Source organism: Polaribacter sp. IC073 (genome assembly GCF_007997075.1).
Taxonomy (GTDB): domain Bacteria; phylum Bacteroidota; class Bacteroidia; order Flavobacteriales; family Flavobacteriaceae; genus Polaribacter.
Genome location: NZ_VORS01000009.1, coordinates 57,672 through 115,342, shown reverse-complemented (window position 1 = coordinate 115,342; position 57,671 = coordinate 57,672). Strand labels below are relative to the sequence as shown.

General features: G+C 31.6%; 48 protein-coding genes (1 of these 48 only partly in view). 35 read left to right on the top strand and 13 right to left on the bottom strand.

The window, feature by feature from the left end; genetic code table 11:
* Nucleotides 1–499, top strand: partial view of a metal-dependent hydrolase family protein gene (locus ES045_RS13620; RefSeq protein WP_147116844.1) — the 3' portion only. Its footprint begins 788 nt before the window's first position; only the last 499 of its 1,287 coding nucleotides appear in the window; its start codon lies beyond the left edge, outside the window; it ends in the stop codon at nucleotides 497–499.
* Nucleotides 489–686 (top strand): hypothetical protein, encoded by a 198-nt coding sequence (locus ES045_RS13615; protein WP_147116843.1) that lies wholly within the window; start codon nucleotides 489–491, stop codon nucleotides 684–686. The genes ES045_RS13620 and ES045_RS13615 overlap by 11 nt, the downstream gene beginning before the upstream one ends.
* A gap of 13 nt (nucleotides 687–699) precedes the next feature.
* Here the strand turns inward: ES045_RS13615 and ES045_RS13610 are convergent, their stop codons facing one another.
* The gene (locus ES045_RS13610) at nucleotides 700–2,211 is read right to left on the bottom strand and encodes a hypothetical protein (protein WP_147116842.1); all 1,512 of its coding nucleotides are present in this window, start codon (nucleotides 2,209–2,211) and stop codon (nucleotides 700–702) included.
* Nucleotides 2,212–2,295: 84 nt separating this feature from the next.
* Nucleotides 2,296–3,336 carry a glutaminyl-peptide cyclotransferase gene (locus ES045_RS13605; protein ID WP_147116841.1) on the bottom strand — a complete coding sequence of 347 codons (1,041 nt, stop codon included), beginning with the start codon at nucleotides 3,334–3,336 and terminating at the stop codon, nucleotides 2,296–2,298.
* Nucleotides 3,337–3,589: 253 nt separating this feature from the next.
* On the opposite strand from ES045_RS13605, the gene ES045_RS13600 reads away from it, so the two are divergent.
* The 3 genes from ES045_RS13600 to ES045_RS13590 all read left to right on the top strand — a co-directional run bounded on the left by ES045_RS13600 (nucleotide 3,590) and on the right by ES045_RS13590 (nucleotide 6,584).
* Nucleotides 3,590–3,844, top strand: coding sequence for a type B 50S ribosomal protein L31 (locus ES045_RS13600; RefSeq protein WP_147116840.1), 255 nt, complete (start codon nucleotides 3,590–3,592; stop codon nucleotides 3,842–3,844).
* Between the two features lie 231 nt (nucleotides 3,845–4,075).
* A complete protein-coding gene (locus ES045_RS13595; RefSeq protein ID WP_147116839.1) occupies nucleotides 4,076–5,587 on the top strand; it encodes an FMN-binding glutamate synthase family protein in 1,512 nt (503 codons plus the stop codon).
* Between the two features lie 16 nt (nucleotides 5,588–5,603).
* Nucleotides 5,604–6,584, top strand: a complete 981-nt coding sequence (locus ES045_RS13590) for a YpdA family putative bacillithiol disulfide reductase (protein WP_147116838.1) — start codon at nucleotides 5,604–5,606, stop codon at nucleotides 6,582–6,584.
* A gap of 184 nt (nucleotides 6,585–6,768) precedes the next feature.
* Here the strand turns inward: ES045_RS13590 and ES045_RS13585 are convergent, their stop codons facing one another.
* The 3 genes from ES045_RS13585 to tsaD all read right to left on the bottom strand — a co-directional run bounded on the left by ES045_RS13585 (nucleotide 6,769) and on the right by tsaD (nucleotide 10,139).
* Complete coding sequence (locus ES045_RS13585; RefSeq protein WP_147116837.1) at nucleotides 6,769–7,146, bottom strand: DoxX family membrane protein; 378 nt, start codon at nucleotides 7,144–7,146, stop codon at nucleotides 6,769–6,771.
* Between the two features lie 85 nt (nucleotides 7,147–7,231).
* On the bottom strand, nucleotides 7,232–9,088 hold the full coding sequence (locus ES045_RS13580; RefSeq protein WP_223267258.1) for an LTA synthase family protein: 1,857 nt from the start codon (nucleotides 9,086–9,088) through the stop codon (nucleotides 7,232–7,234).
* Nucleotides 9,089–9,113: 25 nt separating this feature from the next.
* Nucleotides 9,114–10,139, bottom strand: coding sequence for a tRNA (adenosine(37)-N6)-threonylcarbamoyltransferase complex transferase subunit TsaD (gene tsaD, locus ES045_RS13575; RefSeq protein ID WP_147116836.1), 1,026 nt, complete (start codon nucleotides 10,137–10,139; stop codon nucleotides 9,114–9,116).
* 261 nt (nucleotides 10,140–10,400) lie between these two features.
* Here tsaD and ES045_RS13570 point away from each other — a divergent pair, with 261 nt between their 5' ends.
* From ES045_RS13570 to gap, 3 genes are all read left to right on the top strand, one after another.
* Entirely contained in the window at nucleotides 10,401–14,762 is a 4,362-nt protein-coding gene (locus ES045_RS13570) for a translocation/assembly module TamB domain-containing protein (RefSeq protein WP_223267257.1), read from the top strand.
* A 227-nt stretch (nucleotides 14,763–14,989) separates the two neighbouring features.
* Nucleotides 14,990–15,973: a 6-phosphofructokinase gene (gene pfkA, locus ES045_RS13565; RefSeq protein ID WP_147116835.1), complete on the top strand. Its 984-nt coding sequence runs from the start codon at nucleotides 14,990–14,992 to the stop codon at nucleotides 15,971–15,973.
* 29 nt (nucleotides 15,974–16,002) lie between these two features.
* Nucleotides 16,003–17,004, top strand: coding sequence for a type I glyceraldehyde-3-phosphate dehydrogenase (gap, locus tag ES045_RS13560; RefSeq protein ID WP_147116834.1), 1,002 nt, complete (start codon nucleotides 16,003–16,005; stop codon nucleotides 17,002–17,004).
* Nucleotides 17,005–17,078: 74 nt separating this feature from the next.
* Here the strand turns inward: gap and ES045_RS13555 are convergent, their stop codons facing one another.
* Together ES045_RS13555 and ES045_RS13550 are read right to left on the bottom strand one after the other, a co-directional pair.
* Complete coding sequence (locus ES045_RS13555; protein ID WP_147116833.1) at nucleotides 17,079–17,459, bottom strand: RidA family protein; 381 nt, start codon at nucleotides 17,457–17,459, stop codon at nucleotides 17,079–17,081.
* A gap of 461 nt (nucleotides 17,460–17,920) precedes the next feature.
* On the bottom strand, nucleotides 17,921–20,494 hold the full coding sequence (locus ES045_RS13550) for a putative LPS assembly protein LptD (RefSeq protein WP_147116832.1): 2,574 nt from the start codon (nucleotides 20,492–20,494) through the stop codon (nucleotides 17,921–17,923).
* A 218-nt stretch (nucleotides 20,495–20,712) separates the two neighbouring features.
* Between ES045_RS13550 and ES045_RS13545 the strand changes: the two genes are divergently transcribed.
* The 12 genes from ES045_RS13545 to ES045_RS13490 all read left to right on the top strand — a co-directional run bounded on the left by ES045_RS13545 (nucleotide 20,713) and on the right by ES045_RS13490 (nucleotide 32,031).
* Nucleotides 20,713–21,798 (top strand): N-acetylmuramoyl-L-alanine amidase, encoded by a 1,086-nt coding sequence (locus ES045_RS13545; protein ID WP_147116831.1) that lies wholly within the window; start codon nucleotides 20,713–20,715, stop codon nucleotides 21,796–21,798.
* Between the two features lie 54 nt (nucleotides 21,799–21,852).
* Complete coding sequence (locus ES045_RS13540; RefSeq protein WP_147116830.1) at nucleotides 21,853–22,800, top strand: MlaD family protein; 948 nt, start codon at nucleotides 21,853–21,855, stop codon at nucleotides 22,798–22,800.
* A 23-nt stretch (nucleotides 22,801–22,823) separates the two neighbouring features.
* On the top strand, nucleotides 22,824–24,140 hold the full coding sequence (locus ES045_RS13535; protein WP_147116829.1) for a (Fe-S)-binding protein: 1,317 nt from the start codon (nucleotides 22,824–22,826) through the stop codon (nucleotides 24,138–24,140).
* Nucleotides 24,141–24,268: 128 nt separating this feature from the next.
* Complete coding sequence (locus ES045_RS13530) at nucleotides 24,269–25,048, top strand: (Fe-S)-binding protein (protein WP_147116828.1); 780 nt, start codon at nucleotides 24,269–24,271, stop codon at nucleotides 25,046–25,048.
* A 1-nt stretch (nucleotide 25,049) separates the two neighbouring features.
* Nucleotides 25,050–25,430 carry an SPOR domain-containing protein gene (locus ES045_RS13525; RefSeq protein WP_147116827.1) on the top strand — a complete coding sequence of 127 codons (381 nt, stop codon included), beginning with the start codon at nucleotides 25,050–25,052 and terminating at the stop codon, nucleotides 25,428–25,430.
* Between the two features lie 5 nt (nucleotides 25,431–25,435).
* Nucleotides 25,436–25,945 carry a PH domain-containing protein gene (locus ES045_RS13520; RefSeq protein ID WP_147116826.1) on the top strand — a complete coding sequence of 170 codons (510 nt, stop codon included), beginning with the start codon at nucleotides 25,436–25,438 and terminating at the stop codon, nucleotides 25,943–25,945.
* The gene (locus tag ES045_RS13515; RefSeq protein ID WP_147116825.1) at nucleotides 25,938–27,437 is read left to right on the top strand and encodes a PH domain-containing protein; all 1,500 of its coding nucleotides are present in this window, start codon (nucleotides 25,938–25,940) and stop codon (nucleotides 27,435–27,437) included. Before ES045_RS13520 ends, ES045_RS13515 begins: the two co-directional genes overlap by 8 nt.
* A complete protein-coding gene (gene menA, locus ES045_RS13510; protein WP_147116824.1) occupies nucleotides 27,428–28,354 on the top strand; it encodes a 1,4-dihydroxy-2-naphthoate octaprenyltransferase in 927 nt (308 codons plus the stop codon). Before ES045_RS13515 ends, menA begins: the two co-directional genes overlap by 10 nt.
* 9 nt (nucleotides 28,355–28,363) lie before the next feature.
* Nucleotides 28,364–28,879: an SRPBCC family protein gene (locus ES045_RS13505; protein ID WP_147116823.1), complete on the top strand. Its 516-nt coding sequence runs from the start codon at nucleotides 28,364–28,366 to the stop codon at nucleotides 28,877–28,879.
* 8 nt (nucleotides 28,880–28,887) lie between these two features.
* Nucleotides 28,888–29,925 (top strand): o-succinylbenzoate synthase, encoded by a 1,038-nt coding sequence (locus ES045_RS13500; RefSeq protein WP_147116822.1) that lies wholly within the window; start codon nucleotides 28,888–28,890, stop codon nucleotides 29,923–29,925.
* Nucleotides 29,926–29,972: 47 nt separating this feature from the next.
* The gene (locus tag ES045_RS13495; RefSeq protein ID WP_147116821.1) at nucleotides 29,973–30,947 is read left to right on the top strand and encodes a CPBP family intramembrane glutamic endopeptidase; all 975 of its coding nucleotides are present in this window, start codon (nucleotides 29,973–29,975) and stop codon (nucleotides 30,945–30,947) included.
* Nucleotides 30,931–32,031, top strand: a complete 1,101-nt coding sequence (locus ES045_RS13490) for an AMP-binding protein (RefSeq protein ID WP_147116820.1) — start codon at nucleotides 30,931–30,933, stop codon at nucleotides 32,029–32,031. The genes ES045_RS13495 and ES045_RS13490 overlap by 17 nt, the downstream gene beginning before the upstream one ends.
* On the opposite strand, the gene ES045_RS13485 is transcribed toward ES045_RS13490, so the two are convergent.
* Both ES045_RS13485 and ES045_RS13480 read right to left on the bottom strand, forming a co-directional pair.
* Nucleotides 32,028–33,293, bottom strand: coding sequence for a helix-turn-helix transcriptional regulator (locus tag ES045_RS13485; protein WP_147116819.1), 1,266 nt, complete (start codon nucleotides 33,291–33,293; stop codon nucleotides 32,028–32,030). The genes ES045_RS13490 and ES045_RS13485 overlap by 4 nt on opposite strands.
* Nucleotides 33,294–33,541: 248 nt before the next feature.
* Nucleotides 33,542–34,258, bottom strand: a complete 717-nt coding sequence (locus ES045_RS13480) for a YebC/PmpR family DNA-binding transcriptional regulator (protein WP_147116818.1) — start codon at nucleotides 34,256–34,258, stop codon at nucleotides 33,542–33,544.
* A 161-nt stretch (nucleotides 34,259–34,419) separates the two neighbouring features.
* Between ES045_RS13480 and ES045_RS13475 the strand changes: the two genes are divergently transcribed.
* Nucleotides 34,420–35,571 (top strand): T9SS type A sorting domain-containing protein, encoded by a 1,152-nt coding sequence (locus ES045_RS13475; RefSeq protein ID WP_147116817.1) that lies wholly within the window; start codon nucleotides 34,420–34,422, stop codon nucleotides 35,569–35,571.
* A gap of 50 nt (nucleotides 35,572–35,621) precedes the next feature.
* Here ES045_RS13475 and ES045_RS13470 read toward each other — a convergent pair whose 3' ends face one another.
* From ES045_RS13470 to ES045_RS13460, 3 genes are all read right to left on the bottom strand, one after another.
* Nucleotides 35,622–36,806 (bottom strand): acetate/propionate family kinase, encoded by a 1,185-nt coding sequence (locus tag ES045_RS13470; RefSeq protein ID WP_147116816.1) that lies wholly within the window; start codon nucleotides 36,804–36,806, stop codon nucleotides 35,622–35,624.
* Between the two features lie 2 nt (nucleotides 36,807–36,808).
* The gene (pta, locus tag ES045_RS13465) at nucleotides 36,809–38,902 is read right to left on the bottom strand and encodes a phosphate acetyltransferase (protein WP_147116815.1); all 2,094 of its coding nucleotides are present in this window, start codon (nucleotides 38,900–38,902) and stop codon (nucleotides 36,809–36,811) included.
* Nucleotides 38,903–38,996: 94 nt separating this feature from the next.
* A complete protein-coding gene (locus ES045_RS13460) occupies nucleotides 38,997–40,625 on the bottom strand; it encodes an acyl-CoA carboxylase subunit beta (protein ID WP_147116814.1) in 1,629 nt (542 codons plus the stop codon).
* A 253-nt stretch (nucleotides 40,626–40,878) separates the two neighbouring features.
* On the opposite strand from ES045_RS13460, the gene ES045_RS13455 reads away from it, so the two are divergent.
* The 13 genes from ES045_RS13455 to ES045_RS13395 all read left to right on the top strand — a co-directional run bounded on the left by ES045_RS13455 (nucleotide 40,879) and on the right by ES045_RS13395 (nucleotide 53,926).
* Complete coding sequence (locus ES045_RS13455) at nucleotides 40,879–42,219, top strand: microtubule-binding protein (RefSeq protein ID WP_147116813.1); 1,341 nt, start codon at nucleotides 40,879–40,881, stop codon at nucleotides 42,217–42,219.
* 162 nt (nucleotides 42,220–42,381) lie between these two features.
* Nucleotides 42,382–43,431 carry a hypothetical protein gene (locus ES045_RS13450; RefSeq protein WP_147116812.1) on the top strand — a complete coding sequence of 350 codons (1,050 nt, stop codon included), beginning with the start codon at nucleotides 42,382–42,384 and terminating at the stop codon, nucleotides 43,429–43,431.
* Between the two features lie 147 nt (nucleotides 43,432–43,578).
* Nucleotides 43,579–45,537, top strand: coding sequence for an AAA family ATPase (locus ES045_RS13445; RefSeq protein ID WP_147116811.1), 1,959 nt, complete (start codon nucleotides 43,579–43,581; stop codon nucleotides 45,535–45,537).
* Entirely contained in the window at nucleotides 45,530–46,114 is a 585-nt protein-coding gene (locus tag ES045_RS13440) for an NUDIX domain-containing protein (protein WP_147116810.1), read from the top strand. The genes ES045_RS13445 and ES045_RS13440 overlap by 8 nt, the downstream gene beginning before the upstream one ends.
* A gap of 86 nt (nucleotides 46,115–46,200) precedes the next feature.
* Nucleotides 46,201–47,436: a DUF6638 family protein gene (locus ES045_RS13435; RefSeq protein WP_147116809.1), complete on the top strand. Its 1,236-nt coding sequence runs from the start codon at nucleotides 46,201–46,203 to the stop codon at nucleotides 47,434–47,436.
* 43 nt (nucleotides 47,437–47,479) lie between these two features.
* On the top strand, nucleotides 47,480–48,001 hold the full coding sequence (locus tag ES045_RS13430) for a hypothetical protein (protein ID WP_147116808.1): 522 nt from the start codon (nucleotides 47,480–47,482) through the stop codon (nucleotides 47,999–48,001).
* Between the two features lie 190 nt (nucleotides 48,002–48,191).
* Nucleotides 48,192–49,883, top strand: coding sequence for a YibE/F family protein (locus ES045_RS13425; protein WP_147116807.1), 1,692 nt, complete (start codon nucleotides 48,192–48,194; stop codon nucleotides 49,881–49,883).
* 221 nt (nucleotides 49,884–50,104) lie between these two features.
* On the top strand, nucleotides 50,105–50,491 hold the full coding sequence (locus ES045_RS13420; RefSeq protein WP_147116806.1) for an OsmC family protein: 387 nt from the start codon (nucleotides 50,105–50,107) through the stop codon (nucleotides 50,489–50,491).
* Between the two features lie 107 nt (nucleotides 50,492–50,598).
* The gene (locus ES045_RS13415; RefSeq protein WP_147116805.1) at nucleotides 50,599–51,132 is read left to right on the top strand and encodes an NADPH-dependent FMN reductase; all 534 of its coding nucleotides are present in this window, start codon (nucleotides 50,599–50,601) and stop codon (nucleotides 51,130–51,132) included.
* A 3-nt stretch (nucleotides 51,133–51,135) separates the two neighbouring features.
* Nucleotides 51,136–51,384, top strand: coding sequence for a glutaredoxin family protein (locus ES045_RS13410; RefSeq protein WP_147116804.1), 249 nt, complete (start codon nucleotides 51,136–51,138; stop codon nucleotides 51,382–51,384).
* Nucleotides 51,385–51,679: 295 nt separating this feature from the next.
* Nucleotides 51,680–52,117, top strand: a complete 438-nt coding sequence (locus ES045_RS13405) for a MarR family winged helix-turn-helix transcriptional regulator (RefSeq protein WP_147116803.1) — start codon at nucleotides 51,680–51,682, stop codon at nucleotides 52,115–52,117.
* Nucleotides 52,118–52,236: 119 nt separating this feature from the next.
* Nucleotides 52,237–53,106, top strand: coding sequence for a pirin family protein (locus ES045_RS13400; RefSeq protein WP_147116802.1), 870 nt, complete (start codon nucleotides 52,237–52,239; stop codon nucleotides 53,104–53,106).
* A 109-nt stretch (nucleotides 53,107–53,215) separates the two neighbouring features.
* The gene (locus ES045_RS13395) at nucleotides 53,216–53,926 is read left to right on the top strand and encodes a pirin family protein (RefSeq protein WP_147116801.1); all 711 of its coding nucleotides are present in this window, start codon (nucleotides 53,216–53,218) and stop codon (nucleotides 53,924–53,926) included.
* Between the two features lie 65 nt (nucleotides 53,927–53,991).
* Here the strand turns inward: ES045_RS13395 and ES045_RS13390 are convergent, their stop codons facing one another.
* Nucleotides 53,992–55,374: an NAD-dependent succinate-semialdehyde dehydrogenase gene (locus ES045_RS13390; protein WP_147116800.1), complete on the bottom strand. Its 1,383-nt coding sequence runs from the start codon at nucleotides 55,372–55,374 to the stop codon at nucleotides 53,992–53,994.
* A 243-nt stretch (nucleotides 55,375–55,617) separates the two neighbouring features.
* On the opposite strand from ES045_RS13390, the gene ES045_RS13385 reads away from it, so the two are divergent.
* Entirely contained in the window at nucleotides 55,618–57,642 is a 2,025-nt protein-coding gene (locus ES045_RS13385) for an NADPH-dependent 2,4-dienoyl-CoA reductase (RefSeq protein WP_147116799.1), read from the top strand.
* Nucleotides 57,643–57,671 lie beyond the last annotated feature (29 nt).

Sequence of the window (57,671 nt, the reverse complement as noted above, 5' to 3'; positions counted from 1 at the left end):
CGTAAAAACTATTGAACACGGAACTTATATGAGTTCTGAAACGATGGAATTGATGAAAAAACATGATGCGTATTTAGTGCCAACAATTACTGCCGGAAAAGAAGTAGAAGAAAAGGCGAAGATACCAGGCTTCTATCCTGATATTGTGGTGCCTAAAGCATTGGCCGTTGGTCCACAAATTCAAGATACTTTTGCAAAAGCATATAAAAAAGGCGTAGGAATTGCATTCGGAACAGATGCTGGAGTTTTTAAACACGGTAATAACGGTAAAGAGTTTGGTTTTATGGTGGAAGCTGGAATGCCAGCTATGGAAGCAATTCAGTCTGCAACCATTACAAATGCAATGTTGCTAAAGATGGAAAATGAAATAGGACAAATACAAAGTGGTTTTTTTGCAGATATTATTGCTGTAGATGAAGATCCAACAAAAAACATTGCTACCATGGAAAAGGTAGTTTTTGTGATGAAAAATGGTAAAGTATATAAAGATGAGAAATAAAAATTTAAACTTATTTATAGTCGCATTTTCTATAATAAGTATCATTGTAAACCTTGTGCAAAACAAACCTACAAGTGATCTTTTTGGATTTGAAGTAAACTCTTGGTTTGTTAGCATATTATGGCTACTAATAGGGCTGGTTTCTTACAAGAGATACAAAGACAAGAAGGAAGAAGAAGGCAATTAGCTTTCTCTTCTTTCTATTCAAAAGTTATATGTTGATATGCACCAATATCTGGGTTTGTTGCTCTGTCAATGCCTAAAATGTCTAGCGTAAATGGTGTTGTAATTGCCTTGTTTATGGCATCACTTTTATCACCAATAATAAAATCGCCTTTTTGGGTATCTCTAAAATTTGGATTACCATTTAAAACAATATTGCGATAGTTTGTGTTGTCTGCAAAATCTACTTCAGTAACACCATCAAAAGAGTTGTTGAAGTCGTTAAATTTAATAAGGCTGTTCTTTATAGAATAATTAAACAAACCACCTCCATCAACATTATCTAATAAAAATTCAATGTTATTATTGCCATCAAAAATACAATTCGTAAAGTTAGCAGCTTTTAAGTCTCTAGTCTCTGTAATTTCTTGTCCGGCTTCATTAGTGTAAACAAAGAAATTGTTTACTAAAACAGCTGGTAATTGTCTAATGCCGCTGTTCCAGTAATTCGCAAAAGTACTGTGTGTAAAATTGTACGTTCCGCCAATAGTTGCTGCTAAAGAAGCTTGTCCTGCAGCACCAATAACCACATTATGCCCTTCAATATTTGTTTCTCTGGCAAGAATTCCGAAGTTAGAATGATTGTAAATTTCTGTGTTTTCTAGTTTTAAAGTAGGAGTAGCGTTAGATCCAATACTATCAACTAGAATACCAATAATACCATTTTTAATTTGTGCATGTTGTATCTCATTGTCCTTGCTTCCTGCACGCACCCATATAGTTCCCCATTGTCCAGGAGTCTGACTAAAACTATTTTCTAACCTATCTCCTTCGAAAATAACTTTTTCAGAAAAAGTTCCGTTTACTCTTAAAGTTGCTTTATCATCTACGATTAAACCAGAATTGTTATGAAAATGGATTCTTGCTCCAGCTTCAATTGTTAATGTTTTATTTGAAGGAACTGCTGCATAACCATAAATAACAGTAGGTTTTGTTTTTGTAAAGGTAAGTTCTGTATCTTCTAAAAAACGTCCTTTAATAGTGGTTGGTTGTCCGTTTAGCGTTAAGCTATCTATCTTCATAGAAATGGCATTTTTACCCGGAAAAATAAAGTTCGCATCTTCTACCAAAGTAACTAAGTCTACATCTTGCAGGTTATCTCCAGTATCAAACAAAATACGATCTGTGTACAAAGGGTTTGGCTCATTTGTAACAGCTACAGTAGTTTCAATAAAAACAAAAATGCTGTCTTTTGCCAGAATACCAATGTCATTAAATTCCTTTCCAGGAATTCCATCTACATTTAATCGGTAGTTAGAAGAGGTGCCGTTTTCTAATTGAATTCTAGGAATTGTAATGGCATTATTTCCTCTATTGTATACCTTTAAATTATAAGTTGCCGAACCAATACTTGTAAAAACGGTGTCTAAAAATACGGTATCTTTAGAGAATTCTAGTTTACCAGAGTTGGGTATGGTAGAGAAATCTTTTCTACAAGAGCTCATAGAAATAAGAGCAATACAAATAATAAAAGTAATAAAGTAGCGCATAGATTTATGTTGTATGTGGTTGTTTCGAAACTACCAGTGTAGTTACATGTTCTTTAAAAAAAAGAGAACATTTAAAACATTTAATTATTGTTTTATCAGTTCTATTTCAAATAATTTCCCCCAATATTTACCAGTAACAAATAATCTATTGTTCTCATCGTCATAAGCAATACCGTTTAAAACTTCATCATTTGCAACTAAATTTTGTGTTTTAGCCATTTCTTTTTCTAAGCCCTTTAAATTGGCTAAGCCTTCTACAATTCCGCTTTCTGGATTTATAATTGCAATAACAGATTTTTGATAATAATTGGCATATATTTTTCCGTTTACCAGCTCAAGCTCATTTAAATGATCTACGGCTCTATCGTGTGAATATACTTGTATAAAACTTTTTTCGGTATAATTGTCTTTGTCTAAAAACCAAATTTTATGGGATCCGTCAGATTTTATCAATTCGGTTTTGTTTTGGGTTAAGCCCCAACCTTCTTTACTTTTATTATAGGCAAACTCTTTTTCTTGCTTAAATGTTTCTAAGTCATAGACAAAACCTTTTTTGTTTTCCCAAGTTAACCAAATAATTTTATTGTTTACAATGGTCATTCCTTCACCAAAGTACTTGTCATCTAAAGAAACCTTTTGAAGTACTTTACCGGTTTCAATTTCTACTTTTCTTAGTGTAGATTCGCCTCTACGACCTGTGGTTTCATATAAAAACCCGTTATAATATTCTAAACCCTGTGTGTAAGCTTTTTTATCATGAGGGTATTCATTTATAATTTTATAGGTATAAATGGCAGGTTTTGTATTTGCAAACACCTCTATAAAGCCATTTTCTTTTTTCGTTTTCCCATTAAAAAATGCCAAAGCATTAACAGCGTGTTTACCAACACCCAAATCTGTTGTATTAATGTTTGCAATATTACCTTCACTAGCAACTTCTTTTCCGTTTATATAAAACTGAACCTTATCTACAGGTTTGTCATTTTTCTCCGTCAGTTTTATAGTGACAGACTCATTTACAACAACTTTATTAGGCTTCTCTAAAGAAAATTTATAGTCATTAGCACAAGAAGAAGTTAGAAACAATAGAGTTAAAAAGGATATTAAGATAGAATAATTCTTCATTATTTATATAGATTTCAATGTATTAGAATGTAAATATTCAAAAAAAAGACAACAAAAAACAACTTTTAAGAACTAAAAGAAGCTTAAATTTGCTTTTAGGTGAAATAAAAACTAATTATTTATTTGTAAATTAAAAAATAAGGTTAAATTTGCATCTTCAAAATAGTTAAAGACAGCTATTTAGAATATTGTGTAAAACTTTACCAATTTTACGCTTACAAACATAAACATAAAAGTATTAAAATATATTACAATGAGAAAAGGAATTCATCCAGAAAATTACAGAATGATGGCTTTTAAAGATATGTCTAACGGAGATGTATTTATAACACGTTCTACTGCAGACACAAAAGAAACTTTAGAGTTAGAAGGTGTAGAGTATCCTTTAGTAAAATTAGAGATTTCTAGAACTTCTCACCCATTTTACACTGGTAAATCTAAACTTATCGATGCTGCAGGACGTATTGACAAGTTCAAAAACAAATACGCAAAATTCAAAAAAGAGTAATTCTTTTAGAATTTTAAACATATTTAAAACTCCAACATTTATTTGTTGGAGTTTTTTGTTGTTTATCATTTGGGCGTTTCCTTACAGGTCGGGCTTTACGTTGCAATCTTTTTATTCATACTTCACAAAAAGGATTTTCACTGCAATCCCTAACGCAAACTATTTGCAAGAGCTATGACAGTATATGGTGTAAAATGAGTACTTTTAACGTCTTTTAAAAATGAACAAAAAATGAGAAATACCATACTTGCAATTTTCATAGGAATTACAATTTTATCAGGGGTTTTAGTTTATTTCCTTCCACAAATAGGAACCATAATTTTACTGTCCATTTCAGGCTTGTTAATGATAATTGCAATTCACGATAGCCTACAAACCAAACATTCTTTATTAAGAGCATTTCCTTTAATAGCACGTTTACGCTGGTTTTTTGAAGAAGAAAGAGATAAAATTCAACAATATTTTATAGAAGATAATTTAAACGGAACGCCAATAAATAGAGAGAAAAGAAGTATTGTCTATCAACGTTCTAAACTAGAAAAAGAAACGGTTCCTTTTGGTACACAACACAATGTGTATAAGAAAGGATACGAGTTTGTAAAGCATTCTCTGTTTCCAAAAAATCACCATGAAATAGTAGGAGATCGAATTATTTTTGGTTCAGACAAATGCACACAAAAATACGACGGTTCTATTATCAATATTTCTGCAATGTCTTTTGGTTCTTTAAGTAAAAATGCAATTATGGCATTAAATCAAGGAGCTAAAATGGGGAATTTTGCACATAATACTGGTGAAGGTGGAGTTTCTCCTTACCACTTGCAAGGAGGAGATTTAATTTTTCAAGTAGGAACAGGGTATTTTGGAGCAGGACAATCTTTAAATGGAAAACGGGTTTTCGACGATGAGATTTTTAGAGACAATGCCATTCGCCCAGAAGTAAAAATGATTGAAATTAAACTCTCTCAAGGAGCAAAACCTGGTCATGGAGGAATTCTTCCTGCAGAAAAAAATACAGCAGAAATTGCAAAAATCAGAAAAGTAGAGGTAGGTACACAAGTAGACTCGCCACCAAGTCATTCTGCATTTTCTAACTTTGAAGAAATGGTTGCTTTTATTCAAAAAGTAAGAGATTTATCAGATGGTAAACCTGTAGGAATTAAATTATGTGTTGGTAATAATGAAGAAATAGAGCAAATGATAGCCGCATTTGCAAGTGCAAACAACTACCCAGATTTCATTTCTGTAGATGGTGGAGAAGGAGGTACAGGTTCTGCTCCAATGGAATTTACAAATTATATTGGTACACCATTAGTAGAAGGGTTGGTTTTTATAAACAAACTGTTACAAAAATATCAGTTAAAGCACCAAATAAAAATTATTGCAAGTGGTAAAGCTGTTGATGCTTTTGATATTGTAAAATATTTAGCTTTAGGGGCAGATGCCATTGGTATGGCAAGAAGTTTTATGCTAAGTTTAGGTTGTATACAAGCGAGAGAATGTAATTTAGATACGTGCCCAGTTGGTGTGGCTACGCAAGACCCAGATTTAGTAAAGGCATTGGTTGTACAAAAGAAAAATATAAGAGTAAAAAACTACCATAATAAAACCATCATGACGGTTAAAGAGGTAGTTGGTGCTATGGGAGTAGCTGCTATTTATAATATAAAAGCAAGTCAGGTTTTTAGAAGAAGGAAAGATGATGAGGTGGTAAGTTTAGAAGAAATTTATTATAAAGAATAAAAAAGTTTTTCATTTTATGGAGTTTTTTGATATTGTTATTATTGGTGGAGGACCTATTGGAATTGCTTGCGGTTTAGAAGCCCAAAAAAAAGGTTTAACGTATGTTATTCTAGAGAAAGGCCCTATTGTAAATTCGTTATATAATTATCCTGTAAACATGCAGTTTTTCTCTTCTTCAGAAAAGTTGGAGATAGATGAAATTCCGTTTATTAGTAAAGAGGCAAAACCTAGAAGAAGTGAAGCTTTAGAGTATTACAGAAGAATTACAACGTCAAATAAATTGCATATAAATTTGTTTGAAAAAGTAACTTCAATTTCTAAAACAGATAATGAGTTTATGGTTATTTCTGATAAAAATAGGTATGCATCTAAAAATGTAGTTATTGCAACTGGTTTTTATGACATTCCGAATACTTTAAATATTCCGGGAGAAGGACTATCTAAAGTTTCTCATTATTATAATGATCCGCATTTTTATGCAGGACAAAAAGTAGCAATTATTGGCGCAAGTAACTCGTCTGTAGATGCAGCACTAGAATGTTATAGAAAAGGAGCAAACGTTACTTTGGTTATTAGAGGAACAGAAGTTGGGCAACGTGTAAAATATTGGGTAAGACCAGATATTATCAACAGGATTAAAGAAGGAAGTATTAAGGTATATTATAATGCTACCGTTAAAGAAATATTTAAAGACACTATTTCTATAAATACAGAAAACGGATTAGAAATGTTACAAAATGATTTCGTTTTGGCATTAACGGGGTACAAACCAAACTTTACTTTTTTAGAAAAAATTGGTGTTTCGTTCTCGGTTGATGAGAAGAAGATTCCTTCTTATAACGAAGAAACCATGGAAACCAATATCAAAGGAGTCTATTTAGCTGGAGTTATTTGTGGTGGAATGGATACGCACAAATGGTTTATAGAAAACTCTCGCATTCATGCAAAAATGATTGTTGGAGCTGTTTTAGAAAAACAGACAGCGGTTTCATTGTAAAGAAAAAGAGTACTCTATTTATTTTAAGAAGAAGTCTTTCTTAATACTCCCATTTCACTAAAAAAAACAGATGTAGTATCTAGTGCTTGTGTATCCTAAATGTAAGTTTTGGTAGCCTTAATATTATATTCATAACTATACACACTAGAACTAAAGTATAGTTATGAATATTTTTAATTTGTAATTATTTCGATTTTAATAAAGGGGCATATTTTTCTTTATACTGATAAATAAAGATAATATTCAGAATTAATAAAATTAAAGCTCCGTAAATTTTCTCTGGATCTAGAAAAAGGTGAAAAAGAACGGCGTTAATAGAAACACTCATTAAGATTAACGACATTAATGCACCAAATCTATTGAAAAGAAAAGCCAAACCAGCAGCGACTTCTACTACTCCAACAAGTTGCATCGCATAGGTTGATAATAAGTTTTGAAAATAGGCGTTTGCTTCTGGTGCCATTTCTGGAAAAGGGATGTAATTAAAAAAGTGGTCTAAGCCAAAAAAGATTAAAAAAAGACCGAAAAAAATACGCAGAAAAAGAAATACTTTTGAATTCATATAAGTTGTTTTTAGGTAAGGTAGTGTTATTAAATAGTATTCGCGACTTTATTGTATGCAGTTTAAAGCAGAATGGGATGTTTTATTACTTTCTATCTAAAAAATCTTGATATGCATTCTGGGTAATTGCTTTTCCTAAAGAGTCTAATTTAGAAGCATCTTTTCCTTTTTCTACAATTGGTTTTTTACTTACATTATCGAATAAAAAAGTCCCATTTTTAGTAAGTGTGCCAAAACCATTATTAAAAATATAATGTGCGTATTGGTTTTCTGAAGCATTAAATATGTTTTTACTAAATTTAAATGCAGAATTATCACCATCTAATAAGTCTAGCAATGTGTAAGAAAAGTCTACTTGACTAGCAATGTTATCTACTTCTACTCCTGTTTTATGTAAAGCGCCACCCAACCACAACATCGGAATTTTAAATTTCTTTGGAGAGTTAAATGCGCCCTCATGTTTAGGAGAACGATGGCCATGATCTGCTAAAATTACGATGAGTGTATTTTTGTACCAAGGTTGTTTTTTTGCATCTTCAATAAATTTGCCAATTACTTTATCGGTGTACGCATGGGCGCTTCTAAATTTATTTTCTTCAGTATCTTTTCCGAATTTGTAATCGCCAAGAATTTCATAAGGTTCATGACTTGTTAGCGTTAAAGCAATTTTAAAGAAAGGGGGTGTTTGTTCTTTAGCTAGATCATCAGAAAAGCGCTGCATAAAAATATGATCATGGGCTCCCCACTTAGAGTTCCAATCTTTTTTGTCAAAATCATCTCCATCAACAAAATCTGTAATACCTGCATTTCGTAAATAGGTATTCATGTTTCCAAAATTTAAATCGCCACCATGGTAAAAAGAAGTTTTGTAGCCTAAGTCAATCATTTTTTGCGGAAGCATTGGTAAACTTCTCGTTTTGTTTGGCATTTTCATAATGCTAACAGTAGGTTGTGGATAGTAACCACTTAGTATTGCAGGAATTCCTTTGTCTGTTCTGTCTCCGTTTGCATAAAAATTGGTAAATAAAATTCCTTCTTTAGAAAGTCTATTTAAGTTTTCTGTAACCGTAGGTTCACCTCCTAAAGGCCCCACAACTTTAGCCGTTAAGCTTTCCCAAATAATTAAAATTACGTTTGGTTTTGTTGTATTTAAGATAGTATCTGTACTTGCTTCTAAAAGCTGATTTCTATTTTTATTGATAATTTTTTTAGCTACAGCATCACTAAAATATTTATATGGATTTTTACCGTCGGACTTGTGAGTTAAGGCGTTAGAGAAATTCCAAATGAAATTAATTGCAGCATGATTGGCAAACATCTTACTAGAAAAATAAACGTTGCTTTGGTTTACAGGAATTGTTTGTAAACCACCTCTAAGTGGAATAATTAAAGCGGCGGTAATTAAAAGAAAAACCGGTGCTTGTAACCAATTTCCAATACTTAATTTTTCAATATTTTTATGGATAGTTCTCTTAAATATTTTGATAAAAACATACGAAGTAAGCAACCAGAAAATAAGTCCAGAAATTAGTTGAAAACTAGAAACAGAAGCAAGCATTACTTCTGGTGTGTTTAGATACGTTAATAAAGTAGTGTCTAATCGCGTGCCCCAAGATGCATATAAACTCGCATCAATAATTAATAATAAAGTGATAAGAATTACTAGAGTGTAAGAATACCACTTTATGATATTACCAATTTTTTTAGGATTTAAAAATATTGAAATAAGAAGTAATAAAAACGGAATGAAACTTAAATAAGCAGAAAAAGAGGCATCTAAACGCAGGCCGTATAAAAAGCTTTTAAGAATAGTAGTGAAACTTAATTCTTGTGTTTTATCAAAATAAAAAAGTAAGAAAAATAAACGAGCAAAAATAAAATAACCAATCCATAAAAAGAAATAAGAAATGTTGAATAAAAGTCTGTTTTTAAAATTCTTCATCAAAAAAAAGGATAATTAGTAAAGTTTACTCTGTTACTTTTAAACGTGCCTTTGCGGTTACAGAAATGGCTGCATAGTCTTTCTTTAAATACTTTAAATATCCGGTAATAGCAATCATTGCTGCATTGTCTGTAGTGTATTCAAACTTCGGTATGTAGGTTGTCCATCCAAAATGTTTTTCAGCAAGTTGTAATCTGTTTCTTATTTCAGAATTTGCAGAAACGCCACCCGCAATGGCAATCTGTTTAATATTTGTTTGTTTTACAGCATTTTTTAATTTATCCATTAAAATTTCTGCAATTGTGTATTGTATAGAAGCGCAAATATCATTCAGGTTTTCTTCAATAAAATTAGGATTTATTCTTTGTTGCTTCTGAATAAAATAAAGAATTCCTGTTTTTAACCCGCTAAAACTAAAATCTAAATCGCCAACTTTTGGTTTTGTAAAAGGAAACGCTTTCGGGTTTCCTAACTTTGCATGTTTATCAATTAAGGGCCCACCAGGATAAGGTAACCCTAAAATTTTAGCAGACTTATCAAAAGCTTCTCCAACAGCATCGTCGATTGTTTCCCCTAAAACTTCCATAGTAAAATGATCTGTGACTTTTACAATTTGGGTATGACCACCACTTATGGTTAAGCAGATAAAAGGAAAAGACGGGGTTTTACTAGCATCCTCTTCAATAAAATGTGCTAAAATATGCGCTTGCATGTGGTTTACATCTAATAACGGAATGCCTAAACCTAAAGCCAAAGACTTTGCAAAAGAAGTACCCACTAACAAAGAACCCATTAAACCAGGGCCACGTGTAAAAGCAATTGCAGACAGTTCTTCTTTTGTAATGTTTGCTTGTTCTATAGCTTGTTGCACCACAGGGACTATATTTTGCTGATGTGCTCTAGAAGCTAATTCTGGCACAACACCACCATATTTAGAGTGTACTTCTTGGTTGGCAACTACATTACTTAATACTTTTCCGTCGCAAATCACAGACGCACTCGTATCGTCACAAGAAGATTCTATACCTAAAATATAAATGGATGTTTTCATGAATGAGATAAAATCGATTTTTAGCAAAATTAAGTATAATTTTAGGTTGATTTTCCTTTTTTAAGAATAGAAATTTAATTCTTTGTTAAATTTCCACGTTCTTTGTAATACATGGCAATATTTTTGATTAATTTCCTTTAAATATTGTGAATAGTACTAAAATAGATCGTCATTAAAACCGTAGGAAAGAAAATATTAAAATGGGTAGGGTACATTGTACTCTTTCTTCTGCTAGTTAGTATTTTACTATCTACTTCTTTTGTGCAAACAAAGCTGGGTAGCTATGCAACCAATAAAATTAATGAAGATTTTGGTACAAACTTAACTATTGGTAAAATAAATCTTTCTTTTTTAGGAAGTGTAGCATTAAAAGATATTGAAATTAGAGACCATCATAAAGACACCTTAATATTTGTAAAAAAACTCACCACATCACTATTAAGTGCTAAGAAAGTTTTAGTTAGTGAAATTTTATTGGAAGACATAGTTCTAGAAGACGCATATTATTATATGAAAACCTACAAAGGAGAAACAGAGGATAATATGGCTGTTTTTATTGATGGTTTTAATAATGATAGACCAAAAGACTCTTTAGAATCTCCGTTTATTTTAAAAGCAAATAATGTCTATATTCAGAATTTAGACTTTAAATTAATCAATGAAAACAATACAAATCCTTTAAGTTTTTCTGCTTTAAGTATAGGTGGTAATGTGCAAGACATGGCAATTATTGGGTCAGATTTTTCTACCAATGCTAGAGGTTTGTATTTTAAAACCAATGAAGGTTTACAAGTAACCAACTTAACCACCAATTATACCTTTACCAGAGAGGCCATGCGTTTTGATAATACGAAATTAGAAACTCAAAATTCTAGTGTAATTGGCGATATTCTCTTCACTTACAAAAGAGAAGATTTAACAGATTTTAATAATAAGGTTACTATAAAAGCAGCTTTTAAAGAAAGTAAACTAAAGGTTTTAGATTTAAAAAAGTTTTATAATGAGTTAAATGGAAATGATGTTATTTCTTTTTCAGGGAAAATGAATGGGAAGTTGAATAACTTCAACTTAAAGAACTTAAACCTCTCAACAAAAAAAGGCATAAAGTTAAATGGAAATCTTTCTTTTAAAAATGCAGTTAATACAGAAAAAGGCTTTGTTTTTAAAGGAGATCTAAACAACCTAACGGCAACTTACAGTGAACTTAAAAATATTTTGCCAAATGTTTTAGGTAAAACGTTACCGTCGGAATTTGGGAAACTAGGTCAGTTTAAAATTAGAGGAAAAGTAACGGTTTCTCCCTCTAAAATGAAAGCTACGGTAGCTTTAAAATCGCAGATAGGTAGTGTAATTACAGACTTAGAAATTAACAATATAGAGGAGATTGATACCGCATCTTATACAGGTGATGTAGCACTTGTCGGTTTTAATATTGGCGCTTTTTTCAATGATCCTTTATTTGGAAAAGTATCTTTAAAAGGAGCTGTTAATGGAAGCGGTTTTAAATTAGATAACATTAATACGAAGTTTGTAGGAAATATTTCTGAGCTTAATTTTAACGGTTACACCTATAAAAATATTATTGCCAATGGTCAATATCAAAACAATAAGTTTGATGGAGATTTGGTGATCGATGATGTGAACTTTAAAATGAAATTTAATGGGTTGGCAGATTTGTCATCCGAAGTGCAAAAATTCGATTTTAATTCTGATATTTCTTATTTAAACTTAAGAGAAACCAATCTGTTCACCAGAGACACTATTTCTATTGTAAAAGGCAAAATAGCACTAGATGTAGAAGGAAATACGTTTGATGATATTATTGGAAAAGCAGTGTTTAAGAATGTGCTCTACACAAATCAGAAAAAAGAATATAGCTTCGAAGAGTTTACAGTAACATCTTCTATAAAAGACAGTATAAAAACCATTGATGTTGGATCTGAAGATATTGCACAAGGATATATTACAGGGAAATTTTCTTTTTCTGAATTGCCAAAAGTTGCACAAAATGCACTGGGTAGTATTTACACAAATTACAAACCCTATCAAGTTGCGCCAAATCAGTTTTTAGATTTTAACTTTACTGTCTACAATCAAATTGTAAATGTATTTTTCCCGAAGGTTTCTATTGATGATAAAACAAAAATCAAGGGGAAAATAAATTCTGATAGCGATTTATTTAGATTGAATTTTAATTCGCCAAGAATAGATGCTTATGGCACAGAAGTAAAGGTGATTTCTTTAAGAACAGATAACAGCAATCCGCTTTATAATACTTCTTTAACAGCAGATGAGGTAAATACAGCATATTATAATATATATAAATTAAATTTATTAAATAGAACAGAAAACGATACGTTGTATTTTAAATCTATTTTTAAAGGAGGAGATCAAAAAAATGAAGACTTTAATCTCGATTTTTTCTACACATTTAATCCTGAAGGAAAATCTGTTTTAGGATTTGAAAAATCATCTTTTATATTTAAAGAAAATACATGGAATATTAATCCAGATCATAAAAATACGGACAAAATTACGTTTGATTTAAAAAAGAATGAATTTAGTTTTAGTCAGTTTAAACTAGTTTCAGGAGAACAAAAAATTGAATTTACAGGAAACCTAATAGGCACAGAAGAAAAGATTCTTTTAGCAGATTTTACGAAAGTAAAACTACAAAGTTTTTTACCTAAAATAGATAGTTTAGACTTAAAAGGAGTGCTTTCTGGTCATTTAGATTTTGTGCAAGAGAAAGGTGTTTATGCGCCAGAAGGCTCACTAACGGTAAAAGATTTTGAGGTTAATAATTTTAAACAAGGAGATTTATTTGTAAATATAAAAGGAGATAATTCGTATGAAAAGTACAGTGTAAATTTATCCATAGAGCATAAAGATGTTAAAAGTATTGCAGCAATTGGTGCTTTAGATTTCTCATTAGAAAGACCAATTATAGATCTAAGTGTCTTTTTAGAGGAGTTTGAATTAGATGCATTTAGTCCTTTAGGTCAAGATGTTTTATCCTCCTTAAGAGGAACTGCGTCCGGAGAATTTACTTTAAGAGGTTTTTTAAGTAACCCAGATATGGAAGGTTCACTTCGACTGAAGAATGCAGGTTTAAAGTTTCCTTACTTAAATGTAGATTATGATTTTGAAGGAGAGTCTGTTATTACGTTGCTGCAGCAATCTTTTATTTTTGAAGATTTTAAATTGTTAGACACCAAGAATAAAACAAGGGGAGTTTTAGAAGGAGACATCTCTCATTCTAATTTTAATAAATGGTTTTTAAGGTTAAAGATAGCCGGAGATAATTTAATGGTTTTAGATACAGAAAGTAGAGAGGAAGCATTGTATTATGGTACTGCTTATATAGATGGTGCTGCAGATATCTTCGGGTTAACAGATCGATTAACCATAGAAGTAAATGCAAAAACAATGCCCGGAACCATTTTTGTGCTTCCTTTAAAAGATGTAGAAACCGTAGATAGTTTTAGTCTTATTCACTTTAAATCCGACGAGACAAAAGTAAAAGAGCGTCAAAAAGAAATTGCCCTAGAAGCATTAAAAGGACTTTCTTTAAATATCGATTTAGAAGTTACAAAAGATGCTGTTGCACAAGTTGTAATTGATGAGGTTTATGGAAGCCAACTCTCTGGACGAGGCATTGGAAACCTTCAAATAGAAATAGACACTAGAGGTAAATTTAACATGTACGGCGATTATGCTGTAGATAGCGGCGTGTATGATTTTAAGTATGGTGGTTTTGTAAACAAGCCATTTGTAATTCAAAAAGGAGGTACCGTTTCTTGGAACGGAGACCCTGCAGATGCCAATTTAGATGTGACTGCTGTTTATAAAGCGAAAGCAAACCCAGGTGTTTTATTAGAAAATTTTAATTCTAATAGAAACATAGAAGTCGATTTAGTGGCAAGAATTACAGGAGGTTTATTCAATTCGAAACAAGAGTTAGATATTCAGTTAACCAATGTAGACCCAACAATTGCAAATGAGTTAGAGTTTGTTTTAAATGATAATAATGTAAATGAAAAAACAACGCAATTTATATCGCTTTTAGCTTTTGGCAACTTTGCAAACCCAGACAAAGTAAATTTTGATGCAAATGCAACCATTACTAGTACAGCTTCCAGTGCTATTGCGGCAGCTTTTTCGAGCCTTTTAAGTAGTCCGGATAGTAAATTTCAGTTGGGTGTAGATTATCAACAAGGTCAAAATAATAGCGATCTAGATCGATTGAATATCGATAATCAGGTAGATTTGTCTGTAAGTACACAAGTGAGTGAACGGGTAATTATCAATGGAAAAGTAGGTGTTCCTATTGGTACACAAACACAGTCTAGCGTTGTTGGTGAGGTGAAGGTTGAGGTTTTATTGAATAAAGAAGGAAATTTTAGAGGAGTTATTTTTAATAGGCAGAATGAAATTCAATATACAATAGAAGATCAAGGATATACACAAGGTATTGGTTTGTCTTATCAAGTGAATTTTAACACACTTTCTGGTTTGCTTAGAAGATTAGGTTTAAAGAAAAAAAGAGGTCTAAAAGCTTCGGAAACAGTAAAAAAAGATACAACTAGAACAAAAGTGTTTGAAGATTTTAGAGGAAACTAATTTTTAGATTTAAAATTTCTCAAAACAATCCGAATTTTAAATAAATTGAAATTGATCTAATCTTCTTTAAAAGGTCTAAATCTCTTCAAATAATTACACTAAATACTTGAGATTATATGTTGGTTCTCAATTAAAATCCCTTTGATAGAAAGGGAGGGGAGGCTAAAACGATTTCGTAGATTTTTTTAATTAAATGCTTAAAAAACAGTAATTTTACAATATAGAATATGAAGAAAATTAAAAAAATAGCAGTCATGACGTCTGGTGGAGATGCTCCAGGGATGAATGCAGCAATAAGATCTGTAGTTAGAGCATGTGCTTACTACAACGTTAGTTGTGTGGGAATATATAGAGGTTATGAAGGTCTTATTGAAGGAGATTTTATAGAATTAACAGCTAGGAGTGTTAACAATATAATTAATAAGGGTGGTACTATTTTAAAATCTGCAAGATCAACAGAATTTAGAACCAAAGAAGGTAGAGTTAAAGCTTACGAGCATTTGAAAGAAAATGAAATCGAAGGTATGGTTGTTATTGGAGGTGACGGGTCTTTTACAGGAGCTGTTACATTTAATGAAGAATTTAACTTTCCTATTATTGGTATTCCTGGAACAATAGACAACGACATTTTTGGAACGTCACATACAATTGGTTACGATACAGCTTTAAATACAGCAGTTGAAGCAATAGATAAGATTAGAGACACGGCGTCTTCTCACAACAGATTGTTTTTTGTTGAAGTAATGGGAAGAGATGCTGGTTTTATCGCTTTAAATGCAGGGGTAGGAGCAGGAGCAGAAGAAATATTAATTCCTGAAGAAGACTTAGGTTTAGAAAGAATGTTAGAATCTCTTAAAAAGAGTAGACGAACAGGTAAATCTTCTAGTATTGTTGTGGTGGCAGAAGGAGATAAATCTGGTAAAAATGTATATGAACTGGCAGAATACGTAGAAGAAAACTTGCCAGAATATGACGTAAGAGTCTCTGTTTTAGGACACATGCAAAGAGGTGGTTCTCCATCTTGTTTCGATAGAGTTTTAGCAAGTAGGTTAGGTGTAAAATCTGTTGAATTATTATTAGACGGACAAACCAATTTAATGGTAGGTTTAAAAGATAACGAAGTAATTAGTTCAAGCATTTCAGAAGCAATAAAAGGAGGTCATTCAATTAATCAAGAACTTTTAAGAGTTTCAGATATAATGACCACATAATATTAATTAGTAAATTAAATATTGAAAAAATGATAAAAATAGGAATTAACGGATTTGGAAGAATTGGAAGATTAGCATTCAGATCGTCAGTAACAAGAGATAATGTACAAGTTGTAGCTATTAATGATTTATTAGATGTAGATTATTTAGCTTACATGTTAAAATATGATTCTGTTCACGGAGCATTTGATGGAACTGTTGAAGTAAAAAACGGTATGTTAGTTGTAAACGGAAACGAAATTAGAATTACAGCAGAAAGAGATCCTGCAAACTTAAAGTGGGATGAAGTAGGTGCTGAATATGTAATAGAAGCTACCGGATTTTTCTTAACAGAGGAAACTGCTGGAAAACACTTACAAGCAGGAGCTAAAAAAGTTGTTTTATCTGCACCTTCTAAAGATCATACACCAATGTTTGTAATGGGTGTAAATAATACAGAATTAAAAGCAGATCAGCAAATTTTTTCTAACGCGTCTTGTACAACAAACTGTTTGTCTCCTATCGCTAAGGTGTTAAATGACAACTGGGGAATCTCAGAAGGTTTAATGACAACTGTACATGCAGCAACTGCAACTCAAAAAACAGTTGATGGCCCTTCTATGAAAGATTGGAGAGGTGGACGTTCTGCTATTCATAACATCATTCCTTCTTCTACTGGAGCTGCAAAAGCTGTAGGAAAAGTAATTCCTGCTTTAAACGGAAAATTAACAGGTATGGCTTTTAGAGTTCCTACTATGGATGTTTCTGTTGTTGATTTAACTGTGAAGTTAGAAAAGCCAGCTACATACGCAGAAATTTGTGCAGCAATGAAATCTGCTTCAGAAAGCGGACCAATGAAAGGTGTTTTAGGATATACTGAAGATTTAGTAGTTTCTCAAGACTTTATTGGAGATACTCGTACTTCTATCTTTGATGCAAATGCAGGTATCGCATTAAACGACAACTTTGTAAAAATAGTTTCTTGGTATGATAACGAAATAGGTTATTCAACTAAGATTGTAGATTTAATTGAATATTCTGCTTCATTGTAGTCTTCAAAATAAACACAATAAAAAACCTGATAGATTTATCTCTATCAGGTTTTTTTTTGTTTTAAAACTAAAAACTATTTTACTGCAATTGCACTAATCTCTACATTAACAAATTTAGGCAAGTTTGCAACTTCTACAGTTTCTCTTGCAGGTGCAGTTTCTTCATTAAAATACTCTCCGTAAACGGCATTTATCTTTCCGAAGTTATTCATGTCAGAAATAAATATAGAAGTTTTAATTACATTTTCAAAAGTCATTTCAGCAGCTGCTAAAACTTCTTTTAAATTCTCCATTACTTGTTTTGTTTCTTCTTCTATTGAATCTAAAACTAATGCTCCTGTTTCAGGATTAAAAGCAATCTGACCAGAAGTATATAATGTGTTTCCGCTTAAAATAGCTTGATTATACGGGCCAATTGGTGCAGGTGCTTTGCTTGTTGTAATTATTTTTTTCATTTAAATAAGTTGTTTATAAAGTTTAAAATGATGTCTAATTTGCCATCATAATTGTACACTACGTATGATAATATTCCAATTCCAAAGATAACATTAAGATAAAAACCTAGATTTCTAACATCATTTTTTCTAAAATAATATCTATTTCATTATTTTCATCTTTATGATACATGATATTTACGGAAAAAGGCGGGTTTATTAGGACGCTCTTTTTTACTCCAAATTTCACCTCTTTTTCAATTTCCCGACCTCTGTTGTCAATAAACTGTACGTTGTAGAAATGCTCGGAACTTTAGGTTCCATCAATATCCGTACTTTTGTTTTCTCTAATATGAACAACAGTCGCCTTAGCTTTTATTCCTTTTTTATTGATAAAATAAATTTTATCAAGAGCTATTATCGCTTTGTATATTGAATAAAAGCCACTTAAAGTTGCTATGATAAAAATGATAGAATTCAACTTAAAACAACTTTCTATCTGGTGGTTTATTTTTATCCCATTTCAAATCAGAAAGAATAGAAGATTTTACACCAATAAAAAAGGTATATGAAGAGTTTGTACCAAATGGCACCCAGTTAAAATTGAAATTCCAACTATCTAAATCTCTCGTAAAATTGAATCTAGAAAAGGTAAAAGCACCTCCTTTAACATCATAACCAGAAGAATACCCCAGTTTCCATTTAGGTGACAATTCTACATTACCACTAAACATAATACTATGCACACCAATTTCTCCACCATCAAGTCCGTTATTTATATAGTTTGTAGAATATGCTAAATTAATAGACCAAGGAATTTCTGCGTTGTAAAGTTTTGCAGTTTTGTTTTTATCCTTTTCATTGGTGTTTATGGCATTGTTTTTTTGACCAAATCTATCTGTAGGGTTTATATCTGCACCAATTACATCTTGTGAGTTGTTAGGGTCTCGATTATCATCCTTTTTATTTCCTTCTTCATCCTTTTTAAAATCTGCACTAGAAATAGAGTAATTTGCAGTTAAGCTAGCATTTGTAAGCCTTAAACCCAATAAGTTCGAATTAAATTCATCAATTCTAATAGGAGAACCATTTGAAGAGGCAACTACTTTGTAAGGATCTAAAGAACCACTTAAGTTTACAGATAATTTATCTTTAAATAAGCGGGTTCCAGCAGAAAAGCTTACTCTAGACCAACGCAAACTGTCTGCAGCCATATTGTAAGAACTACTAAAGTTTAAATTGTTTAAAAGGGTTATCTTCTGGTCTTCATCATCACTATTTGGGTCTTTAGGTGCAACTTTTGCCTCTAAAACGTTGTTTAACGAAATTCCAATAGAATTGCTTAACCCAGAAGATGGTCCGCCATAAATACCATTATCAAAAACGGTGTATTCTTGTAAGTTGCTTGGGTCATTACTAGCTTGCACCTGCTTTAAATATTTCTCTTCAAAATCTGGTCTGTAAGAATAAGAAATAGAAGGTCTAAACGTGTGTCTTATTCCTTTTAATCGACCTTTTTTAAAATTGAAAGTACCATAAATATTGGTAGATAAGCTTACGCCTGTATTGTACTCTCTAAAAGTCTTAAAACCACTCAAGGTATCTGTTACAATTAGGTCGTTTGTTGCATCATATTTTTTATCAACATAATCAAATTGCCATGTTTCTTCGTAGCTTACACTTGGTGAAACGGTGAAGTATTTAAAAGCTTTAAAATTTGTGCTTGTCCCGGTTTTGTGTTGCATACCAGCTCTAGCAGTCTCAAACATTTTAGCCTTTAGAAAATCATCATCCGTAGTGTTAATTAAATATTTACTATCTAAAGTGTAATTAAAACCCATTTTCTGAATAGGATTCTTTTTTATACCGTTTTTTCCTGCAAAAGGATAAATTCTGTTCATATTTACAGTTAAAGCAGGCAATGTCATTGTGATTTTTTCTGTATTTGTATTTTGTTGATGTTGGGCAGTAACATTCATGTTAAAAGGAGTGCCAACAAAAGTTTTGCTATAATTTATAGAAGAATTAAAGGTGTTTGTTTGTGTTTGTGCAACATTAAATTGATTTTGAGATTCTCTAAAAAACTTACTACTTCCTAAGTTAACAGAGGCTGTAAATCTAGAATTCGGACTCGCTTTTGTGTCTTGATTATGATTCCATCTAAGATTAAAATTGTTCGACTTACTAAAATCATCGAAACCACGAATTCCATTAATGTTGTTTTCGTAGCTAAAATTAAAAGCTCCATTAAAACTATATCTTTTATTATAATTTGAACTAGCTCTAAATCCCCAACTTCCGTTAGAGTAAGCATCACCGGTAATTCCTAAATCTACATAATCATTAATTGCAAAATAATATCCACCGTTTTGAAAACCAATACCTCTATCGCTACTTCCAGTATCGAAAGCAGGAATTAAAAACCCAGAAACACTTGTTTGTGTAATAGGGAAGTAAGCAAAAGGTAAGTAAACTGGTGTTGGTACATCTGCAATAAATAATTGACTACCACCAACAATTATTTTTTTTCCAGGAATTATTTTGGCTTTACTGGTTCCAATGTAATAATCTAATTTCTCGGATGTAGTAAATTTAATATCTCTTACATAAATAGTAGAATCATTTACTCTTTTGGTCTTTTTACCAAACGTAAACATTTCACCCTGTTTGGTTTTTAAACCATAAATTAAAGCTCGCTTACTTTTAAAGTTATAAATAATAGAATCTTGTTCAGATTCTTCACTACCTTGTTTAAAAACTGGGCGTTGTGCATAACCTGTGCTATCTATAATTCCTTTTGCAAAAAGGGTGTTTTTAGTATAATCAACCACTATAATACCCGCTTTTAAGTCGATATCTGTGTAGGTAATATTGGCTTCGTTATATAGTGTTACCGTTTTATTTTTAGCATTCTGTATGGTGTAGTCTTTAGCAACATGCGTAATAATATCTTCTATTGTCTCTTTTGGCTTCAAAGAATCTATAGATATGGTGTCCTTTTTTTTAAGTAATAAAGAATCTTTCTGAGTTGTAAAAGTAGCGTCTACTTTGTTCAACGGAACCGTATCCTTTACTACTAAGGGAACCTCGATCTTATTAGTAGATTTTATATCTTGAGAAAAGCTTAGCTTTGTAAAAAAGAAGCAGCAAAATAAAAGTATATATGATAGGTTTGTTTGCAATGCTTTAAATACTATTTTTGTCCGTGAATAAAAATATGGCGTGATATTTGAAACTCCAAATTTAAGAATTCAAAATTAGTTAAATTTTATTGATGAGATCCCAACAAAAACACAAAAATATTATCAAAAGGAAAATTATCTTTCTACTGTTCTTTATATTTGTATGCAACAGTGCTTCCATCTACGCTCAAAAAGAGTATGTAGTTGTTTTAGATGCTGGCCATGGTGGTAAAGACCCTGGTAATTTAGGAAATGGATATAAAGAAAAAAATATTGCTTTAAAAGTAGCCTTAATCGTTGGCGAAAAGTTAAAAAAACATAAAGACGTTAAGGTACTCTTTACAAGAAAGAAAGATGTTTTTATAGATTTATGGAAAAGAGGAGACATTGCAAACCATGCAAAAGCAGACTTGTTTGTGTCTATTCATTGCGATTCTCATACTTCAAATGCTTATGGTGCAGGAACATTTGTTTTAGGGTTAAGAGGAAATAAGAAAAACTTAGAGATTGCAAAAAGAGAAAATGCAGTAATTCTTTTAGAAGACAACTTTAGAGATAAATATAAAGGTTTTGACCCTAATTCTGCCGAATCTGTAATTGGGCTATCTTTGCTACAAGAAGAGAATTTAGATAAGAGTTTGGCTATTGCAAGCTTAATTCAGAATAATTTTGCTTTTAAGTTGAAAAGGAATGATAGAAAAGTAAAGCAAGATAATTTTCAGGTTTTAAGAGAAACCATCATGCCAAGTGTTTTGGTAGAGCTAGGTTTCTTAACAAATAAAAACGAAGGGCGTTTTTTAAATTCTAAATCAGGTCAAGCAAAAATGGCTCATGAAATATCAGATGCTATCTATGGTTACATTAAGAACTTAAAACTTAATACAGTGATTGCAGAGGTTACTACTAAATCGGTTGTAAATGAAATTGAATTTAAAGTACAAGTTGCATCCGGAAGAAATAAAATAGCAACAAAATCTTACAACTTTAAAGGTTTACAGAACATAGAAAGAGTTCCGGTAGGTAGCTATTATAAATACTATTACGGCAACACTTCTTCTTTTAGTTCTGCAGTAAGTGCAAGAAAAAGAGCGCAGTCTAAAGGGTATAAAACGGCTTTTATTGTTGCTTTAAAAAACGGAAAAAAAATCTCTGTACAAGAGGCTTTAAAAATGCAGTAAAATTAACGGTTTCTAATAAAAATAATTAGTAATTTTGTTGTAAAACTTCTATACATGTCTAAAGAATTAAAAACAGGAATTATTGCAGTAATCATTATTGTCATTGCCATTTGGGGATTTAACTTCTTGAAAGGGCAAAATTTATTAGATCCTGGTTCTCGTACTTTTAAAGTAGAGTATGGCAAAATTGGTGGCCTTACGAAGTCTAGTGCAGTTACTATCAATGGTTTAAAAGTTGGTAAAGTTGATAGAATTGAGTTTAATAGAAGTGAAGAAAAAAGAGGTCATTTAATAGTAACTTTTATTGTTGATAACGATTTTGAATTTTCTAAAAAAAGTATTGTTAGAATCTACTCTCCGAATCCTTTAAGTGGTTCTAGTTTAGCTGTAATTCCTAGTTATGAAGGTGAAATGGCTGTTTCAGGAGACCTTTTAGAAGGTGAAATGGAAGAAAGCTTGTTTACTTCTATTGGAGAAAGACTAAATCCGTTGCAACAAAAAATAGAAAGTGTAATTGTTAGAGCAGATACCTTGTTTAGTGGTGTAAATAAAATATTAAACGATGAAACTATTGATGGTATTAATAGTTCTGTTTCTAATTTAGCGGGTACAATATTAGATATTAGAAAAACCATACAGGCAGTAAATTCTATGGTTGTAGACAATCAAGAAAACTTAAAAATTACTTTAGAAAACACCAAGAACATTACAGCAAACTTTAGTAAAGTATCCGATAGTTTAAATGCCGTAGACTTTAATAAAATTATAAGCAAAGCAGAAGAAGCAGTTAGTAATTTTAATGAAATGTCTAAGAAGATTAATTCTGGCGATGGTACAATTGGTAAGCTAATTAACGACAAAAAAATGTACGATAATTTAGAAGCGGCTACCAGAGAATTAGAAGAATTATTAAGAGATATAAAGCTAAATCCAAAAAGATATATTCATTTCTCTATCTTTGGTAAAAGTCCAGAGCCTTATGGTGAGGAAATACAATACTAATTATAACCATTAGCACTATTTAAATGCAATACTTACCAAATATCCTTTTTGCAATCGCGTTAATTGCTGGTATCAGCTTTTTTGTGATGAATATTCGCAAACTTTTTAGAAATATAAATTTAGGAAAAGCGATTGATAGAACAGACAATAAAGCAGCACGTTGGAAAAACATGATTAAGATCGCTTTAGGGCAGTCTAAAATGGTTAGCAGACCTTTTTCTGGCTTTCTACATATTATTGTTTATGTTGGTTTTGTCATCATAAATATTGAAGTTTTAGAAATTATTATTGATGGTTTATTGGGTACACATAGAGTTTTTCAAGGTTTTATAGGAGATGCTTTTTATGGCTTTTTAATAGGAACTTTTGAAATTCTAGCAGCGCTAGTTTTTGCGGCTGTTATTATTTTCTGGACTCGTAGAAATGTTTCAAATATCAAACGTTTTTTAAGTTCAGAAATGAAAGGTTGGCCTAAAACCGACGGAAATATGATTCTATATTTCGAGATGGTTTTAATGACACTTTTTTTGGTGATGAATGCTACAGACACCACTTTTCAGCAAGCAGGAATTGGGAATCCAATAAGTCAGTTTATTGCACCTTTGTTTGATGGTTTTTCATTGGAAGCAATGCACATAGTAGAAAGAACCGCATGGTGGATTCATATTTTAGGAATTCTAGTTTTCTTAAACTATCTATATTATTCGAAGCATTTACATATTTTATTAGCATTTCCGAATACATTTTTCGCGAATTTAAAACCAAAAGGACAATTTACTAATTTAGAGTCTGTAACTACAGAAGTCAAATTAATGATGGACCCAGATGCAGATCCTTACGCTGCACCTGCAGAAGGAACAGAAGCTGAGGCACCAGAAAAATTTGGTGCATCAGATGTTTTAGATTTGAACAAAGTACAGCTATTAAATGCATATACGTGTACAGAATGCGGACGATGTACTTCTGCTTGTCCTGCTAATTTAACAGGTAAAAAATTGTCTCCTCGTAAAATTATGATGGATACCAGAGACCGTCTAGAAGAGGTTGGTAGAAATATCGATGCAAATGGAGGTACTTTTAAAGACGATGGCAAACAATTATTAAACGATTATATTTTACCAGAAGAACTTTGGGCATGTACCAGCTGTAATGCTTGTGTAGAAGAATGTCCGGTAAATATAGATCCTCTTTCTATTATTATGGACATGAGAAGGTATTTAGTTATGGAAGAAAGTGCTGCGCCACAAGAATTAAATTCTATGATGACAAACATCGAGAATAATGGTGCACCATGGCAATACAATCAACAAGACAGACTAAACTGGGCTAAGGAAGATTAATCAACCGTTTTACGGTTGCAGTTTTTAGGTCAATGTCAGTTGAAGTGATTTCGTTTTTTTTTTGCGAAATCGGGTCGAGCACAAACAATTACACGAATAAACAATTACAAGATTAAACATCAAAAGATATGAACGTACCAACAATGGCAGACATGATGGCTCAAGGAAAACAACCAGAAGTGTTGTTTTGGGTTGGTGCTGCAGGAAGTTATGATGATAGAGCAAAAAAGATATCGAGAGCTTTTGTAAAAATATTACACCAAGCAAACGTAAGTTTTGCCGTTCTAGGAACCGAAGAATCCTCTACAGGAGACGCTGCAAAAAGAGCAGGAAATGAATTTTTGTTTCAGATGCAAGCAATGATGAATATCGAAGTTCTAAATGGTTATGAAGTAAAGAAAATTGTTACTTGCGATCCGCATTCATTCAATACTTTAAAAAATGAATATCCAAGTTTAGGCGGTAAATATGAAGTTTTTCACCACACACAATTCATACAAAATTTAATTTCTGAAGGACGTTTAAAGATTGATGAAAGTACGCTTCAAGGAAAAAAAGTTACTTTCCATGATCCTTGTTATTTAGGAAGAGGGAATGATATTTATGAATCTCCTAGAGATTTAATTAGAAGATTGGGCGTTAACTTAACAGAAATGAAACGCAGTAAATCTACAGCTTTATGTTGTGGCGCTGGTGGTGCACAAATGTTTAAAGATGCAGAAAAAGGAGATAAAGAAATTAATATTTTAAGAACAGAAGACGCTCTAGAAACCAAACCAGATATTATTGCAACAGGTTGCCCGTATTGTAACACAATGATGACAGATGGTATTAAGTTTAAGGAAAAGGAAGCTGAGGTAGTTGTAAAAGATATTGCAGAATTAATTGCAGAAGCAAACAATTTATAAGATGAAAAATATATTTTTAGTGTTATTTTGTATCGGTTTATTTTCATGTACCAAAAATGAAAAAAAAGAAGGAGTTCCTGTTCAAAAAATTGAATATGTAACCCCCGAAGAAATGCAAGAGGTTGAAGTTGTTGTAGAAGATAAATTAGTTTTTACAGTGCAAATAGCAGCTTTACAAAACACAAATGACGCATTAGCTAATTTAGAAGATGTAGCTATTTATCAAGAAAACGGATTTACAAAGTACAGATTAGGAGGTTTTGAAACTTACCAAGAAGCAAAGAAGCTTAGAAGTCAGATTATAATAAAATATAAAGGTGCATTTGTACAAGCTTTGTTAAATGATGCTCCCATAGTAATTACAGAAGCGTTACAATATTAGTTTTTATGACAGATTCTTTTCAGAATATTGCAGTCACTTCTTTTCCTGATGTTACTAAAATCGATTTCAAATTGATTGATATTAGGTATCTAAAAGTGATTTTATTAAATACAAGTCTCCTCTTTATAGCTCTTTTTATAGTTCTTTTTTTTATCAATGATAAAGACATCTTTGAGTTAGCAGAATATTCACTTTGGTTGTCTATTGCTATTTTGGTCGCTTTTATTGTTACACTTTTTATAAAAAACATTGAATTTAAACAAAGGAAGTATGCGGTTAGAGAAAAAGATATTTCTTACCAAAACGGTTTTTTTTTTAGAAGCTTAACAACGGTTCCTTTTAATAGAATACAGCACGTAGAAATAGACGAAGGACCTATTTCTCGTTTTTTTGGCTTGGTTTCTTTAAGTGTTTTTACTGCAGGAGATAGTAGTGACGATTTAAAGATTAGCGGACTTTTAAAAGAAGAAGCGCAGCAAATAAAAGAATTCATCAGTAATAAAATAGATGGATAACACAGAGAACTTTAGCCAGTTTAGAAGGCAATCGAAAAAAGGGATTCTTATCATTTATCTAAATATTTTATACAAAGCATTAAAAGCTTTTTGGATTTTATTATTCCTTTTTATTCAAAAATTTTCTAAAATTTCAGAAAGTACTCTTTTGTATATTTACTTAGGAGCTGCTGTTATATTAGGGCTTTTCTTAGTCAGGGCTTTTTTAATTTTCAAGAATTTTCAATTTAAAATAGAAAATCAACATTTTATTTTAAAAAAAGGAATCCTTAAAAAAACAAATACTTCTATTCCTTTTGATCGGATTCAGAACATCAATTTTAAGCAAAATATTTTTCAGCAAATTATAAATGTACATGAAGTAAATATAGAAACAGCAGGTTCTAGTAAAGCAGAAATTTCAATTAAAGCATTGTCGTTTAAAGAAGCAAGTGCGTTAAAGCAAGCAATTACTATTTATGATAAAGGGACTGTGCATTCAGAAACTGAAATTGAAGAAAAACCTTTATTAAAAGTAGGTTTTTTAGCATTGCTAAAAGTGAGTATTACCGAGAATCATTTACAGAGCTTAGTGCTTTTATTTGCTATATTAGTCGGTTTTTTTCAACAAATTAGTGAACTTTTCGATGGTTTAGGAAAACAAGAGCTCTTAGATAATTATATTACAGAGAATACATCTTCACTTGAAGCAAGCGTTTTCTTAATAGTTGGTTTGCTTATTTTTTTTATAATTATTGCCGTTTTAAGTTCTGTTGTTCGAGTCTTATTAAGACACTTTAATTTAACGGTTTTTGTAAAAAATAATGCTTTAGAAATTTATCAAGGTTTAACAACTAAGAAATCTGTAATTCTAAAGAATGACAAAGTGCAACATATTACAATTTCTCACAATCCAATAAAAAAGAGATTAGGTATTTCATTTATTACTTTTAAACAAGCAATTAGTGGCAAAGTAAAGAAAAAACAAGATAAAGTTATTAAGATTGTTGGTTGTAAAACAGCACAGATTTCAGCAATTAAAAATTTGCTTTTTCCTGATGAAAATTTAGATAATATCGATAAAAATTGTTCAGATTCTTATTATAAGATACGCCTGTATATAAGAAGTTTTTTAATTCTTTTAATATTGAATGTTGGTCTTTATTTTGCCATCGAAAACAATCATGTGTTTTGGATAGATGTAGTTCTTATACCTATTTTTATTTTTTCTGTAGAATTAAGTTTCAGAAAGAGATATTATTTATTTAATGAGGATTTATTGTTAGTTGGGCAAGGAATTATAGAAACGCACAAAACATATTTGCCTTTTTTTAAAGTTCAGAATATAGCGCTAAAGCAAACTGTTTTTCAAGCAAGAAATAATGTGGCAGATGTCATTTTTCAAACAGCATCCGGAAAAATAAAATTACCTTGCATCCCATTAGAGAAAGCGCATAAAATATATAATTATACACTGTTTAAAGTAGAAACTAGCAAAAAATCATGGATGTAAAAAGTTACATAAAAGCAGCACGTTTAAGAACACTTCCTTTGTCTATTTCTGGGATAATTGTTGGGGCTATTTTAGGAAACGATTTTGTAAATAATTTATCAGAAAATAGCAACATTTCAATTTTACAAACTCCAATTTTTTGGCTGGCAATTTTAACCACTATTGGTTTTCAAGTGTTGTCTAATTTTGCAAATGATTACGGAGACGGAATAAAAGGTTCAGATAAAAATAGAACAGGAGAAGCAAGAATGGTTTCTTCAGGTGCAATAACACCTAAGCAAATGAAAATAGCAATGATAATTACTACAAGTATCACCTTAATTATTGCTTTGACATTGATTTATGTTGCTTTTGGAAGTGAAGATTTTGGGTTTTCATTCTTGTTTTTTGGTTTAGGAATTGCTTCTATTGCCGCAGCTATAAAGTATACCGTTGGTAATTCTGCTTATGGTTATAGTGGTTTTGGTGATGTTTTTGTATTTCTTTTCTTCGGATTATTAAGCGTTGTAGGAAGTTACTTCTTGTACACAAAACAAATAAATTTTAGTATCTTTTTACCGGCTATTTCTGTAGGATTGTTAAGTACAGCTGTTTTAAATTTGAATAATTTACGAGATCGGGAAGAAGATAAAATTAATAATAAAAATACGTTAGTTGTAAAATTAGGAATAGAAAGTGCAAAAAAATACCATTATTTTTTAATTATTGGCGCATTAATTGCTGCACTAATTTATGTGTTCTTAGACGTTAGTTCTATTTATCAACTGATATTTTTAGTAGCGTTTATTCCATTGATAAAAAACACAATAACAGTATCGAAAAATAATATTCCTGCTGCGTTAGATGCCGAGTTAAAAAAAGTAGCTTTGAGCACCTTTTTATTTGCTGTATTATTCGGAATAGGACAACTCTTTTAAAATTTATATATGAAAACAATAAAAGTAATCTTAACCATAATATCTGTTTTAGTTGTGGTGTTTTTAGCAACAGGTTTGTTGATAAAAGAAACTACCTATTCGGCAAAGGTGTCTATTGAAAAACCCCTAAATGAAGTGTTTAATAACTTTATAAAAATTGATAGCGTTAAAAACTGGATTCCAGAAATACAATCTGTGAAAGCAATTAACGAAAACCCTGGAATTATTGGCAACGTTTATGACATTGTCGTGTTAAACCAAGGGCAAGAAATTAAAATGACGGAAAAAATTATGGCGTATGTACCTAATGAAAAAGTAACGTTATTTTTTGATGCTGAAAATATGTTAAAGAAAGATGATTATCTTTTTTCTGAAGAAAATGGAGTTACAACCATTATCTTAAATGCAAGATGCCAAAGTGAATCTTTTATAATGGCATGTATGTTTCCTTATTTTAAAGGAACTTTTCAAGAACAAGATCAATCTTATTTGAATAATTTTAAGAATTACATAGAAAATAATTAATTTTCATTTTGATAAAAGCAACCTACAAAAAATACATTCTTAATTTTAAAAATCCGAGTGGAACTTCTCGTGGAATTTTAAGAACGAAAGAAACTTGGTTTATTATTTTAGAAGAAAATGGTAAAAAAGGAATAGGAGAAACAGGCCTGTTTAGAGGTTTAAGTATAGATGATGTTTCAAATTATGAAGAAAAGCTAATTTGGGTTTGTAAAAACATCAATTTAGGTTTAGAAAGACTATTAGCAGAAATTATTAATTTCCCGTCTCTTCAATTCGGTTTAGAGCAAGCTTTCTTATCCTTAAAAAGCGTAGATAAATTCGAGTTATTTCCATCAGAATTTACCAAAGGAACAGCAGCAATTGCAATTAATGGTTTGGTTTGGATGGGAGATAAGCAATTTATGAAAACTCAAATTCATGAAAAGTTAAAAACTGGTTTTTCCTGCATCAAAATGAAAATTGGTGCAATAGATTTTGATACGGAAATTGAATTACTAAAATCGATAAGAAAAGAATTCTCATCTACAGAAATTGAATTAAGAGTAGACGCAAATGGAGCTTTTAAACCTAAAGATGCGTTAGAGAAATTAAAAAGACTTTCAGAATTAGACATTCATTCAATAGAACAGCCTATAAAACAAGGGCAGTTACCAGAAATGGCCTTTTTGTGTGAAAACGCGCCGTTGCCAATTGCGTTAGATGAAGAACTGATTGGCCTTTTTTCTTCCGAAGAAAAAAAGAAACTAATAGACACAGTAAAACCACAATTTATAATTTTGAAACCAAGTTTGATTGGTGGTTTCTCTGGAAGTAAAGAATGGATAGATCTAGCGGAAAGTAACACTACAAAATGGTGGATAACTTCTGCCTTAGAAAGTAATATTGGTTTAAATGCAATTGCACAGTTTACATACAGTTTAAAAAATGAATTGCCGCAAGGTTTAGGAACTGGAGGTTTATTTACGAATAATTTTGAGAGTCCGTTAGAGGTTAAAAACGGAACATTGCAATATAATAATTCTAAAAATTGGAATTTTAACTTATAATTCAACATGTCTTCTTGAGCGAAATCGGGAGGTGAAAACGATATAACATGAATTACATTCAACAAGCATACAAGGGGGAAAACGAATGGTATCACTGGGTTTTAACGATTGTATTAGTCTTTTTTGGTTGGCAGGTTCTGGGAGTTATACCTTTGGTTATGGCAGCCGCAGCAAAATCAGAAAATCTTACTCAATTCTCTGAATTTTCAGAAGATAGTTTTATGACTGCAGGAATAGATAATAATTTTTTTCTTTTTCTAATGATTTTTACTTTTTTTGTTGGTTTAATCTTCCTTTTTGTTGGGGTAAAATACATTCATAAAAGAACCATAACTTCTTTAATTACAAGTAGAGATAAAGTAGATTGGAAACGTTTTTTTTACGGCTTTTTTGTTTGGGGAGTTTTAGCGGTTGCCATGTCTTATGTCGGTATTTTATTAGCACCAGAAAACTATACTTGGAATTTTAATGCAACTCCGTTTTTTATTTTGGTTGTAATTTCATTTTTGTTTTTACCATTTCAAACAAGTTTAGAAGAATTGCTTTTTAGAGGTTATTTTATGCAAGGAATTGGAGTTTTAGCAAAAAATAGATGGGTTCCTTTACTTTTAACATCTGCAGTTTTTGGTTTATTACATGGTGCAAATCCTGAGGTAGCAAAACTGGGGCAAATAACCATGGTTTTCTATATTGGTACAGGTTTGTTTTACGGAATTGTAACTTTAATGGATGAAGGAACAGAAATTGCTTTGGGTTTACATGCAGTTAATAATATTACAGCGGCATTTTTTATAACGACAGATTGGACCGTTTTTCAAACAGATGCTTTGTATATAGATACTTCAGACCCGTCTGTAACTTGGGAAATGTTCTTGCCTGTTTTTGTTTTATATCCTTTTATGTTATTTCTATTTTCAAATAAATACGGTTGGAGTAATTGGAAAGAAAAATTAACGGGTAAAATTATAGAACCTGTTAATTTGAAAGAAAACTATAGAATATTGGATGAAATTGGAGAATAATAATTTTCATGAAGAGTTTAAATTAAATAATATTTCATTTTCTTCTATAGATGAATTATTAACCTATTCACGTGTTTTTTCTGAAGAAATTCATTCTTTTTTAGAAGATTGGTTTTCAGAAAAAGAGTTTGTTTTGGTGCAAACTTCTGGCTCTACAGGAACACCAAAGTTAATTCAATTGCAAAAAAAGCAGATGCAGAATTCTGCTGTCGCAACTGGTAATTTTTTCAACTTAAAAGAAAAAACAACGGCTTTGTTGTGCTTACCGGTAGCATATATTGCAGGTAAAATGATGCTTGTAAGAGCGCTTAGTTTAGGTTGGCACTTAGATGTTGTTGAGTCTAATGCTAATCCGTTAAAAGAGTGTTCTAAAGTATATGATTTTTCTGCAATGGTGCCTTTACAGGTAGAAAATTCCATTGAGAAGTTACATCAAGTTAAAAAATTGATTGTTGGTGGAGGAGTTGTTTCAACCCAACTTCAAGAAAAGTTACAAACCATTGCTACGGAGTTTTATGCCACGTATGGCATGACGGAAACAATTACGCATATCGCAGTTAAAAAATTAAACAATTTCACAGTATCACAACTGAGCGAAACAAGAGAATCACTATATAAAGGGAGCTATCAAACGCTACCAAATACTGTAATTTATATAGATGAAAGAAACTGTTTAGTTATAAGTAACAAAAAGGTTTCAGATGAAATTATTTTTACAAATGACGTTGTAAAGTTAATTTCGGATACACAATTCGAATGGTTGGGAAGATTTGACAACGTTATAAATTCTGGAGGAATTAAATTACATCCAGAAAAAATTGAAGAAAAATTAGCTAAAATTATAGCGCATCGTTTTTTTGTTGCAGGTATTTCTGATGAAGTATTAGGAGATAAGTTAGTGTTAATTATTGAGCTTGAAGATAGTAAGTCAAATTATAAAAGTTTGTTGGTTGATGAGATTAAGGGTTTAAAATCGCTTTCTAAGTTTGAAAGACCAAAAGAAATATATTTTACAAGTAATTTTGTTGAAACCAAAACTAAAAAAATCCAGCGCAAACAAACACTAGATTTAATTAGACTTTAATCTAAATTTAATAGATAATCTCTTAAATCTTGATTTTCATTTAAATCCATTTTCTTTTTAATTCTATACCTTCCCGTTTGTACAGACCTTGGGTCTATCAATAAAATTCTAGCAATTTCCTTTGTTTGCATGTGTAGTTTGATAAACATGCAATGTCTTAATTCAGTTTCAGACATTGTAGGATGCTTTTTTATCAAGTTATCATAAAAATTATCATGAACTGAGTTAAAGTGTTCTTTCAATGTATTCCAGTCCTCGTCTCTCTCTAGAACATAGTCTATTTGGCTAATAATTCCTTTAATACCTCCTTTTTCTTCTGTTTTAATTCCTTTTAAGTCTGCTTTTATTTCTTTAAAATACTGCTTATTGTGTAATAAATTTGTCGTTAATGTGATCAGTTTTTTATCTTGAGCTAAGTTCTTAGAGTTAAGGTTTGCTAACTTATTATTTCTTGCTTTCCGTATTTTTTTTAAATTTTCAAACATAAAATAATAACCAATCAATGAGATAATAAAGAGCATACTAATTAAAGACACTAAAACCTTTAAATTGTAATTGGTGTTTTCTAAGCTTTCTTTTTGAAGTATTATTTTTTCATATTCAAACTTTGCGCTCAAATCTATTATTTTCTGCTCAAGCTTTTTATTTGTTTTATTCTTATTAGCAAGTACAAAAGATAAAGCTTCGTGATTATCATGCGCAATTAATTCGAGATTAAAAATACAATCACTCGAATACTCGTATGCTTGATGAATGGAAACACTTATTATGTTTTCTCCCTTTTTAAAAATACTATTATCAAAAAATAGCTCTTTAAATTCGTGCTCTTCCTCGCTTATAATGGTATTAACAGCAACTGTATAGCTGTTAATTGCAGTGTTTGGCATGTTGTCTTTAAAGAGCTCTACTCCGTTTACGTAAACTACGGCGCCATCGTCTCTTTGAATTTTAAATTGATAAGCAACATACTCTTTATCAATAAAAATTTTCTTTTTGAAATATTTGGTGATATGTTTTTTATCAGGTTTCCCACCAAAACTAATTTCAGTAAAAACGATGTCATCACCATAACCTAGAGGAGATTTTCCTGTCTTCCAATTAGAAAATTCAGAGAGCTTAATCCAGTCGTTATCTAAATAACCAAGATCATAATAGTGCCAAGAATTATTGTTTTTAATTAATGTTTCTTGTGTAAAAGCAATATTGAATTGAATAATTATGAGGAATAGGGTTGTTTTTTTTACGAATTGTAATCTGTTCATTTATAAAACAATAGAGGATTTTGTTGTGCAAATGTAGTAGTTTTTTTACGAAATTAAATAAGATGTAGTAGATTTGTTAGCATTATTTTATAAAAATTAATTTAAAACAATAGTATCTTTGTAAAATAAGAAGAGGCTTTATAGTGATAAAATTGGGGGATTGAACTTACTATATTGATTATTCAAAAAAAAGTCGTGATTTAATTATCACGACTTTTTGTTTATTATTAAGATTTGAAAACTTGTTATTACATTTGCATAGAGTGGTATATGTTTTGAACATCATCATCTTCTTCTAATTTTTCTAAAAGCTTTTCTACATCTGCTTGCTGCTCTTCTGAAAGCTTCGCTGTTGTAGTAGGTATTCTTTCGAAACCAGAAGATAAAATTTCTATATTGCCATCTTCAAAGAAAGATTGAATCGCACCAAATTGCTCAAAAGGGGCATAAATAATAACTCCTTCTTCATCATCAAAAACTTCTTCCACTTCAAAGTCTATTAACTCTAGTTCTAGCTCTTCTAAGTCAATCGTAATATCTTCTTTTTTTACAGTGAAGGTACAAACATGATCAAACATAAAAATAACAGAGCCAGAAGTACCTAAATTTCCATCACATTTATTAAAAGCAGCTCTAACATTGGCAACAGTTCTATTGTTATTGTCTGTAGCCGTTTCTAAAACAAGTGCTATACCGTGTGGTGCATATCCTTCAAATAAGACTTCTTTATAATCGGCAGTATCTTTATCTGTTGCTTTTTTTATCGCACGCTCTACATTCTCTTTAGGCATGTTTGCAGCTTTCGCATTCTGCATAACAGCCCTTAGCCTAGAATTTGCATCAGGATTTGGACCACCTTCTTTAATAGCCATTACAATATCTTTACCAATTCTGGTAAAAGTTTTAGCCATCGCTGACCAACGTTTCATTTTGCGTCCTTTTCTAAGTTCGAATGCTCTTCCCATTTCTATTTTTCGTTTTATTTATCCTTACAAATGTAAAAATTTGAAACTTGTTTCACAATTTTTTTGAAACTTGATTTGTGAACTAAATATACCTAGCACTAGGTATTGTTTTATTAATTTTAGAAGTATAATTTTGGTAATAACTTAAAACCGAACCTATCATGAAGAAAACTACTTTTTTAATTTTTACATTATTAACTATTTCTTTGTTTGGGCAGGTAAAACTCACTTCTTCTTTAAGTGAATATGAAGATGGAGGCATTTGGAAAAAAAGCTATCAAAAAGTTTATGGTTATAACAACGGATACCTTTCAAACCAAACGTATCAAAATTGGAATGAATCTAATGCAGCTTGGACTAATGTAGATGATATTTCATATACCTATAATTCCAATAATGAGCTAACTAAATCCATAGAAAGAGAATGGAACGTGAATACAAGTTCTTATGTAAATGGAATAAAATCTGAGTACACCTACAATACTAATGGAAACGTTAGTGAGTTTATGGATTATAAATGGACAAATAATCAATGGCTTGTAGCGGCTAAGTTTCAGATAAATTACAATACTAACAATAAGATTTCTGATGGAATTGGTTATAAATGGAATGGTACTGCTTTTGTTTTAGAAGATAGAACGATTCTTTCTTACAATGGAAATAATACAATTGCTCATTATGTTTATGAGGAATGGGACGGTGCTAATTGGCAAAAATCAGACAAGACTACTTTTTCATATACTGCGAGCAATAAAGTTTCTTTAGAGCTTTCTAAAATATGGGATGGTACAATGTACGTTGATGATGATAAATCTGAATATGTGTATGACGGGAATGGGAATGTTATAAACGAGAAAAATTCTTATATAGATAATGGTGTTTGGGTTGTTGGAGGCAATGAAACTGTAACTTATGACACTTCTAAATTAATGTCTTCCTTTATTCATCCTTTTGCAGATAGTACCGGTTTAGATTATTTGTTTACTGGAAATCCTTATATAAATAAAATATTAACTTCTAGTTATTCTAATACCGATAGAACTACTTATTATTATGGCAACGCAACTGCAAGTGTAAATGATTTTGCTTTAGCAGACTTTGCTGTGTATCCTAATCCGACAAAGGGTGTTTTAAGAATTGATGACAGTAATTTTACTTTAATAAATATTGAGGTTTTTAATATTATTGGTAAAAAAGTGTTCACTTCAAGTACAAATGAACTCCATTTAAATAAACTAGTGAATGGAGTTTACATGCTTAAAATTCGAGATGAGAATGGAAATTTTGCTATTAGAAAAGTATTGAAAAATTAAGTTCCCCAGTTTTAAAAGTATTTCTAAGCGTCTTACTTAGAAATGCTTTTTTATTTTAATAGTTGATACGCTTGTTTTGCAATCTCAATTTCTTCATTTGTTGGTATTACTAATATTTTTACTTTGGAAATTGAAGATTGAATTTCTCTAGTTTTTTTCGACCTTATTTCATTTTTATTGCTGTTGAGGTCAATTCCTAGAAAGTCTAAATTTTCGCAAACCATTTTTCTTGTTAGAATTGAATTTTCTCCAATTCCGGCAGTAAAAACAATTGCATCTAAACCATTTAAAATAGCAGCGTAAGAACCAATAAATTTTTTAATTCTATGGCTTGCTAATTTCAAGGCATTTATACATTTTTCATCACCACTAACCGCATTTTCTTCAATTTCTCTTAAATCAGAAAAACCAGTTAAACCTAACATCCCAGATTCTTTCTGTAATAAATTATTTACTTCATCTGCAGATTTATTCAGTTTTTTCATTAAAAAGAAAATAACAGATTGGTCAATGTCTCCAGCTCTAGTGCCCATAATCAAACCATTTGTTGGCGAAAACCCCATAGAGGTTTCTATGCACTTTCCGTCTTTAATCGCAGCCATACTGCAACCATTTCCTAAATGTATGGTAATAATTTTTGATGATTTTTTATCTAAATAAGCAATCGCTTTTTCAGAAACATATTTATGACTAGTACCATGAAAGCCATAAGCTCTAATTTTATGGTCTTCTAAGTATGAATTAGGTATTGCATATTGATAGGCTTCTTTGGGCATTGTTTGATGAAATGCCGTGTCGAAAATTGCAATTTGCTTTGCAGTTGTAAAAATGGTTTCTGCAATTTCTATTCCTGTTAAGTTTGCAGGATTATGCAAAGGTGCTAAATCAAACAAATTCCGAATACTATCTTTAACTACTTTGTTTACAAAAACGGTTTTGCTAAATTTACTTCCGCCATGAACAACGCGGTGACCAACTGCTTTAATTTCAGCTACAGAATTAATGACACCTATTTTTTTATCTAATAATATTTTTGCAACTTTCTGTAGACCAGCCTCATGATTTAAAATAGGTGCTGTTTCAGAATGTTTTTCACCCTCTTTTTCATGTGTAAAAATGGCATCTTCCATACCAATTCTCTCCACCAAACCCACACATTTTACAGTTTCACTTGGCATCTCAATTACTTGATATTTTAAAGAAGAAGAACCTGCGTTTAGAACTAAAATATTCATAATTATTTTTGATTTGCTTGAATTATGGTTAACAAAATGGTGTTGAAAATATCATCTACTGTACAACCTCTACTTAAATCGTTCACAGGTTTGTTTAAGCCTTGTAACATTGGACCAATTGCCAAAGCGCCAGTTTCACGCTGAATTGCTTTATACGTATTGTTACCTGTATTTAAATCGGGGAAAATTAATACCGAAGCTTGACCAGCAACTTGAGAATTTGGCATTTTAGTTTTAGCAACAGACATGTCTACAGCGGCATCATATTGTATAGGACCTTCAATTTTTAAATCGGGTTTTTTAGCTTTTGCCAGTTCAGTAGCTTTTCTAACTTTTTCTACTTCCTCTCCCTTTCCAGAACTTCCAGAAGAATAAGACAACATGGCAACTTTTGCTTCAATACCAAAAGCTTCGGCAGAAGCAGCAGAAGAAATGGCAATTTCAGAAAGTTGTTCTGCATTCGGGTTTGGGTTTACGGCACAATCTCCCATTACAGAAACTCTGTCTGATAAACACATGAAAAATACCGAGGAAACTACAGAAACACCAGGTTTCGTTTTTATTAACTGCAATGCAGGTTTAATGGTGTGCATTGTAGTGTGAACTGCACCAGAAACCATACCGTCTGCCAAACCATTTAAGATCATTAAAGTACCATAGTAAGAAACATCTTTTGCTAAATCTGCAGCGGTTGTTTCAGTCATTCCTTTGTGTTTCCTTGCTTCAAATAATGTAGCTGCAAAATCTTTATTGTAAATTGAATCTTCCGGATTCAGAATATTTAAAGCATCTAAATCAATCTGTAAACCAATTTGATCGCATTTTAATTGTATGTTATTTCGATCACCTAACAACGTTAAATCTACGATGTTTAGCAATTGTAAACGCGCTGCTGCCTTAAGAATTCGTTCATCATCTCCTTCTGGTAACACAATATGTTTCTTTTGAATCCTTGCTTTTTGCAATAAACTATATTGAAACATGCTTGGTGTCAATCGATCTGAATGGTGTGATGTTAAAATATTTGTCAACCCTTCTGCATTCACATATTTATCAAAAGTGTCTAATGAAAGTAGTATTTTTTTATTATTGGATGCATATATTTTAGATTTTATAGCTCCAATTTTATTTGATATTCCGAATGTACCACCATCGGCTAAAATAATAGGAACGGTAGACTGTACACCTTCAATCAATTTTAAAATAGATTCTTCAGGAATTAATGTTCCTGTTAAAATAATACCTGCAATTTTAGGATAGTTCTTAGACGCATTTGCCTGTAAAGCACCTAAAATAATATCAGCTCTGTCTCCTGGTGTAATTACCAATGCATTTTCTTTAATTCTAGTTAAATAATTACGCAGTTGCATTGCACCAGTACTAAAGCTACCAATAGCATTGTCTAAAAATTGTTCTCCGAATAAAACCCTTCCGTCCAAAGCTTTTACCACTTCTTTTACGGTAGGAAATGCTAGAAAGTCTATTTTAGGAATAATATCTATTTGTAGTTTTTCTGGAAAACTTTTTGTGAGTTCTTCTCGAATATAATCAACCTCATTTTCTTCAATTTTATTGGCAACAATACCAATAACATCTACTTCTTTACTAATAAAAGAAGTATAAGAAAGTTGCATGGTATTGATAAAATCTTTCTTTTTCTTTCCGTTTCCAGAGCCCACAATTAATGCAGGAATGTTTAAGTTTTTAGCAATCATTAGATTTACATCTAACTCTGTAAAACCTCCTTCCCCAGAAAAATCCGTTCCTTCCACTAAAACATAATCGTAATTTGCCTCTAGCTTTTTGTATTTTTTAATAACGTTATAAATTACTTCGGCGGCTTTTCCTTCGCTTAAAAGTTCTACAACCTCACCTTGCTTGTACGCATAACAATCTTCATAATCGGTGTCTAGATTAAAGAAATTGATAGCCGTATTTGTATGTTCATCGTAATCGTTATCATCCGTTTCATTAATAATAGGTCTAAAATAACCTACTTTTGCAGACTTAGTTAACATCATTCTTAACAACCCTAATGATATTAAAGATTTACCACTATCAGATTCTACGGTGGTAACATATATAGCTTTACTCATGTTTTATTGTATTGATTTACAAAAATAAGACATAAAAAAATGACTAATTGTGATATTAGTCATTTATTATTTATAAAAAGATAAGTGTTGTTTATTATACTTGTAAAACGCCCATGTTAAATTGTTTTTCAATAGGAGCATGGTTTGCTGCTTCAATTCCCATAGAAATCCAAGTTCTGGTATCTAACGGATTAATAACTGCATCTGTCCATATTCTAGCAGCTGCATAATAAGGAGAAATCTGCTCATCATAACGCGATTTTATCTTATCGAATAATTCAGCTTCTTTTTCTGGCGTAATTTCTTCGCCACGTTTCTTTAGGGAAGCCGTTTCAATTTGCAATAAAACTTTAGCTGCAGAATTACCACTCATCACTGCCAATTCCGCAGAAGGCCACGCAACAATTAATCTTGGGTCATAGGCTTTACCGCACATTGCATAATTTCCTGCTCCGTAAGAGTTTCCTATAACAATTGTAAATTTAGGCACTACAGAATTACTAACGGCATTTACCATTTTTGCACCATCTTTTATAATTCCTCCATGTTCAGATTTAGAACCTACCATAAAGCCAGTAACATCTTGTAAGAAAACCAACGGTATTTTTTTCTGATTGCAATTCGCAATAAAACGAGTTGCTTTGTCTGCAGAATCATTATAGATAACACCACCAAACTGCATTTCACCTTTTTTAGTCTTTACTAGTTTTCTTTGATTCGCAACAATACCAACTGCCCAACCATCAATTCTAGCATATCCCGTAATAATGGTTTTTCCGTAGCCTTCTTTGTATTGTTCAAACTCAGAATTATCTACCAAACGCTTTATGATTTCTAGCATATCATACTGCGCATTTCTTTCTTTTGGCAGAATTCCGAAGATATCATCTTCATTTTCTTTTGGCGGAAAAGACTCGGTTTTACTAAAACCAGCTTTGTCATAATCGCCAATTTTATCAACAATAAATTTTATTTTATCCAATGCATCTTTATCATCTTTCGCTTTGTAATCGATTACACCAGAAATTTCACAGTGTGTAGTTGCACCGCCTAAAGTTTCATTGTCTATAGATTCGCCAATTGCAGCTTTAACCAAATAGCTTCCGGCAAGAAAAATACTTGCCGTTTTGTCTACAATTATTGCTTCATCACTCATAATTGGTAAGTAAGCACCACCCGCAACACAACTTCCCATAACCGCAGAAATTTGTGTAATTCCCATACTGCTCATTATTGCGTTGTTTCTAAAAATACGTCCGAAATGTTCTTTGTCTGGAAAAATTTCATCTTGCATTGGTAAATAAACACCCGCAGAATCTACTAGATAAATAATAGGTAATTTGTTTTCTATGGATATTTCTTGCGCTCTTAAATTCTTTTTCCCTGTAATAGGAAACCAAGCACCTGCTTTTACGGTAGCGTCATTGGCAACAACAATACATTGTTTGCCTTTAATATAGCCAATTTTTACAACGACCCCACCAGAAGGGCAGCCACCATGTTCTGCATACATGTTTTCACCAGCAAAAGCACCAATTTCTATAGATTTTGCTTTCGAATCGAGTAAGTAATCAATTCTTTCACGAGCAGTCATCTTGCCTTTTTCGTGATGTTTATCAATTCTTTTTTGACCGCCACCTAGTTTTACTTTAACAAAGCGTTTGCGTAAATCTGAAGCTAAAAGTTTATTATAATCTTCGTTTTTATTGAAGTTGATATCCATAGGAATGCATTTCTTAGTTTGTGCTAAATTAAGAAATATTGTTGTGATTCTGTTATGGTGGATTTTAGTATTTAGATTATAATTTAAATCGAATGGTTCAGTGTAAATTAATAAGTATTTAAAAAAATGAATGTTTTTGTAATAAATAAGTATTAAATGCTACATATAATTAAAGTAAATGTTCTTTTTTTTGAAAAAAATAACGAAATTGCTACACTTAAAAAAATTGTTCAACCTTAAAAACGAAATATATATGTCTGATGACTTTGACTTATTAGAAACAAATTCAACCAAAAAAACAGAAAAAGTAGATGTAAACTGGGGGAAAGCCATCGATACGATGAAATCTAAGCTATCACAAGAAGAAGATCCAGAAAAGCGTCAGAAAATATTAAACGCAACATTAGATGATGTTGTAGATATGGCGAAAGAAGATAGAACTTCTTTATTAGATGCGATTAAAGATTTAACAGATTATCAAGATGAAGTTGGTATTAAATTCGAAGGTTTTTCTGCTTTAAACTCAGACGAACAAAAAGTGATTGATGATGCCCAAAAAGCATTAGAAAGAGCAAGGATAGAATTAGAAGACGCACAAAATAAAGAAGATACTTGGTGGAATAACCTTTGGGGAAGAAAGGCTAAAATCAAAAAGGAAGAAATAGAATTTGCAGCTGCAGAAAAGACTAGAGCAGGAGCAGACAATAAAGCAAAAGCATTGTTTCAGCAACGTATAGAAAGTGCAGATATTCAAACTTTATTGGGTGAACTTTCTTTTAAATCTCAAGCAGCAGTAACACGTTTAAAAAATAGAGAAGTAGAGATTAAAGAAGTTGAAGAAAAATTAAAAACAGCCATTGTAGAAGCCTCTAAAAACCATACAAAAGCATTAGAAAAGAAGAAAGAGGTAGAAGATAAGTTAGAAGAACAGTATGCATTGTTAAAGCAAGCACGTCAAGAATTAGACGAAATTGTAGACAAACAATCTACAGCATATTCAGAAGCAATTGGTAAAGTAACCACCATTGAGCAAAAAGTAGAGGAGTTAGAAGGACTGAAAAATGCCTACACAACTTTGGCTGCAAGTAAAGATAGTTTTGTGCACAAGCATAATTTAACGATCAAAGTGTTGACTTCTTTACGTTCTAATTTACAAACGCACAGAGCAAAATTAAAGTCTGATACTGAAGAAAGATTGAAGTATTATGATGGTTATATAGTTGCCTTAAAAGCGAGGACAGATCAAGAATTTGCGGCGATTTTAGAACACTTAGGTGTAAAAACGGATGAGCATATTGGCGAAACTCTAGCGTCTATGCATTCTGCAAGTGCAAGAGCGCGTCAAGATATGATGAACAATATTCCTGTTCACGAAAAAGTAATGACTGGCGTTTACAGCACCTATGCAGAGGCTTTACATGAAATTAGAGAGAAGGATCAAGATATTCAAAAGAACTTTGCTGACCGTTACGGAATAGACATGAAAGAAATTTTCGAAGACTATTACAATTCAGATGCAACTGCAACAAAAGGTGATAATGAACCTTCAGAAGCTCCAAAAAAGGATTCTTCTAATGACGATTTGTTAGGTTAATATTATAAGGGCGTTTCCTTCTTTTGAGAAAAACAAAAGAAGGTCAGGCTTTTCGCTAAATCTTTTTTCTGAAAAAGAAAAAAGGATATCGCTTCAATCCTTAACGCGGGCTTGCTTATCAAAATTTCTTAATTATAAAAGCTAAAGATTATCAACTAAAATATGATTACAACACCTTTAGACTCTGCGCTTTTAGACTCAAAAGAACAATATGTTTTTTATCATAAAATGGTAGATTTTGTATTGAAAGAATTGATTGTAAGTGTACAACAAGAAAAATTATGTACACAACAAGAGTTGCTAATTTTTAAGCAATATTCAGACTTACTTTTATATTCTATAGAAGCCATGCGTATTAAATATATGTATGACGAGGAAGATAATATGAAAGTCGATTTAACAGATTCTGGTTTTCCTAATTATTTAGAATTCAGATTTTTGTATAATGATTTAGAATTACGGAATCAATATTTAGATAAATTAACAGATACAGAAACTTTAAAAGCAGCCTTTTTAGACACACTTTTACGTAAAAAACAACCCATTAGAAGATTAGATTTATTTAAAGCTACCTCAATTGTTTATTATACATCCGTAGAAAAAAAATACATTTTTAATAGATTTGTACAAGGTAAAATTTTAGAAGCGCCAAAAGACGCCAATTATCAATACTTAACAAGTTGGAGCTTTTACGACGTAAGTCACAACAGACCTTTTATTTGTTATATGTATTTTGATTATACAGGAAAAAATGCGTTGAATGACAGAGATAAAATTTATCAAGCTTTAAAAGAAAGTGCAGATAGAGAAATGTCTTTAGATACCATGGCGTATAATATCGATCGAAAATTGCCAGATATTCAACCCAAACATATCAAAAGAATAGATTTAGGTCCGTTTCATAATGTGTTTGCAAAAGACGAAAATGAAATAACCCATGCTATTTTAGGTGGAATTTCAAGAAAAGAAATTCCTTTAGAAAGCTATGCTTTATCGCTAAAAATAGATGAGGTATATGCTGGAGAAACATTTACAGAAGGTGGTTTCTTTTCAAAACAAACCATGCAAAAATGGAGTGATGTAATTCAGCAAAAATACGTTTTAGCACCGCACAGAATTATTCAATTATTGCACAATAGTGCGCCAGAGGTTTTACATACATTGGCAAATGCACCAATTGAGTTAGCGAGTTTAAAAATAGAAGTTAAATAAACTTTTGTAAGAATAAAGATACAACCTCACAGGTTTTAAAAATCTGTGAGGTTTGAAAAAAAAAAATAGAAAAAGAAAATAATAATAGCAGATTAAGAAAAGCAACATCATACTGCCTACTGAAGACTGCCAACTGAAGACTTAAAAATGCAACACAACTCAACTTTCCCTATAAAACAAAACGAATTAGACATGCTTCGCGATGAAGCTTCTGGTTACTTAAAAAGTATTCAATGGGAGCAAAGCAATCGAGCAAAGAATAAAGACAAAGATGCAAAAGACAGTTCTATTTTATTGTATTTGTCTAGAGCAAATAATGGAAGTAACGTAGAAATTACTTCAGTTTCTAAAACTGTTTTAGGTTTAAAAAAGCGATTGTTACCAAATTCTATTGCAATTCCGGTCTATTTGAATCAGACTTTGTATGCCGTTCAAGAAGGAATTACTTTAGGAATTTGGATAAAAGATAGTTATTATGATGCATCGGGCTTATCTTCTTTAAACGAACGTAAAGCTGCTTTAGACGCTAATGGGAAACGAGAATATGAAAGCAAAATGCAAACAGCAACTGCTTTTCAATTATTTGCGACTTCCTATAAAATTCTACACGATTTAAAACCACATGCTTCGGATGATTTATCTGTGATGAAGCAAAAATTTGCTGGTATTCCAGAAGTTTCTTTATTATCACCATTAAAAGGGATTGCGTGTTCTTTGTTTTATTTTGATAAGTATTTAGGGCATCCAGACATTGTAAAATCAGATAAAGATGTAATTGACTTTACAGTGGTGTTTTATGAAGCTTTAATTGATGAAATTCAGTTGAGAAAAAGCAGTTTAGAATATTTAGAAACTATAGAAGACAGAGCCTACAAATTAGAGAACTCAGATTTTGCAGTTTCGGGTTGGAGCAACGTTTTTTCTGGAACGGCAAAAAGTATTGAATTCAATAAAATTCAGTTTGAACAAATTGTAGGAAATAAAGACGCCAAACATTTTGCACGTAGATTAACAGAAAGAATGTTGAGTTACGATTTTGAAGCGAAGAAAAATCCGTTTCAAGAATTAGGCGGATTTATGCCTGTTTTTATGGGGTATGGAATTCCAGGAACAGGAAAAAGTATGCTAATTGCGGCAATTGCAACAAGATTGAAAGAACATGCAGATCATTTAGATATTCCGTTTTTATTTCATCCAATGCCAGACACGTTAATTTCTACTTTTCAAGGTGGATCTGCAGAAAAAATGGTGGAATGGATGAAGCCAATGCAAGACCCAACAAAATTAATTTTTGCACCCATTGATGATGCTGAAAACAATTTACAAGAAAGAACAGCACAAGGTGTTTCTGCAGGTGTAAAAGAGGTTATTGGTGTATTCTTACGATATACAGAAGGTGCGTATGCAGTAAATTATGGGAATTCTTCTATCGGGTTATTTACCAATTTACCAGAAATGTTAGACAAAGCGGTTATTTCTCGTGTACAAGGAAGATTTAAAATTGACGGAGCAAGAACAGCACATGACTTTTTAGACCAAGATTATATTTGGTGGAAGAAATTTGAGAAGACAATTCCAGATTTTGTTAATATGGAAAACCCTGCTAATTATCAGTTTTTAAAAGACCAAGGGTTGGCAAAAAATATGGGGGATATTTTAAACTCTGTCGCAAAACCATCCGAAGAAAGGGTTTTACAAGCGTATGACAAAGCAGAAAAACTACATAAAACAAATCATCATTTATTTTTTGCGAGTTTGTATCAAGAAATTCAACAAATATTTCCGTTTTTTTCATCAAGAGATGTACGGAACATTCAGTCTGCAATTTCCTTACGTTTAACAGATTTCGATTTAGAACAAGATTGGTTCGAAAATCCAGAAACGTATTTTAAACAAAATTACGATACGAAGTTTAACATGTTGCAAGAATTAATGAAAAGCAATATGAAAGGATTAGATTTTTCTGAAATTAGAAGACAAGAAGTGGTGCGTTATTTAGATAATGTTGCGACCATTGCAGATACAGATTTTAAGCGTAAAGTAGATGCGAGAGTGCATCATTTAAACATCGATTTAGAAGCTAGAAAAACATTTGATAATGAATAACAACCGAATAAAAGAGATTGAAAAGACGTTATTGTCTGATAATCATTACACGTTAAATAAATTCAAATTTAAGTATCAAATGTCTGATGGAAGTTGGGTTAGCCAGATGCGAGAAGTATACGAACGAGGTCATGGAGCAGGAATTTTGTTATACAATACCACCAAAAAAACGGTAGTTCTTATCAAGCAATTTAGATTGCCTACTTTACTACATGACAACAAAGACGGATTCTTAATAGAGATTCCTGCGGGATTGTTGGATGCAGACAATCCGGAACAATGTATAATAAGAGAAACCGAAGAAGAGGTTGGTATTCGTTTAAAATCTGTTAAAAAAGTGTATGAAGGTTATTCTTCTCCAGGAGTTTTAACAGAAAAGATGCACTTTTTTGTGGGCGAATATACAGACGATATGAAGGTAAGTGAAGGTGGAGGTTTAGCCAGTGAAACAGAAGATATTGAAGTTTTAGAAATTCCGTTTATAGAAGCTGTAAGAATGCTAAATGAAGGCGAAATAGTAGATACAAGAACCATTGTATTGTTACAATATGCACAAATTCATAAGTTGTTAGATTAGAAAAAAGAGTAATACAGAGATTCTCGGAGTACAATTTCTAAAACCCACTGTGTTTTCTCAGTGAAACTCAGTGTAATAATAAATAAATGCAAAAATTAATAAAAGCAAACCTATTTAGAAACGAACTAATTCCTGTAAATGGAAAATTGGTAGAACGTTATAATAAATGTTTACAAAAACTTGGTTTTACAAAAACGAAGTTAACCTCTTTTTCTATTGATGGTTTGGGGTGGAGTCCAGAAATTGCAGCAGAAAAAAACGAATCGTTTTATTTAAATAATGGAGAGGCAAACACACACGCAATCATAATTACGCCGTTACAAAAAGGAGCATCTGTTTACAATCCGTTTCACTCTTTCGACAAGGAATTAATGAAAGCTGTTTTTAAAAAACATGGTGATTCTATTAATGACATTACAAGAGATGCTGCTGTTTGTTTAGAATTCGATCAGAAAATTGACGTCTTTTATGAACCTCTAGATGTTTTAAAATACAAAGACATAGTTGTTAAATTTCATTTGATTAATGATTTAAACAAAGCCAAAGCTGCACAGTTAAAATTGATTGAAGAATTTAACAAAGATCAAAATTTTATAGATGAAAGCATTCATCAAAAAATATTAGCTTCTGCTAAGAAATACGGAGATTTAAGGAAACGAAATCTTCATTTAGAAGAAATTAGTTTTATAACAAATTCATTTTATACAAAAGCTTTTGGAGGTGTTTTTGTATTGAGAGATTTTGTAAAGCCTATTTTAATTTTCGAAAACGAAGAAACTTATAAAGAAGCTATAAATGACACTATTCATGATGTGTTAATGTACCACGTTTCACATCAAGAGTTGATAGAAAAATTAATAAGTTATGATATTATTGAAGCGGATTTAGAAGAAGAAATCTCTAAAAAGAGGTATCATAGAATTCAGAAATATACCATGTCTTCTTATTTAAAAGAGACAACACATCCAATAAATGATATTTTACAAGATCCTATTTTATTTAAAAGTTATTTAAATAAAATTGATATGAATGCTCGCAAAAAAGTGATGGGTTTAGAATTGTTTTTAGATAAAAAACAGCTTTCTAAAACATTGAAAGCAAAAGATATTTTAGACGAAACATTGTTTGTTGCTTTGCACAAACCACATTCGTCTTTAAAGCCAAATCACCAAGATTTAATCTGGTATTTGTTGGTAAATATTGCACCTAAAGATATTTTGTTTTTGTATTGGTATGACAAAGAACAGTTTTATGAGGTTTTTAAAAAGTTAGAAGATTCTACACAAGATTGGGTAATTGAAACAATTTGTAACAATTTTTAGAAAAAATAGACTAATTTTATAAGCATCTTAAACTCATAAAAGTATGACACTAGAACTCATCATATTCATCGCATCAATTTTATTCGGAGTAGTTTTGTATTGGAGGGAGTCTAGAACGAATAAGGTTTATTCTTTTTTTAATAAATTAATGAACTCTAAAGAATTGCAAATGAAAGCTACCGATAAGAAAGGTTTTGTATACGAACAGAACTTTCTTTTAAGATTGGTCTTCATCATTTCTTTTTTCTTACTAGTTATTTTAGTTACACGTTTTTTAATTCCAATTGATGTAGCAACAATTTCACTTTTTGCTTCTATGATTTTCGGAACTTTAATAGGAACATATCTAGCAGGATTTATTTTTAAATCAACCAAGATTATAGACGAACAGTCAGATTCTTTAGAAGATAAGTTTAAGGATGTTTTAGAAAAAGGAAGAGATCTTGTTGAAGATTTTAAAAATGAAGAACCCATTGCGATTGAAAAAGCACAAAAAGAAATAGAAAAATCTAAAGTCGAAGGAAAAAGTGCCAGAGAACGCTTAAAAGAGAAAGGATTATTATAATGAAAAATAGCATTAGACATTATGTTTTAATAGCAGGAATTATCTTTATGATAATTCAGTTTTTTATTTCTGATTATGATGATTTTTTTGGATGGAAGAATTTGATGCCTTTTATTTCTCAAATTTGCATAATTATAGCAATGCTTGGCAGTATCATATATGTTAATAAACACGGAGAAAACTGAATTTTATGTTAAAAAATTACTGGAGTAAAGGATCAAAACAAAAGAAAAGAGTTATTATTTTTAGCGTTATAATTTTAGCACTACTATTCTTTTTAAGAGACGATTATCAACCTGCATTATTATTTGTAAGGAAATTTATTTTCATCATTTTACTATGTTTTACAATCTTATTTTTTGGATTGAGAAAATTCAGGAAATCAGCGAGTACAGTAAGTAGCATAGGAACATTATTTTTATTAGGTATCTTCTTCGGTGCCATGTATTATATCGGTTATCATTCTAAAATGTATAATTACATGCAGACTTACAATGTATTTAATGATTTAAATCGCATTGAAATTGTAGAGCTTCCATTAACACAAAACGAAAGAATTCAACCTTTAAGAAACATCTTTTCAATGGCAAATGAATCTGTGGGCGAAACCAAAGACGTTTCTCTACCACATTTAGTTCGAGTTGATGGAAACAATCAATGGACAATGGCAATTCAGCCAACAGAAAAATACGTTTGGCAAGGAATAAAAGACAATACAGAAGAAGTTTTTTCTGTATCGAGCACCACACCTTTTCCGCGTTTTTCATCAGAAAATAGAATTCCGGTTACATTTTCTATTGGCGAATCTTTAAAATTCAGTAGAAATACATGCAATGCTGTTGTACAACGTTTAAATCCTTGGATGCTGTTTAATTACGAACCAAGTGACACCTATTACATGAAAAATGATCAAGGTGCTTGGGTTGAGGTCGTAAGTTTAATCAAATGGAAAGGTTTCTTTTTTCCGTATCCTACTTTTGGCGGTGTCATGGTTATAGAAAATGGCAAACACAGTTTTAAAGATTATTTAGAAAGAATTACTATTGGAATGGGAACGTATATTTCTCCCAAAGAAATGAAAAATTACGCCTATTTAACAAAACAAAATACCTTATCAGAAAAAGTTTCTCGCTTGCAAGCAGAAAGTTTAAAATTCTTAGCAGGTTTTTCCGATCCTTTACCTTGGAATATGGAAAGTGCCGTTAAAATTCCAGCAGCACCAAAAGATCAGAATGCACAACCTTATGTAACGGATTTCGATTTTTCAGATACAAAAACAGAAGCTTTTAGTGGTTTGTATCATTGGTTTGGTTTAGAACCTGTAGGAAACGAAAGAACGAGTTTGAGTTTTAGTGTTTTTATTCCGGCAGATGGTACCAATAAATTATATTTTTACAACCACGCAGCAAAAAAAGAAGGATATGCAGGCGTTTCTGCAATGCCTTTAAAAGTGAAAGAATCTAAGAAAGAATACGATTGGAGTTCAAATACACCCGTAGAATTTAGACCGTATATTAAAAATATTGCAGGTAGAAAACGCATGTTTTTTCTAGGAACTGTTTCTACCATTAGTGACGACAATCCAGCACAATTCGACGGTTCTGCAACGCCAGATTTAGCCTTGGTAGATAGCGAGTATAGAGATGTTGTTTGGATCAATGCTAAAAAGCCAAGTACTTGGAATGAGGAACTTTATAAGCAATTAAACGAAGCTTGGAGAACAAGTGAAGGAACAAATATTTACTTTGAAAAAGAGCAAACAGTACTTGAGAAAAATCAGTCGATTTTAGATTCTATAAAGATGATCTCTAAGCAAGATAAAAGCATCAAAGAAATTCAACGTCTTCAAAAACAAATAGATTCTATTAAAATTAACCAGTAGTTTTTGTAGCTATTTCCTGCTTTCCATTATATCTTTTTGCCGAAAAAGCAAAAAGGATGTCATTTCAATCAGGGCTATACTTGTTTGCTAGCTGTACGAATCATTACGGCGAAATTTACCTTTATAACAATTAAATTGAAAGTACAAGGTTCCTTGGATTTATTTCCCTTGGTAATTAAAGTTTTGTTTTGTAACTTTGTAGTTCCTTAAAATTTATTTTCATGGCAAATTCTAAAGTAGTATTAAGTAGTAAAAATTATTTAGCAGAAGCAAAAATGAGAAATCATTTTGCGGTAATAGATGAACCTGTAGATGATGGTGGCGATGACAATGGACCAACACCTGTGGAGTATTTATTAACAGCTATTGGTAGTTGTGTATCTATTACCTTGAGAATGTATGCAGAAAGAAAAGATTGGGATGTAGGTAAAATAACGGTAAACGTTTCTCAAATAAAAGATGAAAACGGTACGCATTTAACCGAAGAAATCTCTTTTGAGAAAGACGTTTCAGAAGATCAAAAAAAGCGATTGTTAGTTATTGCAGGTAAATGCCCAGTTGCCAAAATGGTAAAAGGAGAAACCGAAATAGCAACGAGTATTCAGTAAAATAGTTTACAATCGTTTCGAAAAAAGTAATTTATAAGATCTAGTGATTGCGTTTTTTAACAGAGAATAGAGAATAATGAGATCTAATTTAAAATAACAGCATAAATATGAAAAAAGTATTAGCATTTGCAGGAAGCACAAGTTCTACATCAATCAATAAAAAGTTAGCAACTTTTGCTGCAGAAAACTTAGAGAACACATCTTATGACGTGATAGATTTAAGAGATTTCGAAATGCCAATATATAGTGAAGATGAAGAGCAAAATGGTTTCCCAAAAGGGGCAAAAAAGTTTTCTTCATTATTAGATACTTATGACGGATTTATACTTTCTCTTGCAGAACATAATGGTTCTTATGCTGCAGCTTTCAAAAACATCTATGATTGGAGCTCTAGAATTGAAGCAAAAGTTTTTAGAGAGAAACCCTTACTATTAATGGCAACTTCACCAGGTGCAAGAGGCGGACAATCTGTTTTAGAAGCAGGTGTTTCTAAGTTTCCAATGATGGGCGTTAAAGAGCTATTTACTTTTTCGTTACCTAGTTTTTCTGATAATTTTAAAGACGGAGAAATTAGAGACAAGGAGTTGAAAAATCAACTTTTAACTGAAGTTCATAATTTTGAAAATTCTGTAAATAAATAAAAGATGAAGATAGTTTTATACGGTAAACAAGGTCACGCATACACGGTGGCATTTAAGAATTTTTTAAATTCAACAGATGTTCCGTACATCTACAAAGACGTTTCTAAAGATGCGGAAGCAAGAGAACACAGTAAAGAATTGTATAACGGCGCTGTAAAATTTCCTACTTTATTTGTTGATGATGCAGTCTATTTAACCCCAACAACAGAAGAGTTTAATAAAATAATGCAAGATTTAAGATTAAGAGCATAGTTTTTTATTGTCAAGACAAGACATAAGAGTAAAGAGTTAAAAACGAAGTTTTCTATGTGTTCATTCTTAAATTTTTAGAAACAAAACTTAAGAATAAAAACATAAGACTTATGACCAAATAAAGAAGAGTAAATGTTCTTTTTCTATGCGCATTTTTTAATTTTCGAATACTGAATACTGAATACTGAATACTGAATACTGAATACTGAATACTGAATACTGAATACTGAATACTGAATACTGAATACTGAATACTGAATACTGAATACTGAATACTGAATACTGAATACTGAAAATGGGAGATATTTCTAAAGACATACAATCTAAGTTTGTTAGTGATAAGCTGAAGGCACTTATCAATATTAAATACACTGCAAATTGGTTAAGTAGTAGGGAAAATGAGTTTTTTAAACCGTACGGAATTTCGCCACAGCAATACAATATTTTAAGAATATTACGCGGTGCAAAAGACAGAATGAAGGTGCAGATTGTTAAAGATAGAATGATAGAAAGAGCTCCAAATGCTACCCGTTTAATGGATAAATTATGTGATAAAAGTTTTATTGAAAGAGAACGATGTGAACAAGATAGAAGAGTAGTATATGTTAAAATAACCAAGACAGGTTTAGAATTATTAACCAACATAGATGAGCATAACAAGCTCTCTTTTTTAGAAAATATTACAGAAAAAGAGGCTGTTCTTTTAAGTGATCTTTTAGATAAAATTAGGTAGAAAAAATTTGTTTAAATATTTTCCTTGGAAAATAAAAAGTAATGTAAAAACAATATGTCAGTTTGAGTGATTTCGCCTTTTTGGTGAAATAGTATCGAGCACAAATTAAAAGACAAATCATGAAAAAACTGAAATCAATTCAACATAAAGTTACAAGTCCGTTAGTTAATATGGGCGCAATAAAATTGCGTCAACCATTACCAACAGAAGGAATCGAGAATGTAGATCCGTTTTTGTTATTACATCATTATGGACCTTATGCCATTTCAGAATTTAACAATCCGTTTGATTTAGGACCACATCCGCACAGAGGCTTCGAGCCAATAACGTTGCTTTTTAAAGGTGAGCAATTGCACCGAGATTCACTAGGTAACGAAATGATTGTAAAAGCTGGAGGAGTGCAATGGACAACCGCTGGTCGAGGAATTATTCACGCAGAAGCGCCAACGAAAGCGTTTGTGAAAAAAGGTGGTGATTTAGAAGGAATTCAGTTGTGGTTAAATCTTCCTGCAAAAGATAAAATGTTGACGCCCAATTATCAACATTTAGAAGAAAACCAAATTCCTAAGTTATTTTCCAAAGATAAAGAGGTACAATTAAATATTATTGCCGGAACGCAACAAAATGAATCTGGCTTGATAAAAACGCAAACAGAAGTAAATGTATTTACAGCCAATGCAGCAGCAGCAGGAAGGCTAGATATTAACATTCCAGAAAATCATCAATCCTTAATTTATTTATTAGATGGAGAGGTTTTAGTAAACGATTTAGAAGTATTAAAGAAAGGAGAAAATCAAATGGTTACATTCAATCAAGACGGAAATACCATTCAGTTTGAAGCTAAAGAAGCAAGCACATTATTAATTTTATCAGGAGAACCCATCAAAGAAAAAGTGACCCAATACGGCCCTTATGTGATGAATACGCAAACAGAAATTTTAGAAGCAATGCGCGATTATAACCAAGGAAAAATGGGGCATTTATATTAATATTTGGGCGTTCCCCGAAAAGGGTCGCGCTTTCGGCAGTCGCTATTTTCTGAAAAAGAAAATGAGCTTCAACAAATGCCTCAATCGCTAACGCAAAAGAAAAATCAAAATGAAAAAAATAATTCACAAATCAGCAACAAGAGGAACAGCAAATCATGGATGGTTAACATCTCATCATACCTTTAGTTTTGCAAATTACCAGAATTCAGAAAGAATGAATTTTGGAATGTTACGTGTTTTAAACGATGATGTGGTGCAGCCCAAAATGGGGTTTGGTACACATCCTCATAAAAATATGGAAATCATTTCCATTCCAATTTCCGGGGCATTATCTCACAAAGACAATATGGATAATAAACGCTCAATAGAAGTAGGAGAAGTACAGGTAATGAGTGCAGGAACAGGTGTAACGCATTCAGAATTTAACGACAGTAAAACAGACGCTGTTAATTTTTTACAACTTTGGATTCTTCCAGAAATAGAAAATGTAACACCTTATTACAATCAAAAAATGTTTGATGAGGTAGAAAGGAAAAATAAATTTCAAGTTTTAGTGTCACCAAAAGACAAACAAATAGCAGGTTCTTTGCCAATCAATCAGCAAGGGTATTTATCGATGATCGATTTAGATGAAGGTTTAGAAACCGAATATGAATTGAAAAACGGCGCCTATTTTTTCTTAATCGATGGCGAAGTTTCTATAGAAAATGAGCTACTAGAAAGTAGAGATGCTATAGGAATTTCAGAAGTGAAAAAAGTTACTGTCAAAGCAAATAAAGCAAGTAAACTATTGGTTATTGATGTTCCAATGAACTTTTAAAAGCAAATAAAAACCCTATTCCAAAATAAAGGAATAGGGTCTTATTTTATAAAAAATGGGATCTTTTAAGAACCAATAACAATAGATTTTATATTTACAAATTCTTTGATTCCGAAACCACCATGTTCTCTTCCAAAACCAGAATCTTTTACACCACCAAAAGGCATTGTAGGATCTGCAATTCCAAAGGTATTTATAAATACCATTCCCGTATCGAAATGATCTTGAGCTAATTTTTTAGCTTTTTCAATATCCTTAGAAAAAATTCCGCCACCTAAACCAAATTTACTATCATTGGCAATTCTCATCGCACCTTTCTCATCTTTTGCTTTTATAAGAGATGCAACCGGTCCGAATAATTCATCATCATATGCAGGTTGCCCGGGTTTTACATTCGCTAAAACGGTCACAGGATAATAATATCCCTTTCCATCTGGCATTTTTCCACCACATAAAATTTCAGCACCATTTTTCACACTTTCTATCACTTGTTCATGCAACGTTTCTCTTAAATCTTTTCTTGCAATTGGTCCTATATCAGAAGCATCTTTCAATGGATCACCGACTTTTACTGCTTCCATCGCTTTTACAAAACCTTCTTTAAAAGCATCATACACTTTATCTACAACCACAAATCTTTTTGCAGCAATACAAGTTTCACCATTATTATAGATTCTACCTTTTACGCATTCTTTAATTGCATTTTCTATATCTGCATCTTCCAACACAATGTACGCATCATTACTACCTAGCTCTAAAACTACTTTTTTAAGTTCTGCAGTTGCTTTTTTTCCAATATTTCTTCCAGCATCCGAGCTTCCTGTTAACGTTACACCTCTAACGTTTTTATTTTTGATGATGGTATCCGATTGGTCATGAGAAATAATTAATGCTTTAAATAAACCTTTTGGTAAACCAGCAGCCACAAATATTTTTTCTAACAATTGCCCTGTTCCGGTTACGTTTGAAGCATGTTTTAGTAAAACTCCGTTTCCAGCCATTAAGTTTACAATTGCATATCGCATCACTTGATAAGAAGGATAATTCCATGGCTGAATTCCGTATACAATACCAATAGGAGAATAAGCAACAATCCCTTTGTTTCCATTGCTTAAAGTGCGTTCTTCATTCTGCAAATTTTTCGCACCATTTTTAGCTGTATAGTTGCAAATTCCGATACATAAGTCTACTTCTTGCTCGCTTTGACTTAGAAGTTTTCCCATTTCTTGAGTCATCAATTCTGCCAATTCGGCTTTATTTTCTTCTAATTTTTCTCCAATTGAGACCAAAATTTTGGCACGTTCTTTAAAAGAAGTTAGCTTCCAGTCTAGAAAAGCTTCCTGACAATTGTCTATGTTTTTTTCTAATTCCTTATCAGATAAATAAGTAAACTTGTTTATTTTTTGTTCTGTTGCTGGGTTAGTTGTAATTATATGCTCTGTGCTCATGATGAGTTTTGTTTAAATTATTATGTATTTTTGATTGAGTGAAAATGAGTTTTTGTAGTGTTTTTTTGCTTGCTATTTAGCATTCACTTTTATAAATTATTCAGCTTCAAACAAATCTAAAAAGAAAATAAATTACCTGTTAGTTCATTCGCTTTTGTATTTAGCTCTTTTACTTTTTAAGTTCAATAAATAAACATATCTTGCAAAGTATTATGCATGCATAGTAAATTTAATTCCAACATTATGAAATACAAGCACATTTTTGAACCATTAGATTTAGGATTCACAACTTTAAAAAATAGAATTCTTATGGGTTCTATGCATACAGGTTTAGAGGAGGAAAAAAACGGATTAGAAAGAATAGCAGCGTATTATGCAGAAAGGGCAAAAGGAGGTGTAGGGTTAATAGTAACAGGGGGAATTGCACCAAATATACAAGGCTGGACAGCTCCTTTTGCTGCAAGAATGTCTACGAAGAAGCATGCAAAACAGCATCAACAGATAACAGCAGCAGTGCATAAAGAAGGAGGTAAAATTTGTATGCAAATCTTACACGCTGGACGCTATGGATATCATCCTTTTAATGTGGCACCCTCTAAAATTAAATCGCCAATAACACCTTTTAAACCATTTAAGTTAGCAGAATCTGGCATTAAAAGAACCATTAGAGATTTTGTTAATTCTGCAAAATTAGCAAAAATTGCAGGATATGATGGTGTCGAAATTATGGGGTCAGAAGGCTATTTAATCAATCAATTTATTGTAAAAAAAACTAACAAAAGAACAGATGCTTGGGGGGGAGATTATGAAAATAGAATACGTCTTCCAATTGAATTGGTGCAACAAACTCGAGAAGCTGTTGGCAAAGAATTTATTATAATTTACAGACTTTCTATGTTAGACTTGGTAGAAAATGGAAGTTCTTGGGAAGAAGTTGTTCAGTTAGGAAAAGAAATTGAAAAAGCCGGAGCAACCATTATAAATACGGGTATTGGTTGGCATGAAGCAAGAATTCCTACAATTTCTACCTCCGTTCCTAGAGCAGCATTTACGTGGGTTACTAAAAAAATGAAAGAAGAATTGTCTATTCCTTTGATAACTTCTAACAGAATAAATATGCCAGAAACGGCTGAAAAAATATTGTCAGAAGGAGATGCAGATATAGTTTCTATGGCACGTCCTTTTTTGGCAGATCCAGAATGGGTAAATAAAGCAGCGCAAGAAAAAGCAGATGAAATAAATACGTGTATTGGTTGTAATCAAGCATGTTTAGATCATGTTTTTCAACAAAAAGTAGCAAGTTGTTTGGTAAACCCTAGAGCTTGTCATGAAACAGAATTGGTTTACAATGAAACAGAAAATAAAAAGAAAATTGCCGTAATTGGTTCTGGACCTGCAGGTTTAGCAGCTGCTACAATTGCAGCACAAAGAGGTCATATGGTTACCTTATTCGATGCTGATAAAGAAGTTGGAGGGCAATTTAATATGGCAAAACAAATTCCGGGGAAAGAAGAGTTTTATGAAACGTTGCGTTATTTTAACAAACAAATTGAAATACATAATGTAACCGTAAAATTGAATACAAGAGTTTCTTCGGAAGATTTATTGAAATCTGATTTTGATGAAATTATCATTGCAACAGGAATTAAACCAAGAGTCTTAAAAATTGAAGGAATTGATAACCCAAAAGTATTGAGTTATATAGATGTTTTAAAATTTAAAAAACCAGTAGGGAAACGTGTTGCAGTAATTGGCGCAGGAGGAATTGGTTTTGATGTTTCAGAATATTTAACGCATGAAGGTGAATCTACTGCATTAAATATAGATGCTTGGTTAAAAGAATGGGGAATTGATAAAACGCTAGAAGCAAGGGCAGGAACAGAAGATGTGAAACCAGAATTTCATCTATCTCCAAGAGAGGTCTTTATGTTTAAGAGAAGCAAAGGGAAGTTTGGTGGAAATTTAGGGAAAACGACAGGTTGGATTCATAGATCAACATTAAAGAAAAAGAAAGTCCAGTTTATTGGGGAAGTTTCTTATACAAAGATAGATGATGAAGGCTTGCATTATGTTCAGCATGAAGAAACTAAAATTTTAAAAGTAGATAACATTGTTATTTGTGCAGGTCAAACACCCTTTAAAGAATTGTATCAACCTTTATTAGATGCGGGTAGAAATGTACATATTATCGGAGGTGCAGATTTTGCAAGTGAATTGGATGCAAAAAGAGCCATAAATCAGGGAAGTAGATTGGCTGCTAAATTGTAAATCTTTTTATACTTTTGTTTTTCAAATTT

What these genes read in the sequence shown, in the direction of transcription:
- ES045_RS13615 (WP_147116843.1), top strand. Translation starts at nt 489, where the DNA reads ATGAGAAATAAAAATTTAAACTTATTTATAGTCGCATTTTCTATAATA.
- ES045_RS13455 (WP_147116813.1), top strand. Translation starts at nt 40,879, where the DNA reads ATGTCTGATGACTTTGACTTATTAGAAACAAATTCAACCAAAAAAACA.
- ES045_RS13460 (WP_147116814.1), bottom strand. Translation starts at nt 40,625, where the DNA reads ATGGATATCAACTTCAATAAAAACGAAGATTATAATAAACTTTTAGCT.
- ES045_RS13525 (WP_147116827.1), top strand. Translation starts at nt 25,050, where the DNA reads ATGAAAAATATATTTTTAGTGTTATTTTGTATCGGTTTATTTTCATGT.
- ES045_RS13410 (WP_147116804.1), top strand. Translation starts at nt 51,136, where the DNA reads ATGAAGATAGTTTTATACGGTAAACAAGGTCACGCATACACGGTGGCA.
- ES045_RS13610 (WP_147116842.1), bottom strand. Translation starts at nt 2,211, where the DNA reads ATGCGCTACTTTATTACTTTTATTATTTGTATTGCTCTTATTTCTATG.
- ES045_RS13545 (WP_147116831.1), top strand. Translation starts at nt 20,713, where the DNA reads ATGAGATCCCAACAAAAACACAAAAATATTATCAAAAGGAAAATTATC.
- ES045_RS13480 (WP_147116818.1), bottom strand. Translation starts at nt 34,258, where the DNA reads ATGGGAAGAGCATTCGAACTTAGAAAAGGACGCAAAATGAAACGTTGG.
- ES045_RS13435 (WP_147116809.1), top strand. Translation starts at nt 46,201, where the DNA reads ATGCAAAAATTAATAAAAGCAAACCTATTTAGAAACGAACTAATTCCT.
- ES045_RS13485 (WP_147116819.1), bottom strand. Translation starts at nt 33,293, where the DNA reads ATGAACAGATTACAATTCGTAAAAAAAACAACCCTATTCCTCATAATT.
- ES045_RS13585 (WP_147116837.1), bottom strand. Translation starts at nt 7,146, where the DNA reads ATGAATTCAAAAGTATTTCTTTTTCTGCGTATTTTTTTCGGTCTTTTT.
- ES045_RS13430 (WP_147116808.1), top strand. Translation starts at nt 47,480, where the DNA reads ATGACACTAGAACTCATCATATTCATCGCATCAATTTTATTCGGAGTA.
- ES045_RS13605 (WP_147116841.1), bottom strand. Translation starts at nt 3,336, where the DNA reads ATGAAGAATTATTCTATCTTAATATCCTTTTTAACTCTATTGTTTCTA.
- ES045_RS13400 (WP_147116802.1), top strand. Translation starts at nt 52,237, where the DNA reads ATGAAAAAACTGAAATCAATTCAACATAAAGTTACAAGTCCGTTAGTT.
- ES045_RS13385 (WP_147116799.1), top strand. Translation starts at nt 55,618, where the DNA reads ATGAAATACAAGCACATTTTTGAACCATTAGATTTAGGATTCACAACT.
- ES045_RS13490 (WP_147116820.1), top strand. Translation starts at nt 30,931, where the DNA reads ATGAAATTGGAGAATAATAATTTTCATGAAGAGTTTAAATTAAATAAT.
- ES045_RS13580 (WP_223267258.1), bottom strand. Translation starts at nt 9,088, where the DNA reads ATGAAGAATTTTAAAAACAGACTTTTATTCAACATTTCTTATTTCTTT.
- gap (WP_147116834.1), top strand. Translation starts at nt 16,003, where the DNA reads ATGATAAAAATAGGAATTAACGGATTTGGAAGAATTGGAAGATTAGCA.
- pfkA (WP_147116835.1), top strand. Translation starts at nt 14,990, where the DNA reads ATGAAGAAAATTAAAAAAATAGCAGTCATGACGTCTGGTGGAGATGCT.
- ES045_RS13445 (WP_147116811.1), top strand. Translation starts at nt 43,579, where the DNA reads ATGCAACACAACTCAACTTTCCCTATAAAACAAAACGAATTAGACATG.
- ES045_RS13395 (WP_147116801.1), top strand. Translation starts at nt 53,216, where the DNA reads ATGAAAAAAATAATTCACAAATCAGCAACAAGAGGAACAGCAAATCAT.
- ES045_RS13390 (WP_147116800.1), bottom strand. Translation starts at nt 55,374, where the DNA reads ATGAGCACAGAGCATATAATTACAACTAACCCAGCAACAGAACAAAAA.
- ES045_RS13530 (WP_147116828.1), top strand. Translation starts at nt 24,269, where the DNA reads ATGAACGTACCAACAATGGCAGACATGATGGCTCAAGGAAAACAACCA.
- ES045_RS13470 (WP_147116816.1), bottom strand. Translation starts at nt 36,806, where the DNA reads ATGAATATTTTAGTTCTAAACGCAGGTTCTTCTTCTTTAAAATATCAA.
- ES045_RS13440 (WP_147116810.1), top strand. Translation starts at nt 45,530, where the DNA reads ATGAATAACAACCGAATAAAAGAGATTGAAAAGACGTTATTGTCTGAT.
- pta (WP_147116815.1), bottom strand. Translation starts at nt 38,902, where the DNA reads ATGAGTAAAGCTATATATGTTACCACCGTAGAATCTGATAGTGGTAAA.
- ES045_RS13535 (WP_147116829.1), top strand. Translation starts at nt 22,824, where the DNA reads ATGCAATACTTACCAAATATCCTTTTTGCAATCGCGTTAATTGCTGGT.
- ES045_RS13450 (WP_147116812.1), top strand. Translation starts at nt 42,382, where the DNA reads ATGATTACAACACCTTTAGACTCTGCGCTTTTAGACTCAAAAGAACAA.
- ES045_RS13590 (WP_147116838.1), top strand. Translation starts at nt 5,604, where the DNA reads ATGGAGTTTTTTGATATTGTTATTATTGGTGGAGGACCTATTGGAATT.
- ES045_RS13425 (WP_147116807.1), top strand. Translation starts at nt 48,192, where the DNA reads ATGTTAAAAAATTACTGGAGTAAAGGATCAAAACAAAAGAAAAGAGTT.
- ES045_RS13595 (WP_147116839.1), top strand. Translation starts at nt 4,076, where the DNA reads ATGAGAAATACCATACTTGCAATTTTCATAGGAATTACAATTTTATCA.
- ES045_RS13520 (WP_147116826.1), top strand. Translation starts at nt 25,436, where the DNA reads ATGACAGATTCTTTTCAGAATATTGCAGTCACTTCTTTTCCTGATGTT.
- ES045_RS13420 (WP_147116806.1), top strand. Translation starts at nt 50,105, where the DNA reads ATGGCAAATTCTAAAGTAGTATTAAGTAGTAAAAATTATTTAGCAGAA.
- ES045_RS13495 (WP_147116821.1), top strand. Translation starts at nt 29,973, where the DNA reads ATGAATTACATTCAACAAGCATACAAGGGGGAAAACGAATGGTATCAC.
- ES045_RS13540 (WP_147116830.1), top strand. Translation starts at nt 21,853, where the DNA reads ATGTCTAAAGAATTAAAAACAGGAATTATTGCAGTAATCATTATTGTC.
- ES045_RS13505 (WP_147116823.1), top strand. Translation starts at nt 28,364, where the DNA reads ATGAAAACAATAAAAGTAATCTTAACCATAATATCTGTTTTAGTTGTG.
- tsaD (WP_147116836.1), bottom strand. Translation starts at nt 10,139, where the DNA reads ATGAAAACATCCATTTATATTTTAGGTATAGAATCTTCTTGTGACGAT.
- ES045_RS13405 (WP_147116803.1), top strand. Translation starts at nt 51,680, where the DNA reads ATGGGAGATATTTCTAAAGACATACAATCTAAGTTTGTTAGTGATAAG.
- ES045_RS13515 (WP_147116825.1), top strand. Translation starts at nt 25,938, where the DNA reads ATGGATAACACAGAGAACTTTAGCCAGTTTAGAAGGCAATCGAAAAAA.
- menA (WP_147116824.1), top strand. Translation starts at nt 27,428, where the DNA reads ATGGATGTAAAAAGTTACATAAAAGCAGCACGTTTAAGAACACTTCCT.
- ES045_RS13415 (WP_147116805.1), top strand. Translation starts at nt 50,599, where the DNA reads ATGAAAAAAGTATTAGCATTTGCAGGAAGCACAAGTTCTACATCAATC.
- ES045_RS13555 (WP_147116833.1), bottom strand. Translation starts at nt 17,459, where the DNA reads ATGAAAAAAATAATTACAACAAGCAAAGCACCTGCACCAATTGGCCCG.
- ES045_RS13600 (WP_147116840.1), top strand. Translation starts at nt 3,590, where the DNA reads ATGAGAAAAGGAATTCATCCAGAAAATTACAGAATGATGGCTTTTAAA.
- ES045_RS13475 (WP_147116817.1), top strand. Translation starts at nt 34,420, where the DNA reads ATGAAGAAAACTACTTTTTTAATTTTTACATTATTAACTATTTCTTTG.